General features: G+C 41.9%; 48 protein-coding genes. 18 read left to right on the forward strand and 30 right to left on the reverse strand.

Annotation, left to right across the window (positions count from 1 at the left end):
• Positions 1-506 precede the first annotated feature (506 nt).
• Positions 507-1934 (reverse strand): cytochrome c oxidase accessory protein CcoG, encoded by a 1428-nt coding sequence (gene ccoG / locus AC1EU0_RS13565; protein ID WP_480303002.1) that lies wholly within the window; start codon positions 1932-1934, stop codon positions 507-509.
• A 492-nt stretch (positions 1935-2426) separates the two neighbouring features.
• Here ccoG and AC1EU0_RS13570 point away from each other — a divergent pair, with 492 nt between their 5' ends.
• Positions 2427-3848 carry an aminotransferase-like domain-containing protein gene (locus tag AC1EU0_RS13570; protein WP_480303003.1) on the forward strand — a complete coding sequence of 474 codons (1422 nt, stop codon included), beginning with the start codon at positions 2427-2429 and terminating at the stop codon, positions 3846-3848.
• A gap of 21 nt (positions 3849-3869) precedes the next feature.
• Here AC1EU0_RS13570 and AC1EU0_RS13575 read toward each other — a convergent pair whose 3' ends face one another.
• The 13 genes from AC1EU0_RS13575 to AC1EU0_RS13635 all read right to left on the reverse strand — a co-directional run bounded on the left by AC1EU0_RS13575 (position 3870) and on the right by AC1EU0_RS13635 (position 20017).
• Positions 3870-4805: a secretion protein EspA gene (locus tag AC1EU0_RS13575; RefSeq protein WP_480303004.1), complete on the reverse strand. Its 936-nt coding sequence runs from the start codon at positions 4803-4805 to the stop codon at positions 3870-3872.
• Positions 4806-4825: 20 nt separating this feature from the next.
• A complete protein-coding gene (locus AC1EU0_RS13580) occupies positions 4826-5917 on the reverse strand; it encodes a hypothetical protein (protein WP_480303005.1) in 1092 nt (363 codons plus the stop codon).
• Between the two features lie 21 nt (positions 5918-5938).
• Positions 5939-6658 (reverse strand): type III secretion system translocon protein SseB, encoded by a 720-nt coding sequence (gene sseB, locus AC1EU0_RS13585; RefSeq protein ID WP_480303006.1) that lies wholly within the window; start codon positions 6656-6658, stop codon positions 5939-5941.
• 218 nt (positions 6659-6876) lie between these two features.
• Positions 6877-7362 (reverse strand): DUF6702 family protein, encoded by a 486-nt coding sequence (locus AC1EU0_RS13590; RefSeq protein WP_480303139.1) that lies wholly within the window; start codon positions 7360-7362, stop codon positions 6877-6879.
• An 11-nt stretch (positions 7363-7373) separates the two neighbouring features.
• Positions 7374-9845 carry a M1 family metallopeptidase gene (locus AC1EU0_RS13595; protein ID WP_480303007.1) on the reverse strand — a complete coding sequence of 824 codons (2472 nt, stop codon included), beginning with the start codon at positions 9843-9845 and terminating at the stop codon, positions 7374-7376.
• A 240-nt stretch (positions 9846-10085) separates the two neighbouring features.
• Positions 10086-10820 carry a response regulator transcription factor gene (locus AC1EU0_RS13600; protein ID WP_480303008.1) on the reverse strand — a complete coding sequence of 245 codons (735 nt, stop codon included), beginning with the start codon at positions 10818-10820 and terminating at the stop codon, positions 10086-10088.
• Between the two features lie 159 nt (positions 10821-10979).
• Positions 10980-11705: a spondin domain-containing protein gene (locus tag AC1EU0_RS13605; RefSeq protein ID WP_480303009.1), complete on the reverse strand. Its 726-nt coding sequence runs from the start codon at positions 11703-11705 to the stop codon at positions 10980-10982.
• A 13-nt stretch (positions 11706-11718) separates the two neighbouring features.
• Positions 11719-12423, reverse strand: coding sequence for a spondin domain-containing protein (locus AC1EU0_RS13610; RefSeq protein WP_480303010.1), 705 nt, complete (start codon positions 12421-12423; stop codon positions 11719-11721).
• Positions 12424-12589: 166 nt separating this feature from the next.
• Positions 12590-13843, reverse strand: coding sequence for an aromatic amino acid transport family protein (locus AC1EU0_RS13615; RefSeq protein WP_480303011.1), 1254 nt, complete (start codon positions 13841-13843; stop codon positions 12590-12592).
• A gap of 127 nt (positions 13844-13970) precedes the next feature.
• Positions 13971-14873: a helix-turn-helix transcriptional regulator gene (locus AC1EU0_RS13620; protein ID WP_480303012.1), complete on the reverse strand. Its 903-nt coding sequence runs from the start codon at positions 14871-14873 to the stop codon at positions 13971-13973.
• 62 nt (positions 14874-14935) lie between these two features.
• Positions 14936-18010 carry an efflux RND transporter permease subunit gene (locus AC1EU0_RS13625; RefSeq protein ID WP_480303013.1) on the reverse strand — a complete coding sequence of 1025 codons (3075 nt, stop codon included), beginning with the start codon at positions 18008-18010 and terminating at the stop codon, positions 14936-14938.
• Positions 18007-19140: an efflux RND transporter periplasmic adaptor subunit gene (locus tag AC1EU0_RS13630; RefSeq protein WP_480303014.1), complete on the reverse strand. Its 1134-nt coding sequence runs from the start codon at positions 19138-19140 to the stop codon at positions 18007-18009. Before AC1EU0_RS13630 ends, AC1EU0_RS13625 begins: the two co-directional genes overlap by 4 nt.
• Before the next feature lies 1 nt (position 19141).
• Positions 19142-20017: an ABC transporter six-transmembrane domain-containing protein gene (locus AC1EU0_RS13635; protein WP_480303015.1), complete on the reverse strand. Its 876-nt coding sequence runs from the start codon at positions 20015-20017 to the stop codon at positions 19142-19144.
• Between the two features lie 207 nt (positions 20018-20224).
• Between AC1EU0_RS13635 and AC1EU0_RS13640 the strand changes: the two genes are divergently transcribed.
• Positions 20225-21286 carry a hypothetical protein gene (locus AC1EU0_RS13640; RefSeq protein WP_480303016.1) on the forward strand — a complete coding sequence of 354 codons (1062 nt, stop codon included), beginning with the start codon at positions 20225-20227 and terminating at the stop codon, positions 21284-21286.
• 125 nt (positions 21287-21411) lie between these two features.
• Here the strand turns inward: AC1EU0_RS13640 and acs are convergent, their stop codons facing one another.
• The gene (gene acs, locus AC1EU0_RS13645) at positions 21412-23307 is read right to left on the reverse strand and encodes an acetate--CoA ligase (protein WP_480303017.1); all 1896 of its coding nucleotides are present in this window, start codon (positions 23305-23307) and stop codon (positions 21412-21414) included.
• A gap of 322 nt (positions 23308-23629) precedes the next feature.
• Here acs and AC1EU0_RS13650 point away from each other — a divergent pair, with 322 nt between their 5' ends.
• Both AC1EU0_RS13650 and AC1EU0_RS13655 read left to right on the forward strand, forming a co-directional pair.
• Positions 23630-25108 carry a hypothetical protein gene (locus tag AC1EU0_RS13650; RefSeq protein ID WP_480303018.1) on the forward strand — a complete coding sequence of 493 codons (1479 nt, stop codon included), beginning with the start codon at positions 23630-23632 and terminating at the stop codon, positions 25106-25108.
• Between the two features lie 80 nt (positions 25109-25188).
• Positions 25189-25953 (forward strand): hypothetical protein, encoded by a 765-nt coding sequence (locus AC1EU0_RS13655; RefSeq protein ID WP_480303019.1) that lies wholly within the window; start codon positions 25189-25191, stop codon positions 25951-25953.
• Positions 25954-26022: 69 nt separating this feature from the next.
• Here AC1EU0_RS13655 and AC1EU0_RS13660 read toward each other — a convergent pair whose 3' ends face one another.
• Together AC1EU0_RS13660 and AC1EU0_RS13665 are read right to left on the reverse strand one after the other, a co-directional pair.
• The gene (locus AC1EU0_RS13660; protein WP_480303020.1) at positions 26023-26712 is read right to left on the reverse strand and encodes an exonuclease domain-containing protein; all 690 of its coding nucleotides are present in this window, start codon (positions 26710-26712) and stop codon (positions 26023-26025) included.
• 11 nt (positions 26713-26723) lie between these two features.
• Entirely contained in the window at positions 26724-28571 is a 1848-nt protein-coding gene (locus AC1EU0_RS13665; protein WP_480303021.1) for a DUF294 nucleotidyltransferase-like domain-containing protein, read from the reverse strand.
• A 209-nt stretch (positions 28572-28780) separates the two neighbouring features.
• Between AC1EU0_RS13665 and AC1EU0_RS13670 the strand changes: the two genes are divergently transcribed.
• Together AC1EU0_RS13670 and AC1EU0_RS13675 are read left to right on the forward strand one after the other, a co-directional pair.
• Entirely contained in the window at positions 28781-29032 is a 252-nt protein-coding gene (locus tag AC1EU0_RS13670; RefSeq protein ID WP_480303022.1) for a DUF4212 domain-containing protein, read from the forward strand.
• A 2-nt stretch (positions 29033-29034) separates the two neighbouring features.
• Complete coding sequence (locus AC1EU0_RS13675; RefSeq protein WP_480303023.1) at positions 29035-30771, forward strand: sodium:solute symporter family protein; 1737 nt, start codon at positions 29035-29037, stop codon at positions 30769-30771.
• 60 nt (positions 30772-30831) lie between these two features.
• On the opposite strand, the gene AC1EU0_RS13680 is transcribed toward AC1EU0_RS13675, so the two are convergent.
• The gene (locus tag AC1EU0_RS13680; protein ID WP_480303024.1) at positions 30832-31548 is read right to left on the reverse strand and encodes a hypothetical protein; all 717 of its coding nucleotides are present in this window, start codon (positions 31546-31548) and stop codon (positions 30832-30834) included.
• A 223-nt stretch (positions 31549-31771) separates the two neighbouring features.
• Here AC1EU0_RS13680 and AC1EU0_RS13685 point away from each other — a divergent pair, with 223 nt between their 5' ends.
• Entirely contained in the window at positions 31772-32212 is a 441-nt protein-coding gene (locus tag AC1EU0_RS13685) for a hypothetical protein (RefSeq protein WP_480303025.1), read from the forward strand.
• A gap of 24 nt (positions 32213-32236) precedes the next feature.
• Entirely contained in the window at positions 32237-35653 is a 3417-nt protein-coding gene (locus tag AC1EU0_RS13690; protein WP_480303026.1) for a hybrid sensor histidine kinase/response regulator, read from the forward strand.
• 255 nt (positions 35654-35908) lie between these two features.
• Here AC1EU0_RS13690 and AC1EU0_RS13695 read toward each other — a convergent pair whose 3' ends face one another.
• Positions 35909-36574: a response regulator transcription factor gene (locus AC1EU0_RS13695; RefSeq protein ID WP_480303027.1), complete on the reverse strand. Its 666-nt coding sequence runs from the start codon at positions 36572-36574 to the stop codon at positions 35909-35911.
• Positions 36575-36860: 286 nt separating this feature from the next.
• On the opposite strand from AC1EU0_RS13695, the gene AC1EU0_RS13700 reads away from it, so the two are divergent.
• Positions 36861-38750 (forward strand): ankyrin repeat domain-containing protein, encoded by a 1890-nt coding sequence (locus AC1EU0_RS13700; RefSeq protein ID WP_480303028.1) that lies wholly within the window; start codon positions 36861-36863, stop codon positions 38748-38750.
• A 96-nt stretch (positions 38751-38846) separates the two neighbouring features.
• Complete coding sequence (locus AC1EU0_RS13705; RefSeq protein WP_480303029.1) at positions 38847-39788, forward strand: hypothetical protein; 942 nt, start codon at positions 38847-38849, stop codon at positions 39786-39788.
• Positions 39789-39790: 2 nt separating this feature from the next.
• Here the strand turns inward: AC1EU0_RS13705 and AC1EU0_RS13710 are convergent, their stop codons facing one another.
• Together AC1EU0_RS13710 and AC1EU0_RS13715 are read right to left on the reverse strand one after the other, a co-directional pair.
• Positions 39791-42001: a carotenoid oxygenase family protein gene (locus tag AC1EU0_RS13710; protein WP_480303030.1), complete on the reverse strand. Its 2211-nt coding sequence runs from the start codon at positions 41999-42001 to the stop codon at positions 39791-39793.
• A 15-nt stretch (positions 42002-42016) separates the two neighbouring features.
• Positions 42017-42208 (reverse strand): twin-arginine translocation signal domain-containing protein, encoded by a 192-nt coding sequence (locus tag AC1EU0_RS13715; protein WP_480303031.1) that lies wholly within the window; start codon positions 42206-42208, stop codon positions 42017-42019.
• A gap of 183 nt (positions 42209-42391) precedes the next feature.
• Here AC1EU0_RS13715 and AC1EU0_RS13720 point away from each other — a divergent pair, with 183 nt between their 5' ends.
• The 3 genes from AC1EU0_RS13720 to AC1EU0_RS13730 all read left to right on the forward strand — a co-directional run bounded on the left by AC1EU0_RS13720 (position 42392) and on the right by AC1EU0_RS13730 (position 45035).
• The gene (locus AC1EU0_RS13720) at positions 42392-42940 is read left to right on the forward strand and encodes a TetR/AcrR family transcriptional regulator (RefSeq protein ID WP_480303032.1); all 549 of its coding nucleotides are present in this window, start codon (positions 42392-42394) and stop codon (positions 42938-42940) included.
• 4 nt (positions 42941-42944) lie between these two features.
• Positions 42945-44192: a B12-binding domain-containing radical SAM protein gene (locus AC1EU0_RS13725; RefSeq protein ID WP_480303033.1), complete on the forward strand. Its 1248-nt coding sequence runs from the start codon at positions 42945-42947 to the stop codon at positions 44190-44192.
• 384 nt (positions 44193-44576) lie between these two features.
• Positions 44577-45035 carry a Fur family transcriptional regulator gene (locus AC1EU0_RS13730; RefSeq protein ID WP_480303034.1) on the forward strand — a complete coding sequence of 153 codons (459 nt, stop codon included), beginning with the start codon at positions 44577-44579 and terminating at the stop codon, positions 45033-45035.
• A 68-nt stretch (positions 45036-45103) separates the two neighbouring features.
• On the opposite strand, the gene AC1EU0_RS13735 is transcribed toward AC1EU0_RS13730, so the two are convergent.
• Positions 45104-45991: a LysR family transcriptional regulator gene (locus AC1EU0_RS13735; RefSeq protein WP_480303035.1), complete on the reverse strand. Its 888-nt coding sequence runs from the start codon at positions 45989-45991 to the stop codon at positions 45104-45106.
• A gap of 151 nt (positions 45992-46142) precedes the next feature.
• Between AC1EU0_RS13735 and AC1EU0_RS13740 the strand changes: the two genes are divergently transcribed.
• Together AC1EU0_RS13740 and fghA are read left to right on the forward strand one after the other, a co-directional pair.
• On the forward strand, positions 46143-47294 hold the full coding sequence (locus AC1EU0_RS13740) for an S-(hydroxymethyl)glutathione dehydrogenase/class III alcohol dehydrogenase (RefSeq protein WP_480303036.1): 1152 nt from the start codon (positions 46143-46145) through the stop codon (positions 47292-47294).
• 2 nt (positions 47295-47296) lie between these two features.
• Positions 47297-48136 carry an S-formylglutathione hydrolase gene (gene fghA / locus AC1EU0_RS13745; RefSeq protein WP_480303037.1) on the forward strand — a complete coding sequence of 280 codons (840 nt, stop codon included), beginning with the start codon at positions 47297-47299 and terminating at the stop codon, positions 48134-48136.
• 68 nt (positions 48137-48204) lie between these two features.
• Here fghA and AC1EU0_RS13750 read toward each other — a convergent pair whose 3' ends face one another.
• From AC1EU0_RS13750 to AC1EU0_RS13775, 6 genes are all read right to left on the reverse strand, one after another.
• Entirely contained in the window at positions 48205-48453 is a 249-nt protein-coding gene (locus AC1EU0_RS13750; protein WP_480303038.1) for a superinfection immunity protein, read from the reverse strand.
• A gap of 2 nt (positions 48454-48455) precedes the next feature.
• Entirely contained in the window at positions 48456-49250 is a 795-nt protein-coding gene (locus AC1EU0_RS13755) for a MerR family transcriptional regulator (protein ID WP_480303039.1), read from the reverse strand.
• A gap of 135 nt (positions 49251-49385) precedes the next feature.
• Positions 49386-49652: a hypothetical protein gene (locus AC1EU0_RS13760; RefSeq protein WP_480303040.1), complete on the reverse strand. Its 267-nt coding sequence runs from the start codon at positions 49650-49652 to the stop codon at positions 49386-49388.
• Positions 49653-49781: 129 nt separating this feature from the next.
• Positions 49782-51611 carry a glutamine--fructose-6-phosphate transaminase (isomerizing) gene (gene glmS / locus AC1EU0_RS13765; protein ID WP_480303041.1) on the reverse strand — a complete coding sequence of 610 codons (1830 nt, stop codon included), beginning with the start codon at positions 51609-51611 and terminating at the stop codon, positions 49782-49784.
• A 14-nt stretch (positions 51612-51625) separates the two neighbouring features.
• Positions 51626-52390 carry a DeoR/GlpR family DNA-binding transcription regulator gene (locus tag AC1EU0_RS13770; protein ID WP_480303042.1) on the reverse strand — a complete coding sequence of 255 codons (765 nt, stop codon included), beginning with the start codon at positions 52388-52390 and terminating at the stop codon, positions 51626-51628.
• Positions 52391-52539: 149 nt separating this feature from the next.
• Complete coding sequence (locus tag AC1EU0_RS13775) at positions 52540-53010, reverse strand: cache domain-containing protein (protein ID WP_480303043.1); 471 nt, start codon at positions 53008-53010, stop codon at positions 52540-52542.
• Between the two features lie 159 nt (positions 53011-53169).
• Between AC1EU0_RS13775 and AC1EU0_RS13780 the strand changes: the two genes are divergently transcribed.
• Positions 53170-54396, forward strand: coding sequence for a hypothetical protein (locus tag AC1EU0_RS13780; RefSeq protein ID WP_480303044.1), 1227 nt, complete (start codon positions 53170-53172; stop codon positions 54394-54396).
• A 93-nt stretch (positions 54397-54489) separates the two neighbouring features.
• Here AC1EU0_RS13780 and AC1EU0_RS13785 read toward each other — a convergent pair whose 3' ends face one another.
• Complete coding sequence (locus tag AC1EU0_RS13785; protein ID WP_480303045.1) at positions 54490-54621, reverse strand: hypothetical protein; 132 nt, start codon at positions 54619-54621, stop codon at positions 54490-54492.
• A 79-nt stretch (positions 54622-54700) separates the two neighbouring features.
• On the opposite strand from AC1EU0_RS13785, the gene AC1EU0_RS13790 reads away from it, so the two are divergent.
• Positions 54701-54859 (forward strand): ATP-binding protein, encoded by a 159-nt coding sequence (locus tag AC1EU0_RS13790; protein WP_480303046.1) that lies wholly within the window; start codon positions 54701-54703, stop codon positions 54857-54859.
• Between the two features lie 27 nt (positions 54860-54886).
• Here AC1EU0_RS13790 and AC1EU0_RS13795 read toward each other — a convergent pair whose 3' ends face one another.
• Positions 54887-55108, reverse strand: a complete 222-nt coding sequence (locus AC1EU0_RS13795; RefSeq protein ID WP_480303047.1) for a hypothetical protein — start codon at positions 55106-55108, stop codon at positions 54887-54889.
• A 362-nt stretch (positions 55109-55470) separates the two neighbouring features.
• Here AC1EU0_RS13795 and AC1EU0_RS13800 point away from each other — a divergent pair, with 362 nt between their 5' ends.
• Positions 55471-57642 carry an AMP-binding protein gene (locus tag AC1EU0_RS13800; protein ID WP_480303048.1) on the forward strand — a complete coding sequence of 724 codons (2172 nt, stop codon included), beginning with the start codon at positions 55471-55473 and terminating at the stop codon, positions 57640-57642.
• Positions 57643-57671 lie beyond the last annotated feature (29 nt).

A 57671-nucleotide genomic window follows, 5' to 3' on the forward strand; every position in this document is an offset into this window, starting at 1 on the left:
AATTTGCATGTCTGAAATCGTCTTACCTAAGTAAGTTGATTTCGTTCCGTGCGGACTTCATCATTGATAGAATTTTTGTTAGCATCCGAAGATGTTAACTGGATGTTTCTATCTCTGCGAGTGTCCACACAGATTTGCTTGTTAGATTGTTAAAGAACATTGTGCTTTATTAGCACCCCGTTGAAGCATTCTCTTCAGCGGGTCAGGGCTGCGTATTCTACGCATTTCCCTGTGGCCGTCAACACTTTTTTTAAAGTTTTTTCAGGCCGTTTGAAAAGTGATTAAATCCTCTTCAAACCCTGACCCGTCTTGCTTGCTGCTACATCGCTGTAGTGCCTGCTGTGCCGTGTCAGTGGATGCGCATTATAGGGAGATTTTGAAACCGCGCAAGGGCTTTTTGAAAGAAAAACACGATTTTTTTACTGGATGGCTAGATACCCAGCAATACGTATAAAAAAAGGGCGCTTTTCGTGAAAAAGCCCCCTTTTATGTCGAAGAATTACCGTTTATGGTCCGAAGAATCGAGTTTCTTGTTCGACTTCTACTTCTTTATCCGTGTTTTCTTCTATCACTTTTATGTTGAACTTAGTAATAGGCAGTTTTAAGTCGTATGGATCTACTGCAATACTGATGGGCAAGGTATAAACTTTTCCTGCATCTACCTTAATGGTTTTTGGACCTACCCATTGATAGTCAGTTAATCCTTTGGCACTGAAATGATATTGCTGTGCTTGTTCCGTTTTATTAAGGATCTTTAAGGTATAGGTATTTTCAACCAAGCCCGCATCGGTTTCACGATAAAGTTGATTACGATCTCTGAGAATATCTAAACGAATTGGGTCAACATTAAATAGTGCCAATGTGAACACGCCAACCATGACTGCCATGGTAATTCCATAGCCGACGAGCTTAGGCCGCACTACATGTTCATGCTTACCTTCAAGTTTATTTTCGGTGGTGTAACTTATCAGGCCTTTGTCATAGCCCATTCGAGCCATCGTCTGATCACAGGCATCAATACACGAACCACAGTTAATGCATTCATACTGAAGTCCATTGCGAATGTCGATGCCGGTCGGACACACCTGTACACATAAATCACAGTCGATACAATCACCCAAACCGAGCTCTTTTGGATCTGCTTTACGTGAACGAGGGCCACGTGATTCACCGCGCTTGGTGTCATAACCCACAATAAAAGTGTTTTTATCAAACATCGCCGATTGGAATCGTGCGTATGGACACATATGAATACACATGATTTCACGCATCCAGCCCGCATTACCATAAGTGGCGAACATAAAGAACAACACCCAGAAATAAATCAATCCGGATGCTTGCAGGGTGAAAACCTCAGTATAGATTTCATTAGTTGGCACAAAGTACGACATAAATGTCATAGAAGTTAATAATGAAAAACTGAGCCAAGCGGTGTGTTTTGCGGTTTTTCGCCAGAGTTTATTGAAACTCCATGGCATTTTATCTAGCTTGATACGTTTATTACGTGAACCTTCGAGTTTTTCTTCAAACCAAATAAAGATAAAGGTCCATACGGTTTGCGGACAGGTGTAACCACACCAGACTCGCCCTAAATAGGTAGTGACAAAAAATAGTCCAAACGCGGCTATCATCAATAAAGCGGCGAGCAAGGTTAAGTCTTGTGGCCAGATAGTTAGGCCAAAAATATGAAACTTTTGTTCCGCTAGGTTAAAGTAGACTGCTTGCCTATCACCGTAAGGGATCCAAGGTAACAGCATAAAGCCTAGCATGGCAATCCAGCCCATGCGTCGCCTTAAAGTCGTCCATATTCCTTCTACTGCACGAACATAGATCTGGTTGCTTGGGTTAAATTTATCAACTTTATCTGCATCTGGTTGATGAATTTTGATTTGCTTGTCTTTTCGATAATCCTTTCGGGGGCGCTCTGCACTCATACCTATACCTACATTAATACTTCTGTATTTCTTATGCCCACATAGCATTGAGAATATATTCTCCCTTAATGCTATCGAGCTGGATGCGTTCACACGTTAATCGGTTTAAGGTGATATTGTGACTTATGGAATGTCGCAAATAAAATATTATGAACTTAAATTGTGTTTTATTTGATCTAAGTCAAGTATATTAGTAATTGCTAATATGATGTTTACTGCCTTAACAAATAAATCTAATCAATAAAGATCTAAACGAAGCAGTAACGTATCATTTCATTTTGCAACCACTCTCTGGTTACCTTTTCATGTTTTCTTCAAAATAGAGAGTAACAGTGAGCAGGTAATACATTCACCTTTAGGGCCTTTGATAATCATTTTTATTGAAATTGACTACGCTTGGCTGGCTGATGATTATAGAATCGACGGAATAAATATAATAGATACAGAAACCGATTTTTCACCTATAACAGTTTATCTTTTTTAAGGTTAACAATGTCTAAATATGAACAGTTGATGGCAAGCATCCGCAATCAAATAAATGATGGTGTTTGGGAAGTCGGTGAAAAATTGCCATCGCTACGCAAGCAATCATCGCTTTCAGGTTTGAGCCTAATGACTGTGCTTAGTGCTTATCAGGCATTGGAAAGCCAAGGCTTGATAGTTTCTCATCCTCGTTCTGGTTATACCGTCGCTCCTAAGATAACCACGCCGATATATAAAAAAACAAAGGCAAACTATCACGTTGCTGAAAGCATTAATAATAATGATCTGATCTTTGATGTACTTCAGAAAAGCCGGCAAAAAGATGTCATTAATTTTGGTTCCGCTTATCCAGATGCATCACTCTACCCTAGAGCCCAAATAAATCGCTCATTGGCTACTGCGGCTAAAACTATGCCTGCTTCATCGATGATTGATAATTTTCCTCCTGGAAATGAGGAACTGAGAAACATCATTTCAAAACGTTATGCCACCCAAGGATTGAGTGTTTCTCCAGATGAAATAGTTATCACCTCAGGGGCTTTAGAAGCACTTAACTTAAGTTTACAGTCTGTTACTCAACCTGGCGATTGGGTTATCGTTGAATCTCCAACCTTTTACGGCTCATTACAATCCTTAGAAAAACTAGGATTGAAAGCCTTAGCCATTCGCACTCATCCACAAACAGGGATTGATTTAGAAGCTCTTGAAATAGCGTTAAATACTCATGATGTTAAAGCTTGTTGGTTGATGACGAATCATCAAAACCCGATGGGTTTTACACTGCCACTTGAAAATAAGAAGCAACTTGCACGTTTATTGAGTCACTATAAAGTCTACTTGATCGAAGATGACGTCTATAACGAGTTATATGCCAGTAATCAAAAACCACTTCCCGCTAAAGCCTTTGAACACAGTGCCATGACAATGCACTGCTCATCATTTTCCAAGTCATTAGTTGCTGGTTTTCGAATTGGCTGGGTGGCTGCGGGTTCTCAAGCAACGGCCATTCAAAAATTACAGTTGATGACAACGATGGCAGCCAGTGCTCCAATGCAATTGGCTATGACCCGTTTCTTAACAACAAAAAGCTATGAAACGCATTTGCGCCAATTACGTAGAACACTCGCTCAAAGAAAGTACGCGATTTGGAAAGCAATGCGTGAACACATGCCCAGTGATGTCAATATTACCTTTTCTGAAGGGGGATATTTTATTTGGGTTGAGTTACCAGAAGAACTCAGTGCCTACGATTTATACTTAATAGCATTAGAACATAAAATTCATATCGCACCGGGGGCTATGTTCTCGCTGACAGATGAGTTTAATCATTGCTTTCGTTTAAATGCGTCTTTTGAATACTCTGATAAATGTGAAAACGGAATTAAGATACTTGCAGAATTGATAAAACAGAGCTTGCTCACTCAACATTAGTGGAGAGTGAGCCAAACATAATTATCGGATGTTTTGTGCAATCGACTTGTTCATCTCCTGCAACATGGTTTGCATACTGTTAATTAAACTTACGGTGACGTTATAAGTCTGTAAGATTTTTTGAAGTTGCAATTGTGATTGAGATACGAAATCAGATGCTCGGTTAGAGACGTTTTCCAATGCGTCTTTCACAGCTTCTAATTGACCTTTATTCAGCTTTGGACTGGAAATGGAATGACCATCTGAGTCTTTAAAATCAGTCAGGAAATTACCATGCCAAATATTTCCACCATCATTCCAACTTATTTCAGAACCATTGAGAGAAACATTAGCTGGCGACCCATTGAAGAACCACTTTCCATCTTTTTCAGTCAAGGTCCGGTGTGCAACGCTACCATTACTCCATTTAATATTGACGTTCATAGTGCCATTCGGAAACTTGTCCGTAAAATGACCATAGAGATAGGTATCAATGGATTTACCATCAATTTGTATACCATTTTCTCGCATATAATTGACAACGCTATCAGGCAAAGCATCAGCGCCTTTATCACCTTGCTTCGATACATCGGCAATTTTCTCATTAACCTGATTCGCCATGGTTTGAGCATCACGAGACACTTTGGCTTTTTCTTGCATTTGCAGGTATTTGGTATTGGCCAATTCAGACAGTAGATTCATAAATAAATAAAGCACGGCGATACCACCGGACAATACTTGATCACCCTGTTGAGCCAATTGATCATCCACCGACCATTTATCCATACCATCTACATCTTTGAGTTCCTCGGTATGCTGCGAAATATGATCATTAATAATGCTATTCATCGCCTCAGCTACTTGTTTGCTTTTTCGTTTGTCCACCTGATCCTGAACCCCTTGCAAGGCTCCATAATGCTGCTTAGGGTCCAGTTGGTGATGACTGTGAACAAGTGGTTGCATTGCCTCGATACCCATCAAAAACTCCTTATAAGACTTTATCGAATATTTTGTGCGATAGATTTATTCATTTCTTGCAGCATGGTTTGCATACTATTAATTAGACTGACAGTCACATTGTACGTCTGTAAAATTTTTTGCAGCTGTAGTTGTGATTGCGAAACAAAATCGGAAGCTCGATTGGATACGTTTTCAAGCGCATCTTTTACTGCTTCAAGTCGGCCTTTATCTAGTTTGACGTGAGGGATAGGCCTATCATCAATATGGTCGACTGCATGATAAACATCCGCCGGATTTTCAGAGACTGAAGGAATATCGGCCGTAAAAGTATATGTCTTACCTGTGTGATATTTTCGAGATATAGTTAATTTGTTTCCATCAACGTGAAAACATTGCGGAAAATCATCGGTATTTAAACAGCTAGGCTCATAGATTTCGCGGCCTTTATACATTTCTTTGTATTCAAAGGTTATCTGCCATGATTTATCACTGCCCATTCGCAGCTTTACATTTCTTACATCTGGATATGGGTTATGAACAGGCACAAATTGATAAGAGACGCCTTCAATTTTTTCTCCACCAGTCGCATTCCCGCCTTTATAAATACTTTTCACCGGCTTATCTGGCGTGCCATCTAAGTACTCATCAATGCTTTTACCATCAACCTGAATACCATTGTCTCTCATATAACGGATTACATCATCGGGTAACTCTGCCGACCCTTTATCACCTTGCTTCGAAACATCAGCAATTTTTTCATTAACTTCATTAGCCATAGTTTGAGCATCTCGAGATACTTTGGCTTTTTCTTGCATTTGAAGATATTTGGTATTGGCTAGCTCTGACAATAAATTCATAAATAAATACAATACAGCCACACCACCAGACAATACTGAGTCACCTTGGCCTGCTAACGCTCGATCAACGTCCCATTTATCCATACCATCAACATCTTTAAGCTCTTTTGTTTGTTGTGATATGTGATCTCGTATCATACTGTCTACGGCACTAGAAGCACTCTCATTCCTCTGAGTTTCCACCATATCTTGAACACCTTGCAGCGCTCCATAGTGCTGCTTAGGATCAAATAGGTGACTTTGATGCATTGGTTGCATGACTTCTACGCCCATTTTTTTACTTCCTTTTAAAGGCTATCGAATGTTTTGTGCAATAGATTTATTCATTTCTTGTAGCATGGTTTGAATACTGTTAATCAAACTAACTGTCACATTGTAGGTTTGCAGTATCTTCTGTATCTGTAGTTGCGATTGTGAGACAAAGTCTGAAGCTCGATTCGATACATTCTCAAGGGCATCTTTCACCGCTTCCAACTGACCTTTATCCAGCTTTTTGGAAGGATCATTTCCTAAAAAGTCATCAATCGATTTGCCATCGACTTTAATTTCATTGTTTTTCATATAGCTGATCACATCAGCGGGTAAGGCATCAGCGCCTTTATCACCCTGTTTGGACACATCAGCAATTTTTTCATTCACTTCATTAGCTTTACTTTGGGCATCTCGTGAAAATTTTGCTTTTTCTTGCATCTGCGTATATTTGTTATTTGCTAATTCAGACAACAAGTTCATAAAAGAATAAAGCACAGCAATACCGCCAGATAAAACGGAGTCACCACCTTGTGCAAGCTGGTAATCGGTATCCCACTTGTCCATACCGTCCACGCCTTGCAGCTTGGCCATCTGTTCACTAACGTGCTTATGCGCCTGCTGATCAATCTGCGACATCACTGACTGCTTACCGTTTTGGTTTAGCTTATTTTGCAAAGCATAAACATCTTCGCGATGACTATTCGAGTCCATAATTGCTGGATGACTTGCCCAGCTTGCTGATCCACTTTCTATACCCGGCATGCAGACTATTCCCTTGTCAGCTAATGAAAATCACAACTTAGATTTATATATAAAGGGTAGCTCGTATTTTTAGGGTTACAATTTTAGTCTCTGAAACGCGCTTTAATGAGATATAGAGATGTAAGGAGATGCATTACTTAAGCGAGGAAAATATAGGAGAAGATGCCTTGGAAAATAAAAAATGACCACCTTGAAATTCAACATGGTCACGTGACAAATCAAAAGCGGGCGACCAACCAGTCTTTGTTTTTACTGAAATACAAAGTACGAATTTTGCCTTTACCTTCGATGTTGACCATATTAACTTGAGTTGGCCAGAGATCACGAAGCGCGCCGTTATATAACTTGATGCCTTCTAAATGTGCAGGGAATTTCACTTCCTGATACACCCAAAAAAACTTACCTTCTACTTCATAGCCAACATTACTTAACTTGAGAGGTTTATCTTGCAATGTACGAGCAAAAAACTGCTTGGCAACGTAGGTCGCAAATTGTTGCTGAGTTTTTTTCGCATTTAAGATATCGGCGTTTCTATCAAACAAATCCTGAACGGCATGTTCAGTATCATGTAAATAAAAACGATGCATAACTTCGATTAACTGAGTGCGTTTATTAAACAACACCGTTGTCTCAGCGGCTTTTTGTTGATGGGCAAGCACTGGGCTTGCCATCAACATCAATAACACCGCAAGCAACAATGGCAAATTGCGAGCCATTACTTCTCCTTGCTTTGTTCTGTAGTTTTTGAGTTGTCTTGTTTCAACTCAGTTTTAATGTCTTGCATTATATCGCGGCGAACCTTGTCAGAAGATTTTTTCTTCTTATAGGCTTCAACACGTGATGGAATGATGCGACGAGGATAGTGGTTGTTTTCCATGTCTACATCGGCTGTTTCCCAATGTGGATCGACTGTCACACTGACCAGTTGTTTATTTTTGTCAGTGACAATCAGCTTACGAACCTGCTTAGGGCTACGACGCCAAATTTCCGCAGGCACATATTGCTCTTCGACGCTGCCATCGGCATAAGTCAATTCCAATAAGATAGGCATGACTAAACCACCAAGATTAGAAAACTCCAACACATAGTAGTTTTTATCTTCCTTCACCGCGCGCGCTAAAACTTTACGCTCCCACGGCTCTAACTCTTTTAAGAACTTTTGATATTTATTGCGCTCTTTATTGGTCACAGTAAAGCGGTCATTGTCATCGTAGAAATCGCTAACATCAGGATTTCTATCGATCCACAGCGTTTTACCTTCCGCTTTATTGCGTTCAACAAAGTAAGAGGTCGGTTTATCCTGCTCAATTTGACGCAAACGCCCATAATCAATATCAGGATTGTGCGTATCTAAACGCATCTGGTATACCTTATCGAGCGAGATGTCGACATGATCTGTGCTATAGAACCAGCCACGCCAGAACCAATCTAAATCCACACCAGATGCTTCTTCCATAGTTCGGAAGAAGTCCGAAGGCGTTGGACGCTTAAAGCGCCAGCGTTCTGAGTATTCTTTAAAGGCAAAATCAAACAGCTCACGCCCTAAGATCACTTCACGCAAGATATTCAACGCCGCCGCAGGCTTAGTATAAGCATTAGGACCTAAACGCAATACACTGTCAGACTGAGTCATGATTGGTACTTGGTTTTCGGACTTCATGTAACCGACGATATCACGTGGTTCTACGCCCCAAGGAATATTTGGATCCCACTCACGGCCAGCAACACCGTCAAGGAAGCTGTTAAGACCTTCATCCATCCAAGTCCACTGGCGCTCATCAGAGTTCACAATCATAGGAAAGTAAATGTGACCAACTTCATGGATCACCACGCCAATCAAGTAACGTTTTTCAGCTTGTGAATAAGTACGAGAGCCATCGTCTTGCAGCTCAGTTCGAGGGCCGTTAAAGGTGATCATCGGATATTCCATACCACCAACAGGGCCGTTGACTGACTGTGCGGTTGGATATGGGTAATCAAACGAGAATCGCGAATACACTTCCATGGTATGAACCACCGATTCTGTCGAATACTTCTTCCATAAGTCACCACCTTCTTTAGGGTAGAATGACATGGCCATTACAAACGGCATTTCATCGCCGCCTTGTTGATAGCCTTTGGCATCCCACATAAACTTACGTGATGATCCCCAAGCAAAGTCACGCACGTTTTCCGCTTTAAACTTCCACGTCTTACGTTTATCTGTACCGGCTTTTTCGTTTTCTAACGCTTCTTCTTCGGTAACAACAAATACTGGGCGTTTCGCGGTTTTTGCTTGCTCTAAGCGCTTGCGCTGAGTTTTTGTCAACACAGCTTTAGGATTATCCAGTACCCCTGTAGCACTGACAATGTGATCCGCTGGCACGTCAATTTCGACTTCATAATCACCAAATTCTAGGGTGAATTCACCACGACCTAAGAATTCTTTGTTGGTCCAAGCTTCGTAGTCGGTAAAGGCGTGTAAGCGTGGGAACCACTGAGCCAATAGATAGATATCATTTCCACCTTCGCGCGCATCATCAGGAAAGTGCTCATAGCCTGAACGTCCAGATACAGACGCTACTTCATTAATGTTAAAGGCAAAGTCGATTTGAAACTCAACATTTGAGCCAGACTTTAACGGCTTAGGCAGGTCGATACGCATTTGCGTACCGACAATGGTAAATTTTAAGGCTTTACCGTCATCATCTTTTACTGCTTGGATATCGTAGCCCAGTTTAACGTCGTCCATATATTGCTGACGGCGCAGTTCGCCTAAACTCAGTTTCGCTGGTGTTTGCGCATCACCGGCTTTGGTAAATGGACCACGACGACCGACACCACCAAAGTTGCTCGCAGCATTCGCAATCGAGTCTTCTTTGAAGATATTTTGATCTAACTGCACCCACAAATATTTCAATTTATAAGGAGAGTTATTATGGTAAGTGATCACTTCACTGGCGGTAATACGACGCTTTTTCTCATCAAGTGAGACCTTGATGTCGTAATCGACCTTTTGCTGCCAGTATTGCTCACCCGGCTCGCCTGCGGCACTGCGATACACATTGGGGGTAGGCAGGACTTCGTCTAATTGACGAAACTTATCTTCAAAATCGCCTTTGGTTTGTTTGATGGCAGTGGCATGAGCAGAGCTCACAACCGATAGGGCAAACAAGGCCAGCAGCGGTAACATTCCTTTAATTTTCATGATCGTAGGCGTAGCTCATTAAGGTTATTTTTATGGTATGGGAATCATTAAGGTACAGGCTCATAGAAGTGAGACTCAGGTAAGAGAAATGCTGGATTTACTCAGAACCCCCAATACTGATGACTTGTACATAAAATGATGCAAAGATTTTATTACAGTTATCCATATGTGTAAATTTGGTTTGTAAACTTTATTCTGCACTTACTTTTTATCATACAATACAATCTAACTCACTCGAACTTAGGCAGCTTGAACTTGCGGTGGTGAAAACTTATAACCTACCCCCCAAACCGTTTTGACTATGTCATCATTAAAATAATGGGATAATTTGGCTCTCAGTCTGTTGATATGACTGTTTACCGTATGCTCATAGCCTGAATAACTATACCCCCATACCGCTTCTAATAACTGCATGCGGCTGAAGACCTTTTGAGGGTGCTGAGCTAAGTATGATAATAAATCAAACTCTGTAGCGGTAAGTTCGATGGTTTGATTGTTACTGACCACTTCGCGGGTATCGGTATTAATAAGCATATCCGCAAATTGAAGATACGTATCCTTGGTGGGTTTGCTTTTGGTGAATCTTCTTAGTAAGACTTTCACTCTGGCTCTGAGCTCTAACACGCTAAATGGTTTGACGAGATAATCATCAGCACCAGATTCTAGACCCAACACAATGTCGGCTTCACTGCCCTTATTAGTAAGAAACATGATGGGAATTTCTTTTTGCTGCTCTAAGAGTTGCATACACAACATAAGACCTTCACCATCTGGTAACTGACGTTCCATCAAAACTAAATCAAAGTCTTGGGTATTCACATGGTGTTTAGCTTCAGATAGGTTTGAGCACTGCACCACCTCCAAATTGAGACTTTGTAAATTCAGCTGGATCAGGCTTGATAACTCATGATCTGCTTCCACTAACAAAATGCGTTTAGTGTTAGCCTCGTGAATATGTGCAGATATTGATTTCACATCGAGTTCCTCGGTGGTGTCTTGCCATCAATCCCAAATGAAGCGCTGCCACTTCAAATGAATCATTGTGGTTATAATGACCCGAGTACTCAAAAAAAGATTTCAAAAAGAAATTGCAGCACCAAGCTCAAACTTGTGTGCTGCATGTTTATGCGGGGACTATTTCACTCGCTCGATCAGCACACTCATGCCTGGGTTATCAAAGCGATGCGATGCTGAAAGTGTTGACCCAGTCAATCCATCATCGGCTGAAATTACGCCCGGATGAATATGTACTTTGTTGATGTCATCACGTTCAGGGTTATAGCCTTGACCGCCACCAGCAGGTCCTGGAACTGTGGCTTTAGTTTCAGTGTTCGCTTCAGTGCCAGCATCATAAATGTTGCCTCTAAAACTTACTGTTTGACCTACAGCTAAGCTTGAAAGATTGACACTTGATAAGCCTACAAATGCATCATTGGTGTTCACTGGCATGGTTAATACCGAAATTGGAACTAACTTATCCACATCAAAACTGATAGTGATTTCAGCTTTATTGCCGGGAAACAACTCACCTGAAGCCGACTGTACCTGTTCAACGCCTTTTTCAGCGCTAAAACCGCTGTTATTGCCAACCTCAGCTAAACGCTCTAATGCATTTGACGCTGGTTGTCCCGCCGTAAATTGCGGATAATTAGCCTGATGCGCCACAACCGTTACCGGAGAAAATGGCTGGTTGGCCGTTAAGTTAGTCACCGTAACTTTATATTCCTGTTTTACAACAGGTGTATCTTTTGGTGGCTCAACCTGACTGTTATTGTCATTAGAACTTGGGCAACCTGTGAGAATGAGAGTACTGGCAACAATCGCCATTCCTCCTATGGTTTTAGAAAATTGCACTTTCATGATTAGGCTCCCTTTATTTCACTGTAACAACAACACGTGCGACAGGGTTTAACCAGCGATGAACTCGACTATCGAGATCACTAATACCACCAGATGTATCTGTATCACCTAGAACTCCCGGATGAATGTGCACTTTATCGTTACTTGAACCATCTGTAACGCCTGTGCCACCCGTTCCTGCATCTTTACCTGGAGCAACAGGAATGCCTAATACGCCAGCCATTCCAGAGCCTTCAAGAACTAGCTCATTATTGGCTTCAGTGCCTGCATCATAACCATTAAGATTTAGCGTGTAAGTGCCTTTCTCTGTTGGTATTTTCCAATTGCTTAAACCAATAAAGGCATCGTTGGTTGGTAAGATCATTGCAACAACAGAAAGGTATTTTCTGTCGCCCGTATCAAAAGAGAATTTATCGGTTTTACCCGATGGTGCTAACAACCCGTTTGCTGGGTTTTTTACGGTCACGCCATTTGCACCTTCGACTAAGGTGACTAAATCATCAATAGCACCACCTTCTGCCATTTTTTGTAATTCTGGTGATGCTTTTTCACCCGCTTTAAATAAAGAAGTGTCAGCACCATGCGCCGCCACTAAAATAGGCGTAAAGTGATTACCATGTGTAAGGTTCGTTACCGAAATTTCAAGCTGAGCAGCCGTCGCAGGTAAAGATACCACAGCGGTTAACATCATCGATTTTACTAGGGTTTTAAGGTTCATTTTTTTATCTCCAGATCAAGGTTTGGATGTCTGGAAATAAGTGTGGCGGCTAAACTTCACTTTACCGTGTCTAAAGATTCACAAAATTATCACGATTGTCTCTTTTTTTAGCGATAAAGACAGAAAGCGAGTCAAAATAACTCGCTTTATAAAAAGAATCTGAAGCTCAAAGTGCACTGTATACCACCGAAGTCATCGCGGCTAAACCACATATAACTGTGAATATTTGTGCTGGCAATGATGTTTTATATTTTGCCATTGCAGGGACTGTATTCATGGTAAACACGGGCATTAAAAACAAAATGGCAGCAATCATTGGTGCCCCTATGGTTTCAATCATGCCTAAGATACTCGGATTTATGATTGCCACAATCCAAGTTGCCACAACAATAAAGCCCAAAGAGGCTTTTTCAATCATTGTCACCGGATAATTAGAGCGAGATTTAGCTAAGCCCACTAAACCTTCATGGGCACCGAGGAAATGCCCAAAATAACTGGAAGTGATCGCGGCAAAGGCAACTAAAGGGCCGAGTAAAGAAATCATTGGTGATTGATGCGCATTAGCCAGATACGATAGCACACTGATGTTTTGCGCTTTTGCTTCTGCTAACTGCTGCGGCGATAACGATAACACCACAGAAAATACAAAAAACATCACAAACCCCATTAGCATCACAGCTGCGCCACCTGTGATCTTATCGGTTTTGTATACCGCGCCTTCTCCGTATTGCAAACGTTGCTCTTTAGAAAATTGGCTGATCACTGGACTATGGTTGAAGGAAAACACAATCACAGGAATAGCAAGCCAAATTATCGCTGGCATAGCACTCCAATCAGGGCTTACCGACATCATTGAAGTATTCCAATCAGGGATCAAATACACAGACAATGCCAGCAGAATAAACACCAAAGGATACACTAGAGCTGAAGTTACCTTTAGCATCAGTGCTTTACCAAATACCACTCCAGCTGTCATGCCTAAGACCAAAATACCCGATAACAGCCACCGAGGCATAGACGCCATGCCTAACTGATGCACCATAAATGAATCCACAGTATTGGTAATGCCAACTCCGTAAATCAATACAATCGGAAAGATCGCGAAGAAGTAAGCAAAGGTGATAAGGTTGGCTCCCGTTTTGCCAAAATGCTCTTCAACGGTATCGGTAATATCTGAATCAGCTTTTTTGGCCGACAACACAAACCGAGCAAGCCCTTTATGAGCAAACCAAGTCATCGGTGCTGCAATCAACGCTAAAATTACTAACGGCCAGAATCCACCAGCTCCGGCTTTAATTGGCAGAAATAGAACGCCTGCACCAACAGCGGTACCAAATAAAGATAAAACCCAAGTAACATCTTGATATGTCCACTTGTTCTTATGAGTGGGCGTATTAACTGGATTGGAAGTAAACGGCATAAACCTCGCCTTAAGGATTAAATTTTTCTTTGAAACTTAATCCTTAAAACTTAAAAACACCATGACATCTACTTCAGAGTGCGACTTAGTGCACAACCGATAGCAATAGACAGCTATCAATTTAGACTCAATCAAGCAGGATAGGCAGTTGAAACGAAAACGTCACTCCTCCCATTAGCGAAGTATCTACCTCTCTTATCATTTCCACTAAATACCCTTGTTCATGAATTGCCAGTTGTTGCTGAGCAGCAAGCGTAAAGAGGGAGTCAAGGGCCGCACTGTAGGCCACATCCGAATTTATGCACACTTCAATACAAAGATAGTGCCCTTCTGGGATGCTAAAATCGTGTTTTGATTCATCAACCATCCAATCTCCAAGGACATACTCTATGTGTTCCCAAGAGTTATTTAGTTGACTGATTGGCGTCACTCCGAATAGATGAGTCGCTTTTTCCCCAAGTAATTCAATCAAAGTATCCCAGTTAGGATCTGCATCAGTTTGTTTTTTCATCCCTCGCTTAGGATACCAAATCAACTCAGCCGATATTGATTGAGCCAATTTCGTTTCAATTGATTGGTGTTGTCCCGGGTGCGCCAGCTTAGCTATAAATTCAGCACTTTGAGTCGGCGTACATTCAAGTGCCATTTTTCGAATGGTTTTGGCAGTAACTCCTAATCCACGTTTCAACGCTTTACCTAAGGCTTGTGATGAAGAAAAACCGCATTGTTGAGCGATATTGGTAATAGAATCACCCTGCTCTCGAAACAATAAATTCACAGCCATTTGCAACCGTAATCGACTGAGGTATTGCCCCGGCGTTTCATTAAATAACGCCGAGAACTGACGATGAAAATGATAAGGCGAAATCGCACTTTCTATGGCAATTTGCTCCCATGAGCCCAGTTTATTCTGCTGGTCGTGCATCAAGGTTAACGCATGGGTAAAACGCTTTTGCATATGCTCAGGCAAAGATTCCAGCAATGCTAACTCTGGAACCAAGGTAAACACGGGACTTTCTTGTTCAGACATAATGCAATAGTTAGTGAAACAACGGCATTACTATTGCCCGATAACAAAATAATTTCAACTCTCTACAATACATCTGCTTGTTGTTGTGGCCGTTTTCGAGACGTTACCCCAAGTAAAATAGGGATCAGTAACAGCGTTACTGTTGTCGCAAATAGCTCACCAAAAACTAAGGATACTACCGCAGGCTTTAGATATTGAGCTTGTTCAGCCGTTTCCAGCAGCAGTGGCAGTAATCCACAAACGGTAGTTACTGTAGTGAGAAAAATGGCTCTTAGCCTCCCCGTACCTGTATTCACAATCGCCGTTTTTAGTGGCACGCCACTTCGATATTCAGCATTAAAGCGAGTGATCAATACCAAAGAGTCATTAATAACAATCCCTGTCATCGCCATCATCCCGAAAAGAGATAAAATACTGATAGGCAGATCCATAAAATAATGACCAAAAATTGCCCCTGCAAAACCGAACGGGATGACAGCCATGATGATCATAGGCTGCCAGTACGATTTGAGCGGGACCGCCAGCAAAATGTATACTAACAACAAGGTCAAAATCATCGCCGAGCGGAATCCACTTGATACCTCACCAATTTCTTCAAATTCGCCTCCCGCTTTAATTTTTGCAGCAGGAAATTGCAGCTCTAGAGTTTGTATAGTGCCTTTCAATTGTGCCAATGTTTGCTCTGGAGATTGAATATCGCGATTTTGCTTCCAATACAGATTAATCACTTGCTCACGATTACGGCGATGCAATACCTGAGGCTCAAGCTCATGATGAAACTCAGCAATATCCCCCAATAAAACGCTCTTCCCCTTAGAAACTTGTATTAAAGTCTGCTTTAACTGTGCCAATGTACGTCGCTCTGAGCGCGGATATCGCAATAGCACTTTGGTTTCTTGTCCTTGATCCAATAAACGATGGATTTCTCGTTCACCAAACGCCATTCCAGCCAAATGTGCCAATCTCTCTTGAGTCAGTCCGAGCTGTTTACCATATTGATTTAACACCAGACGCACCTGTGGCTGCCCGCCTTGAGCATCATCGTACACATCGGCCACTCCGGGTAAGCTCGCCAATTTGTCGGCTAATTGGCGACTGACTTGTTTAGCTAACTCCCTATCACGAGCAGAGATAGAAATTAGTGTCCCACCCGCTGGCGACTCTGCGGCGGCAAATTGAGTAGAATAGGCACCTTCAATTTCTCCGGTCTTTTTTCGCCAAAGCCCTATCAATAAATTACTGGGCAATACACTTAATGCTTCACTAGTGAGCTCTGCCGTTACTTCTATCGTGCCGTAACCATCAGAAGACGCTAATAAATTGACCACTGGAGACTGCTTCAGCTTATGTTGTTGCATTAAGGTCTGCTTAACGGTATCCATTGCCCTTTCAAGTTGCACCATAGCCTTACGCTGCAAAGGAAGTGGGGCACCATCTTCAAGCTCGACTTTAGCGGTAATATATCGGCCAGGAATTTCAGGAAAAAGGGATGAACGAATCGCTCCAGTACTCCACATACCATAGGCCAGTACAATAAACGCAATAAATCCGAGCAAGGAAGCAAATTTATAATTAAGAACAGCTTCTAATGTCGGCTTATAGACGTTGAAGTTAAACCAATTCAACCCGTTTTGCGCCACAGATTGAATTCTACTGATAAAGCCTACAGACTTTGGTTGCATAGACAATTGCGCCAAATGTGAAGGCAGAATAAATTTACTTTCAACCAAGGAAAATGAGAGTGCAAAAATCACGACGGCCGAAAATCCCGCAAGCACTTTGGCAAAATCATTGTTAATCCACAGCATGGGCGAGAACGCCGCTATGGTCGTCAAGACACCAAAGACAGTGGCCACTGAAACTGAATGCACTCCGTGCCAAGCGGCTTGACGACCGTCAGAGTACTCACTGCGTTTATCATGGATGGCTTCACCGACCACCACGGCATCATCGACTAAAATGCCCAGCACCAAAATAAAACCAAACAAGGTAATATCATTGATACTGTAGTCCGTTAAATACATACCAGCGATGGTTCCTGCAATGGCAACCGGGATCCCTACAGCCACCCAAAATGCCAATCGCACTTCCAAAAAAATACCCAATAACACGATGACAATAAGCAACCCTTGCCATGCGTTATCACCTAAACGAAACAGCTGGTCTTGAATGTATGGCGCCATATCAGCCATAGTGTCGAGTTTAATATCAGCAGGAAGTGTTTGCCGTTGTTGAGCCAATGTTTGCTCAATAGCTTTACTGATATTAAGTAAGTTGTCTCGTTGGCTGGTACTGATCAACAATGCAATAGCATTAATGCCATTATTCCTAACGATGGCACCACTACGCTCGTACCCTCGACTCACTTTTGCAATATCACCAAGAACAACTGTCCCACTTGGTTGGGACAAAACCGCTAGTTCCTTTAACTTTTGAACATCATCTGCATAGCCGTCTCCACGAATGAGCATTCGGCCGCTACTACTGATCAACTCACCCGTTCGAGATATCAACGACATTTTTTCAATAGCGAAAGCCAAATCCTCAAAACTCAGCCCAAGGCGCTTAAGTTGCACAGGATCAGGTTCAATCAGTAATTGTGGCTGCCGACTTCCCCAGTTAGACACTTTGGAGATCATCGGATTAGCTTTTAATGCTTGTTCCACCTGCCTAGCTATCGGTTGTAACTCTTTATCACTGCGTTTGCCCGAAATCACCACGAACGCCGCAAGATTCGTAAATTCATTACGAACAACCTGTGGCTTTTCTGCTTGAGTGGGAAAACCAGAGATGGCATTAACTCGGTTTCTCACATCATCCAGCAGCTTGTTCAAATCTACATTACTGTTTTTTTGCACTACAACACTTGAGCTGCCTTCGCTGGACTGACTGGTAACTTGTTTGATGCCTGCAATATCACTGATGGATTCTTCAATCCGCTGGGTTACACTCTCATCAATTTGCTTGGCACTGCCACCAGGATAAGCGGTATTGATGACAATCGATGAAGGAGCAATTTGCGGAAACGATTCGACTCGCATTTGCCCAAAGGTCAAACCACCACCGATAATGATGGCGGCCATAAGTAGATTCGCGCCAACAGGATTATTAATAAACCACTTTGTTAGCCAACTCATTGTTTTGCCTCCGCCTTAACGGTCAAAGGCTGCGGAGAAACTCGCTGACCACTGAGCAACGACTGCACAGGATAAACGACAACCTGCCGCGCTTTTGCACTATGGTCGTTAAAGCGTGCATAGACTTGTTCACCCGTTTGCCCCAATTGCTCAACCCATTCTTTTTGCAGACGGTTCTTCGCATCTAAAGTCCAAACATAACCATCCCGAGTAATAGCACTCAATGGCAAAATCACAATATTAGGCTGAGGTTTAAGGCTGAGTTTCACTTTCACCTGTTGATTGGACAATAACGGTGTATCTCCTTGATAAGGCTGATTCACCGACAAAACCATTTGCCTTTGGCGAGTCGTACTGTCCATTTTAGGCGCAACATATCGAAGTTGAGCAGGCCAATCATTACCACTTCGGCTATGAACGTCAAAACGAAGGTTTTTTAATTGAGGTTGAATGAGTTGCCAATGAAGCTCAGAGATCGGTAGGTCAACATCTAACGCATCGCTTGAAGCTAGCTCAAATAGCACTTGGCCCGCCGTTAGCCATTCATCAGGGCTAACAATACGCTCAAGTACAATCGCATTATAAGGCGCACGAATTTCGGCTTCAGAAAGTAATTTTTGTGCGCTAGCATAAGCTTGCTTTGCCTGTTTAAGCTCTGCCGTTGCAACAGCAACTTGCGGCTCTTTTCGTGCAAAAGATGATGTATTACTTGAGGGCAATACAGATAGCGCCACAGTTTGTTCGTGTTTCACTTGCTTTAAATTCAAACCAGCCTGCTCAAGATTACTGAACGCTTGCGCCAAATTACTTTTCAATTCATTAGTATCTAGCTTGGCTAACAATGTGCCTTTGTTAACAATCACTCCTGGCTCAATATCAGGATTTAACCATGCCAGTTGCGCATTGCTTGATGCCTTAAGTTGGATTGGCCACCGAGTAGCTGTAATGGCAAGTAAAGTTAAATTGGGACTGTGCTCTTTAGGAAATACTTTTTGTACTGTTACTGGTGTATAAGTTTTCGTTTTTTTTGCAATTGAAGTTGGTTCAGGGCTTAACAACGTCACCACAGCCAATGCCAAAATGATAGCTCCGCTTCCAATAAGTACAGCAAACTTATTATTAAAAGACATTCTAGATCTCCTCACTGTTTTTTTCAGAAGTAGGCAGGTTAAGGCGTTGACTGATTTCCATTAAACGAGATAAGACTTGAAGCGTGACGGGTAGCATAACGGCTACTTGTACAAACTCAAGGGAGTAAGTCACAATAGAAAATACTTGGCCTACGCTCGGTTCTATCAAGCCGCTGACCATCCATAAGTTCGCTAGTACTGCAGAAAATAACACAATAAAAATCAGCCCATACACCAAAGCTTCTGTATCAGACAGTTTGATTTCACAGCGTTTAAGCGCCACAAAATGCGCTCGAATCGCTGCAAATGATAAGCCACTCAAAACATGCACTTGCTGCTCAACTTGATCATTCAACGCCCCATTTAACCGCGTAAATTGTTTATGGAATGCCGCATAAATCAACAGAATACCGAGCCCAGCACCCAGCACACACAGTGCTAGATTGAGATGGAATGTCGCCAAAATGATAACGGTCGCGACCAACTGTACAACGGCCGAAATCAACGAGGGTAAGTCCTCTTCTAAGAAGTCTACCAACTCTCTGGACATGGTTAAACGCGCACCTTTTACCGAGACTGAAGAGCTTCGTAAATTACGCTCCACCAGTGTAGAGAGCCGAACTCTGATCTCTCCATACACTCGGGTATCATAAATACGCCGAAGTACACTCACTACAACTAACCCCAGTAATATCAAGGCAAATATCACCAATGGCTGCATGTTTTGCTTCAGCACACCGTCAATAGCAAAGCCAATAAAGAGCGGCAATAAGATCATAAACACATTTTCAATCAGCACCATTAACCATGTAAACATGACCTTTAGAGGATTGAAATGCATGAGAGAACGGAGGGTAATGGGTTGTTTATACAGCACGGCTAACTCCAATAATCGCTATGGCATTAGTATCGTATAAAGATGCGCGTAAAACGTGTCCCAGATTGCTGTTTTCATCGAACACCACCACAAAAGATGAACGGAAAATGAAATTTGGTCCAGCTTTATTTTCAATAGAATTCTGTTTGGTATATTACGCAGCACTAATATCTGATAATCCCCCTAACAAAACAAATTAGGTTAGCTATGGCCTCGAATACCATATCATCACAAATAAAAAGGGGAGCATGTACATGGGATGGCTCTTTAAGTGATATAGCACTGAGTTTACGTCCCGAAAATAAACGACAACAAGCTACATTAGACGTCCTCTTTCTAGATTCAATACACACTAGTGCTGATCTGGTGTACAGCATTCACTTTCAGGGACATCGCTGGAGAGCAGATACACAATACTGTCGTTCTATGTTTGATTTTTGTACAAGCCGCAGAATAAAAAAAGAACTAGAAGCAACCTTATTTCAGAAGTGGAAACCCATTCGTCATATGGAAGCTAAAGGAGGCTTCGCCTATTGCCATTTCTTTAAAGGTGAAACGAGCGGCTCAGAACGAAGGAGGCCACCACAAGCTTGTGCTATTGGCAACTCGCAAAATGTCGATGATGATGTAGATGATTTCGTTGTCGTTTCCACCCCGCTACTCTCGCAAGAAAGCACGACAGATCCTCAAACCACCCGTGAAGCTATTGTTAACGCCTCAAATCTCGTGCCATTCAGTGATTATTATCCTGCAATAGAAAAATGGGTAGCTGAGGAGAACTTGCAGCATTGTAAAATTAGCCATCGGGTTGAAGTTGAAGAACAGTACTTACTGAACGCAATGCAACAAATTCGCAAACACGATCTACCCGATGCGAATGCGAAAGTAGTGTTAGTTCCTGTCACGCTGACAAATAGAGGGCTTTTCAAAGGCCTTCATGCCGTTCTCGCCGTGATAACAAAAGAGAGGATATTTATTGTGGATCCCAAGCCGAATATATACCCATTTCCTTTACACTCCCTAAGTACCAGTTTCCAACCTCGTTATAACAGTAGCGATTGTGCTCGCTATACCTTATACACTCTAAAATCTTTACTCCCGAAACTGGAACAACACTGCATTAATCAAACGCAAGCTTCTAAGGAGGGACTGCTTCTTACTGAGCAACAACTTCACAATTACTTAATCACTATTCCACCAAAAAACCGGAGACAAATTAATCAGTTGTTAGCAGAAGATGGCAGTGTAATAAAAAGCGAACGTTGTTAATAAAAAACCGCCAATGATCATTGGCGGAAAAATAAGCTTAAACGGAGATTAGGGAGGTTCCCCTATAAAAGCAACAGCATAAAAAAATAAGGCCAGCAAGGAAACCTTGCTGACCTATGGTGGAACTATTCTTCTAGGGTACTTAAATCCCCTTCATCTTGCCCTAATGCACGCGCTTTTAAGACGCGGCGCATGATTTTTCCAGAGCGCGTTTTAGGTAGGGCATTCACAAATTGAACATCTTCTGGGGTGGCAATTTTGCCCATTTCATGGCCAACATGCTCTTTAAGCTCATTAATGAGATCTTGGTTGCCAACAACCCCTTCTTTCAGAGTCACATAAACGTGAATCGCATTACCTTTTAACTCATGTGGTAGGCCAATGGCTGCGGCTTCAGTGACCATTGGATGACAAACTAAGGCACTTTCAATCTCAGCCGTACCTAGTCGATAGCCACTCACTTTAAGCACTTCATCAATACGGCCTATCACCCATATATAGCCATCTTCATCTTTTTTAGCACTGTCACCAGCAAGGTATCGCCACTGACCATCAACTTGTGTCCAATACAAATCTTTATAGCGTTGTTCGTCTTTAAATACCGTACGTGCCATACCCGGCCAAGGGTTTTTAATGATCAGCTTACCTTCTTCATTAGGCGCAGCCGGAACACCGTCATCATTAACAATTTCGACTTCATTACCAAAGAATGGCTTGGTCGCTGAACCTGGTTTTAATGGAGTGATAGGCAATGGACAAATCATGAAGCCACCAGTTTCAGTTTGCCACCAAGTATCGATAATCGGGCACTTTCCATCACCAATCACTTCATGATACCAACGCCATGCTTCAGGGTTGATAGGTTCACCCACGCTTCCGAGTAATCGCAAGCTCGATAAGTCGTGTTTTTTCGGCCAGCGTTCACCGAAGCGCATTAGACCACGAATCGCGGTAGGTGAAGTATACAGAATATTGATGCCATAATTTTCAATGATCTGCCACCAACGATTTGGGTAAGGATAGTTGGGTGCGCCATCGTAAAGCATAATCGTGGCACCATTGATCAATGGCCCATAAACAATGTAGCTATGGCCAGTGATCCAACCCGGATCCGCAGCACACCACCAACGATCTTGTGGCTTGATATCAAACGCCATTCGATGCGTCGTCGAGGTATAGACAGCATAACCACCATGAGTATGTAACATGCCTTTGGGTTTACCAGTCGTGCCCGAGGTGTACAAAATAAACAGCGGATCTTCAGCATTGGTTTGTTCAGTTTCACACTTAGAGCCCGCAATCGGCAGTGCTAATAAGTCATGTAGCCAAAAATCACGTGTCGGCTCCATCTCCACATCCAGCTGATTGTTTTTGACACAAATACAGACTTCGATGCTTGGCGTACGCTTCATCGCATCATCAGCAATGGCTTTTAAATTAATTTTCTTACCGCGACGACTGCCACCATCGGCGGTGATCAATACTCTTGAGTGAGCGTCATCAATACGCTGCGCTAAGGCTTCAGTGCTGAACCCACCATAAACAACAGAGTGAACCGCACCAATTTTGGCACACGCCAACATGGCAAAGACTAACTCAGGAATTTGTGGCATATAGATAGTAACAATATCGCCTTTTTCAACACCCATGCTTTTGAGCACGTTAGCAAATTGGCAGACTTCACGATTTAAGCCATTGTAGGAAAAGTTACGCTTCTCGCCGTTTTCACCTTCCCAAATAATCGCCATTTTGTTGCGATTGGCATTGTCTAAATGGCGATCAACGGCATTATGAACAATGTTGATTTCACCACCATCAAACCACTTATACATAGGCGCATTCGACTCATCCAATACGCTATCCCATTTTTTATACCAGCTTAAGGTTTCCGCCTGTTCAGCCCAAAACGCTTCTCTGTTTTCGACGGAATATTGATACAATTTGTCGTATTCACTGACATTGGCCTGCTCAATAACGTCCTGACTTGGATAAAACATTTCGCGTTTATCAGAATTGGTCATGTTACTTCTCCATAAAGATTGTATTTAGCATCCGTTTGTACCTGTCTGTAGGCATTGTTGTTTGTTGTAGGACACCAATTTGTGAGCCTGAATTATCACTAATCAACAACATGTAACGGCTCGAATATTTGAGTGATGACCAAGTTAGGGAATTTTTTTTGAAATGACTATTAGACCTAAGTCTATATAAGACGATTTAACGCTAAACACAGGCTCAGGGAAACAAATGTTATTCGTGGCATTAAGCTTTATTCATAAAAGTAGCTTGCTTTCAATGTGTTATTTACCATTAAGCTACACTTTATTTCATTAAATAAATGCCATGAGTACTTCTTTGGTTAGTGCAAATTCAATTGGGGAGAGCCCTCAAACACCATCAAATCTCATAAATGGTTTACCGCCATCAAAAGACAACGTTGATGTTGTAACCAATGGTGAGATAGAGCGTAGTACACAATCGGAGTTTTGCGCCCGTTATCAAGTAGCCAGTTTAACCCGAATTCCCGTAGCCGAATTTCAGGGTGCGCGGCATGTCCACGCCGTTCAATCTGGGATAGTAAATGAGCTTGGTTGTAACCAACGTCAATTTGTTCATTTTAATTTGCAGAGTACCACTGTCGAAGTCGATAAAGAATATATCGCACTGCCTATCATTCAAAGTGGCCAAGGAAGTAAAGTTGGTACCCTTGAGTCTGACAATGGTTATATTCCTCCCAAGCTCAGTACTCATAACGCCCTCATCTACAAAGCGGTAAGAGTGAAGCAAGAAGCTCCTATTAAAGAAATAGAAACCATGGCGCAAGACAATGAGGTTAACTTCAGTCATGGCCTTACGTCTGTACATGATATAGAAAGCCTTAAAGAAACCATGCTAGCCCGATATCAAACGTCTCGAAAGGATTTGGGGTTAACCGAAGATAATATCTCACAGCAAACCTTCGCCATTACTTGGTTTGAATTGGTGGGTTATGTTGATGAACAAGGTAAGCGCGTCGATTTACCTAATGTCGATTATATTCAAGTGGGCGAAAGCCGTATTCAACTGGACGACATTTATGAGCTGATGACCTTACTAGAGGTCGCTCCCGAAGAACGCGATTATTACACTATCCGTGATACCATAAAGACACTTTGGCGTAGAAAGACCGCTCAAACAAGAAACGAGCAAGAAGACATTAACGTTAACGAAGAAATCAAAACAAAGTGCTTTGAGGTATTCAAAAAAATGGGATTGATTGATCCCGTTTCTCCTAAATTAAACCACTACGAACATACTTTAATTATGGGGGCTGCAGTGCCAACCATGCAAGCTAGGGTAGATCATCTGCAACAAATGCAAAACCAAGAAGTAACCAGCGATACTCTGTTCTCTTTAACCAGTGATCGTAAGTTAAAAGAGCAGTTGGATCAGTTGCCACAATATAATCAAGCTCATTCTGATCAGCCTCCATTAACGACTGAAGACAATGAAACTTGTGCCATGGCGCAGATTGTGAACGATTCAAATTTGCCGACAGTGATGCCTGTTTGCTATAGCGGTTTCATCGAAGAAAAAGGCAAAACTCGCAAAGCTAATACACTTGATACCCTTAGGCGTTACCAACAACTGCACCAAAGTTCAAACACATCCACTTTGATCGTGAGCAGTCAGCCAAATGCCATTTACCAACTTGCTTGTGCACAAAACGCGTTTTTTCCTGAAGCCATTCCTCTTGATGTAACCGCAGTTGCGGCACCTAAAGACATTCGTTTAATAACCATGTGTAATTCACTGGACTCTCTTTTAAGAGTGTCCTGCTAAACAGCACTCTTATTTGCCTAGAACCAAAGTAGTGAAATATAAAGTGAGCGGTTTAAATTTCTAAATTATTGAGGCTATAGATGGCGATCGGACCAACCACTCAGTTCGATGCAGATTGCCCCTACTCTATTGAAGTAGGTGATGGCGCCTATTATGCCAACATCAAGATGCTTGATGTAAAGCACTTTTTAGAATCCACAAATCCATCTTCCACCACTCACAAACCGCAAAGAATGGAAATGGTATTTGCTTCTAGAATTGATCTCAGTTCAGGCCTCACTCAAAAGTGTAGGCTTGCAACTAAAAACAATACCTATGATGCTGAGATAACTATTTTTGCAGTAATGAGAGCGAAAGCTAAGCGAAAAGTGTCTAGTTCTCAGCCCATATCGAATCCCCCTAGGTCTTCTATCCCTCGAAATCCCAGAAGAACACCTATGACTCAGAGCGCATCGACAGATCCAAGCCAAGCAGTAAAGAAATTTTTAGCTCAAGCGCCACAAGTATCGAGCTCCACTGCTTATGATATTTTTAATCGATATTGGCAGAAAATTATGCAAGAAGTTATGCAGCAACCCAACGCTCAGTGTGTAAGCTTTAAGAAACAATGTTTTGCCCGTTTTAAGTATACTGAAATGCAAAAAATCCATCTGGATGAATTGTTATCTGAAAACAATAAATCTGAATTTTCATGCTTTCTTTTAAAGGCCATAAAAGCGAAAATCAAAACAGAACATAACGCGTTTAATAAGATGTTAATGACGTTGAACAGCTGTAAGATTCCAGCCCTCATTGATTTAGCAGAAAAAATGGTGACGGACGCATATAGGCCAAGTTTAAGTTGAGCATGACGTCACGAACTGGATTCAAATGTGTTGAAAATTACCAGTATTGTTGTCGTGCTCTGTGGTTTTTTATAACAGTAGCTTCTTCAATGACACCTCCATACCTTGATCGAATTGAGATAACTGAGCCAACAATAATTCCCCTGTAGCAATCGCATCATTTAGGGCATTGTGTTCATAATGGGCTGGTAAGCCATGCTCTTGCCGTAAGTTGTTGAGTCTCAACCGAGATGGATCATAAGGAGTATCACTTAAATCGAAACGACGTTTGGCGATTTGCAAGGTATCAATAATCGGAAAAACAGGCGCAACACCGTATAACTGCAAACAGGCTTGCTGTAAAAAATTTCGTTCGATATGAGCAAAATGCACCAGCATCACCCGCCCCGTTAATTGAGCTAATAACCGTTCAACCACCTGAGCTAACAGCTGGCCAGCGGCTTGCTCAGTATCAGTAATTTGATGGATTTGAACGTTTTCTCGCTCAAGCACGATTTGATGGTTAACAATGGTATGTAAACTATCTGCCAGCCGAATCACTCCCTGCTTCATGGGCGCACAGCCCACTGACAAAATATGATCTTTTTTAGGGTTAAGCCCTGTGGTTTCAAAGTCTAACGCTAACAATTCTACGTCTTTTATCGGCGTATTAGGCTTAGGAAACGGCACCGATAAAAAGGATTTAAGCGGTCCCTCTGGCACTTTTTTAAACTGCCGTTGACGCACAGAATTAAGACCAAACCAACGCTGAAAAAGCATAATAGCTCCCCTTATCCATAAGTCGTTTGCCGCACGCTTTGCATTTCTTTGATGACTTTAAAGGCATCTTTTAAATGCTCTCTGTCGAGCTTAGAGAGTGCATTGGGTGAGATGAAACAATCGGTTTCTTCTCCCTCTAACAACTGCTTGGCTTGATGTTTGACTTTCGACATGGTCAAAAACTCAAAGGCTGAAAATAAGCTTTTACCTGAACCTTGAGTTAATGATGACGTCCCCATGGCATGAGTTAATCGCTTAAGGGTGTTCACTTCTTCAATACCTTCCGATAGCGCATATATCCGCGCGAGATCTACCACAGGCGCGATACCATTATGTTTTAAATCCAGCGTATTTTTATGCTTGCCGTTATCGGTTAACACGAAGTCTCGAAAAAAGCCTAATGGCGGTCTGAGCTTGATGGCATTTGCAGATAAATGAGCCAAGAATAGGGTGTTGCCTTGAGTCTTTTTCAGCATTTTTTGACGAACCTCTTCGAGCAGAGATTCTTTGCCATATACGCTGCGCATATCAAAAAAGATACTGCAATGCATCAAGGCATTCGGATCAGGTTTGTCTATCCATTGATTAAAATAGTTGTGCCATACCGATTGGGTTTGACGCCATTTATCATTACTGGCCATCACATCACCGGGACAATAGGGATAACCACATTGAGCTAGCCCATCACACACAAACTGCGCCAGCTGAGTAAACCAAGGACGATGCTGCTCTTGCAGGCTGTCATCAATGATCAAAGCGTTATCTTGATCGGAGCTGATGGTTTGCTCTTGTCTGGCCTGTGAGCCAGCACTCACCCACACAAAGGGGATAGGCTCATCGCCTAAATGTGCTTTGGCTAACTCAATCAGCTTGCAGGTAAAGGCATCAGCAATCGCGCTCATGGTCTTACCGACACTGCTTGCTGATGTACCGAGCTTGGCCATGCTCACTTGTAACTTTGGTAATAAATCAGAAATATGCGACAACTCGGTCACATCTTTTGCCTTAGCAATCATGGACGACACATTGACAGAACTTAGGCTTTCTTGCCTCATTAAATCGGTAATGGTCACCATCCCTGCCAGTTGCCCTTTGCGGCTCACAGGTAAATGATGAATGCCGCGACTGTTCATTTTAATCAAGGCTTCATAAGCGCTCGCGTTCACATCAATCATCTGCACATCAGTCGTCATGATGTCTGACACAGGGGCACTAAGGGTTAAACCTTTTGCTAATCCGCGACATCGAAAGTCTTTATCCGTCACAATTCCAACCAGCTCTTTATCTCTAATGATCAAGAGAGATGAAAAATTACGTTCAGTCATTATCATTGCTGCTGATTGCAGGCTTGTTGTTTCCTCAATCGTCACCGCTGGGCTACTGAAAAAATCACCAATAGAGCGGTTCATCAAGGTTGAAGATACAACTTCCTGTTCATTGATTTTAGTGACTTGATCTGACAATCGTTCTGCCGCAGGTTTGGTAAAAAAAGCTCCCACGTGTGGATGCTCGACACAGATTTCTAACAAACTGGAAAAATTAATGGCATAAAGCAGGGTGTCTTCATCAACTTTAACCAAGGTATTACTCACGGCATTTTGCGAACAAAACACACTGCAAATATCTCCTTCCGCTAACTTCTCAATCAACTCTTGATTATTTTTGATGACCGATAGCGTGCCTTTGCGGATCACATACAAACTCGGATCCGTTATACCTTGTGGGGGCAGAGTTTCGTCACAGCGAACATAACAAATCTGAACCTGCTTAATGAGTTTTTCCAATATAGGTTCAGGGAGTAAATCCAGCGGGTTAGCCGCTTGAATAAAGGTTTTGATTTCCGTTAGCTCACTACTCATGGCGCGTCCTTGTGTCTTCTTATGTTGTTGTTTTTACCATTGAAAACGTTAAGGGTCGAGCATTGAAACGCCTCCTTAGACTAAAGTTGAATATGTTTGTTTTCCATTGGTTGTTAGGGTCTTAACTGAAAAATTGAGTATCTGAGCATAAAACCTTAAGCAATTTATGCTCAGTTACTTATAACAATAAAAAGCAATAGGAGATCAATGTGGAAACACAAAATAGTTACTGGGCGGAAAATTTACGCCTGATCCTGATCTGCCTCGTCATTTGGTTTGTTTCCTCATTTGGCTTTGGCTTGCTACTGGTTGAACCTTTAAACGAGATCCGACTGGGTGGTTATAAGCTGGGCTTCTGGTTCGCACAACAGGGATCAATTTATGTCTTTGTGGCACTCGTTTTTTGGTATTCATCACAAATGAATAAGCTCGACAAAAAATATAATGTAGAGGAAAGCTGATCATGGATGAGTTAAAACTGTATACCTACATCGCTGTATTTGGCTCATTTGCGATGTATTTTGCCATTGCATGGTGGGCCAGAGCTGGCTCAACCAGTGACTTCTATGTCGCTGGTGGCGGTGTTACTCCGCTTCAAAACGGAATGGCGATTGGTGCTGACTGGATGAGTGCGGCATCATTTATTTCAATGGCGGGTTTGATTGCCTTTTTAGGTTATGGCGGCTCGGTATTCTTAATGGGCTGGACTGGCGGTTATGTTCTGCTGGCAACCTTACTTGCCCCTTATATGCGTAAGCACGGTAAGTTCACTGTACCTGAGTTCATCAGCGACCGTTATTACTCAAAAACCGCGCGTATTGTGGCGGTTATCTGCTTAATCATTGCATCACTCACTTACATCATCGGTCAGATGAAAGGTGTAGGCGTAGCCTTCTCTCGCTTCCTTGAAGTGGATTATGGTCTAGGTTTAGGCATTGGCATGATGGTGGTTTGGGTTTATGCGGTATTAGGTGGCATGAAAGGCATCACCTACACCCAAATCGCGCAATATTGTGTGCTGATTTTTGCTTACACCATCCCAGCTGTGTTTATTTCATTGCAGCTTACTGGCAACCCTATTCCTCAACTTGGTTTAGGCAGTACTTTAGCCGATGGCAGTGGCGTGTACTTGTTAGACAAGCTTGATATGGTCGTCACCGATTTAGGCTTTAAGGAATACACTACCGATAACCTTGGTGGCACCTTAAACATGTTTGCTTACACCATGTCTTTGATGATTGGTACAGCAGGTCTGCCACACGTTATTATGCGTTTCTTTACTGTTCCTTCAGTAAAAGCGGCACGCTCGTCTGCGGGTTATGCGTTAGTGTTTATTGCGTTGCTTTACACTGTCGCGCCAGCGGTAGGGGCAATGGCACGTTATAACTTAATGAATACCATTGAGCCAACAGCCGGCCAGCACATGGATTATTCAGAACGTCCACAGTGGTTTAAAGATTGGGAAAAAACGGGACTGCTTCAGTTTGAAGATAAAAACAATGACGGTAAAGTCCAATACACGGCTGATCCTAAAACCAATGAAATGGTGAAAGTAGACCGTGACATCATGGTACTGGCGAACCCTGCGATTGCGAATCTACCTAACTGGGTTATTGCATTGGTTGCAGCCGGTGGTCTAGCGGCCGCACTGTCGACAGCAGCAGGTTTGTTATTAGCGATATCCTCATCGGTCTCCCACGATCTGATGAAGGGGGTCTTAACCCCCGACATGTCTGAGAAAAACGAACTGCTTGCAGGACGAGTAGTGATGACACTCTCTATCCTAGTCGCAGGCTATTTGGGACTGCATCCACCCGGATTTGCAGCCGGAACGGTGGCGCTCGCCTTTGGCCTTGCCGCGTCCAGTATCTTCCCGGCCTTAATGATGGGGATCTTCTCTAAGAAGATGAGTGGTAAAGCAGCGGTTGCGGGTATGTGTAGTGGTATTGGTATCACCATGCTGTATGTATTCCAGCACAAAGGGATCATGTTTATTCCTGGCACCTCGTTCTTAGGTGACATGGGTGAAAACTGGTTCTTTGGTATCTCACCGAACGCCTTTGGTGCGGTGGGTGCGTTAGTTAACTTCGCGGTAGCCTTTATCGTATGTAAACTAACAGGCGATGCACCTAAAGAGATCCAACAGTTGGTTGAAAACTTCCGTATCCCAAAAGGTTCCGGAGCGGCTCATAACCATTAATCGTTAATATTTATTCAAAAGTAAAAGGCTCTAGTTTTTGACTAGAGCCTTTTTTAATTTTTACTGTTTACTTTCAATAATCTGTTTAAGCTTGTCGTGATTAATTGATTCTAAAATTTCTAAGTGTGTTTCAAAGCCAACACCCAATTGTTTCTGTTCAAGTATTTGGCCTTTTTTGCGCTCTACTGCTAACCTCATTTGGCCTTGACGGATAAAAAAGCTCATGTGAGCTGACAGATCCGGACTAACACGCTGAACCGATTGAGGAACAGTGATATCCACAAAGTCAACGCCATGTCTTTGTGTGCGGCTCCACGAACCAGTACCCAAATACTGAGTATTTCCCCCAGAACGAATTCCATTTTTCACATCATAGGAAGTATTTAGATTATTTTTATTCACCCTAAAGTATCGAACTCTCTGACTATGAAAGAAAAAATTCTTACTAAACAACCAAGCTATCAGATAATGATTATCATCAGCTGTTATGATTGGGGCAACGGGGATACTAAATAAATAACGCCCTATCATCTCATTTAGGTTTTCTGTTTCAGGAATGAGCGAATAGTTAATCCGAGATGTTCCTGCACTTGCCGTTGAAATGTTGGGTGCCAGCACGGATACCCCATCACACACGTCACCTTCAGCTTCATTTGGGTTACTACGCGCTTCCATGAAGTCATTTGGGTATGTTTTTGTCAACTCCAAGGCGTAAATAGAGTCACTATCGGGAAAAGTATCTAAACCAGACGCATTGGTAATCAATGGATGCTTCATTCGGGACTCCTTCACCACACATCCATATACAGCCTTAAAAAAATAAGTGCTTGAGAGTAATAGTGCAAATAGCAGTCAAAAAATGGAATTTCGACTGCCATTTTAAGTGCTTTTACACTGGACATTTGAGCTAAAACCGAATTAACTAGAACAATCATAAGTTGCACGACTTAATTATCGATTAAGTTCAAGGCATTAAAAGAAAAAAGAAAAAGGAAGTCACTTGAACAAGCACACGAAACTTGCCATTGCTATCGCCCCATTACTCGCCATTGGTGGATACATATTGTCGGATATGTACATCGAAGACCAAGCGCAACAAGACCGTATTTTCACCTTAACCCCTGAGTCAAAGTGCGATGTCTTAGCCAAAGACTGTGTGTTGGTGTCTGGGGATTTTAAAGTCAATGTTTATGACGAAAATGGCGTCACCTTTATTAACTCTACTTACCCGCTAGATCACAGCACCTTGTTTTTGGTGGACGAAAACAACAAGGCCAGCAGCTATCCACTTTACATGAAAGACTCGCCCTATTATTGGAGCAGCAATACCCCTCTTAGAACACAAATGGATAAGGTTGGCTCTCGCCAAAAGCTGCGTTTGATTGCACAAATTAAAGGCGGCAAATACATCAGTGAGTTCTATACACAAACCAAAAACTAATCACTTTTATAAGTTCGTAATATTATGTTTCATTCATGGCAACTGCTTAGCTTAAGCATTATCTATATTGCATTACTGTTTTGGGTTGCCTATTTGGGTGACAAGTTTCGTCACAAACTTTATGGTGACAGAAAAGCCATTATTTATGCGCTAACCCTTGGGGTGTATTGCACCTCTTGGAGTTTTCTTGGTACTACGGCGCAAAGTGCCACCAATATTTTTTCTCATATTCCTATTTACCTTGGACCCGTCTTATTATTTGTCTTTGCATGGCCATTCTTATTACGCATTATTAGGGTCAGTCTCCAACTCAACTTAACCTCTATTGCTGACTTATTAGCAGTACGGTTTGGTAAATCTCACAGCCTAGCAAAGTTAGTGACTCTAGTGGCGGTGATAGGCACCTTGCCCTATTTGGTATTACAAATAAAATCCATCGTTTACTCTTTTGAGTTATTGCAGATCGAGCCCATGATGCCCCAGTGGCAACTCGGGTTGATTGTGTCCTTGATCATAGTGGCTTTTACGGTTCTATTCGGCATTCGTCATATTCATGTGACCGAAACTCATCCTCAGATGATGTTAGCCATTGCCTTTGAATCAGTGATCAAGCTGACGGCTTTTGTGGTTCTCGCTGTTTTTGTATGCTTTTTTGTGTTTGATTCCCCAATACAGATCTGGCAACAAGCTAATATTGATGTCAGCGAGCAATTAAGCTTTCCAAATCTCACCAGTTTATTTGGTATGTTAGTGGTGGTAATGGCGGCCTTTTTAGCCCTACCACGCCAATTTCAAGTGATGGTGGTGGAAGCCAGTCATGTGAAAGATACCAAATACAGCAGACCGATTTTTATTGTTTATTTAACCCTATTTGCGATTATGGCGATTCCACTTGGGTTAGCGGGATTATTGTTATTTGGCGATCAAGTGCCGGCAGATTCTTATGTACTTCGCTTGTCTATCATGGAGCGACCTAGCTGGATAAGCCTATTGGTGTTTCTTGGTGCCATATCCGCCGCCAGTTCAATGATGATCATTTCCTCAATGGCTCTGAGCACCATGCTCAGTAATGAGATTGTGTTCCCTATTTTATTTCAATCACAACGCCAACAAAGTAACTATCAATCGTTTCAAGCGCGACTTTTAAACATTCGTAAGTTATTAGTACTAGTAATTATTTTAATGGGGTATGGCGCATTTTTAGTGATTGATCCCGACAGGCTCGCCTCACTCGGTGAAATCGCTTTTGGCGCATTAGCTCAACTCACACCAGCCTTAATTGCCGCTTTTTATTGGCGAAATGCCAGTTTAACCGGTGTATTTACTGGGATTTCTGTCGGTTTTAGTTTATGGCTATTTTTGAACTTTTTACCAAACCTCGGCATCTATGATCTCAACCTTGCCAATGAGTATTTATCCAGTAATACCGGCTTTACCTTATTCTCGCTAGCAGCCAACACACTGGTCATGATCATCATATCCTTATTCAGCCGTAAGAGTGTCCATGAGCGAGTTCAAGCCACATTTTTTTACAACAAAACCAGCGAACTATCAGAACTCACGCCAAAGCGATTAGCCATCGATAGCTCTGAGCTGCAATTATTACTGGTTAAGTTTTTAGGAAATGATACCGCAGAAGAATGCATGGCGAACTTTAATCGCCAAGTGGAAAACAAACAGCTAGCCACTGAACAATATAATCAAATTCTCATTCAACACGCCGAAACGGCACTGGCCACTATAATGGGAGCATCATCGGCGCGTATGTTAATCCATTCAGTATTACAAGGGCGGAATATCAATTTAACCGAGCTTGCAGCATTAATTGAAGAAGCGTCAAATCAACAACAGTTAAAGAATCTGAGCATCCTTCATAGTGCGATTGAACACGCCAGTGAAGGGATCTCAATTGTCGATAAAGAATTAAATTTGGTGGCATGGAATCGTAAATACTTAGACATCTTTAACTACCCTAAAGGCGTGGTGACCATTGGCGCACCGATTGAAGATCTTATCCGTTTTAATCTGTCACAAATATACGACCACAACATTAACCTTGAGCAAGCCGTTCAAAAGCGCCTCGCCTATTTGAAGCAAGGCACACCTCACACCTCTGAACGAACCATGAACTCAGGGCAGGTGATCACCATTGAGGGGAATCCATTACCAAATGGTGGCTTTGTGATGATGTTTAGGGACATCACCACGTTCAGACAAGCAGAAAAAGTACTCAAAGAGCAAAATCTCGATTTGGAAGCTGTGGTACAAGCGCGCACCAAAGAATTAAAACTGGCAAATGAACAATTAGCGACCTCGCATCGAAAAGCGCGTTTGGCAAACCAAAAGAAAAGCTTGTATTTAAAAGCCTGCAGCCACGATCTGCTGCAACCGTTGGAAGCCGCTCGATTATTTACTTCAGCCTTAGCCGTTCAAGATAAACTGTCAGACCGCCAACGCCAACAGGTAGGCAATATTGAACAGTCACTGAAAGTAGCCAATGACATGTTGTCCAGCCTAGGTGATATGGCTCGCATCGAAAGTGGGGATATTAAGGTAAACACCGAAATTTTCTCTCTGTTTGAGTTTTTAACTCAGCTTGAGGATGAATTCAGCCCCGTGGCCAATGAACAACAATTGGATTTTCATGTCGATAAAGCTGAAGGCTGGCTGAATACTGACCGCCACTTGTTACGCCGCATTCTACAAAACCTGATAACCAATGCGTTTCGCTATGCAAAACAAGGCCAAATTTGTGTCAGTGCAACACTAGGAAATGAGACGGTTGAAATGGCCGTTACCGATAATGGCCCTGGGATAGCGAAAGCCGATCAAGCCGTTATTTTTGAGCCATTCACGCAGCTGGAAAACAGCAGCAGCAAAGGATTAGGCTTAGGGTTGAACATCACTCGAGTGTTTGCGGAAAAACTGAATACCCCTATTACTCTGACATCAGAAGAAGGTCAAGGTTGCCGCTTCAGTTTAACCTTACCTTTGGTTTCTACCCCTAATTTGATGAAGCCACAGCAAAAACCATTATCCAATCTGCACGGCGTGTCGGTGTTATGTATTGATAACGATCCTGAAGTGTTAGCTGGAATGATACAATTGCTTACAGCATGGAAGTGTAATGTAGTGGGCGTAGCCAGTCGCAACGAAGCCCTCGACGCCTGCAGTCGTCATGGTAATCGTTTTGAGATCATACTGGCGGATTATCAACTTGATGATAACGACGATGGCTTAGAGGTCATTGCTTTACTTCGAGAACATTGCCAAAGGGTGATCCCTGCCATTTTGATCACCGCCACCACAGAGGCTGGTATTGAGCAAAAAGCTCAACAAGCCAAAGCAGGTTACATGCGAAAAATGGTGAAACCAGCGGCACTTAGAGCCATGATGAGTGCCATGCTAGCTCAAACCATGCAAGATAAGTATGGCCAGTAAAAGGAAAACTAACTAACCTCAATCATGGCACTTTGATGCCGAATTTGGGAGGAGACCATCACATCAGCTCTGCATAAGCCAACCTCTACAGCACAGCTACTTATGCGTATTTCTGTGTTAGAACAGCTCGAAATAGACCCGCTATTACGAACTGTTCTGCCTTGAACTACACACCATTAGCAGTACTGTAGATAACAATTTTAAAGCTTGTATCGTAAATAATAGTGTTACGGATTTCGTTATACAGAGCTGAGGTTAACCATTTAATTGATGGCTGAAATCTTCGCTGATCTCCAGTTGGTTAAGTACCAACACTGCTTGGGTGCGGTTTTGCACATGCAGTTTACGAAAAATCGCGGTGGCATGTGCTTTGACTGTGGCTTCTGACACATTGAGCTGATAGGCAATTTGTTTATTCAACAAACCCTCAGCAAACATGGTTAAAATTTTATATTGTTGTTGGGTCAGGCTGGCGATTTGCTCAGCCACTTGTGATTTACTCGATGCGCCCGTGCCATCATCAAAACCAGAAGGTAACCAGATCTCACCGCTAAGCACTTGGCTGATGCCATGAAAAATACTATCAATATCCGTCGACTTAGGAATAAAGCCCGACGCTCCATACTCTATGGCTTGGCTTATGGTGTCTCGATCTTCATAGGCAGAGACAACGATAACCGGAATTTGTGGGTAATGCTGACGAACATGGATCAAGGTATTAAACCCATGGGCACCAGGAATATTCAGATCCAACAAGAGTAAATCGGCTTGATCATAGTTATCTAGTACTGCTTCCAACTGCTTAACCGTTTCCGCTTCAATAAAACGGGTTTGTGGCATCCTACTTTTAAGCGTTTCTAGCAAAGCCTGTCGGAACAATGGATGATCATCGGCAATGATCACGTTCTCTGGCAAAAACATTATTGTTATTCTCTTTTGTTTATTTGCTTTAAGTACCTTGAGTCATCCGTAACAAAGAGATATTGGCAAGGTACTAACCAATTCATTTTATAGTATTTTATTTATACTACACCCGTGATGCTTCATGGCGCAACATTTCATATGATTGTTCTAGATAAGTTATGCTTTTTATCTCCTAAACCATATCATTCAAATAAGTACAATACCTCTATCTCTAAGTAACAACTTATAAATCATCATCTCTTTTAAAGGCCATAAATAACAATTCTAAGTTTGAGGTACAAATATGGCATACGCCGCAGGCGCTCATAACACTATCGATGTTCCTTTCTATGATCGAACTATTCAAACACGCTCCTTTTCAACTTTAGGGCAACTTCGTGTAGGTCATAAATTCACTGTTGTTTTAAACCATCCGACTGGTTCAAAGTCATTCGAGGGGCAATTATCCATAGAAAATAACAAGCTAGAGTTAACAATCATCAAATTTTTAACTCAGAAAAACAAAAAAAATAAACAGCAACGTAACCAATTAGCCGTTGACTACTCAGCAACTCCACCATTAACCCAACAAGATATAAACGTTTTTTCTGTCAAATTTTGCACTGAAATCAACAAACGTACCCCAGAACTATTTTTATGCTGTAGAGATGGCAAAAAAGAGCGTCTAACCGAGCTAATAACAGCAGGAATAAATCTAAACCAAAAAGATGAACATGGTGTCACTCCGCTTTATTATGCCTACCAGAATAATCACCTAACGGTTATCGAATTACTTTTTCAACATGGAGCTAACCCTAATATAGTCGACCTTAAAGGCATTCCGGTTGTGTTTGATATGGCAGAAAACAAAAGTGCAGAACTCATGCGTTTATTTATCAGTCACCCCGTTACTTTAAAGCTCAACATCAAACACAATGCAGGCGATTGGACTCCTTTGCATTTTGCCGCCATGAATAACTCTCTAGAAATGTTCACGCTATTACTTGATACTAATAGAGTAGATAAGCGCGCCGTCACCAAAAGCCAACGCAACATTTGGCATATTGTGGCCGAACATAGAGACTGTTCGTTTTTGCAGGCACTCATTAACAGAAAGGTCGTTGGTGCCAACTCAATTACGACGGAAGGCTACACTCCGCTACACTTTGCTGCAGAAAACGGCGAATATAACGTATTTAAAAAGCTATTAACTATCCCTGGGGCCGCATTATTTCGTGTCACCAGTCAACTTCGTAGCCTCTGGCATTTCGTAGCCACAAGAGATCAGCATTGCTTTATACAATTACTAAACAACAATAAAACTCCCGGTTATGATTGGCGAGATATCAACGGATTCACGCCACTGTTATTGGCAGCAGCAAAAGGACACATAGACAATTTAAAGCTATTACAACAGATATCACCTACGTCGATAAGCCAGCAAACTCATGATAAACAAAACATTTGGCATCAAGTTGCTTGTCACCATGCTTGTGAGCATTTTGATGTTGTAAAATCAACGTATGACATTACTAGTGCCACCAGTAGAGATAAAAAAGGGTGGTTACCACTGCATTATGCTGCTCGATATGGTAGTCCTGAAATGTTTACTAAAATCCAGTCAATATCAGGGGACAACTGCCATGTATTAACAGAAGATCAAGAGGCCTTAATTCATCTTGCTGCTTGCCGCTCCCAAGTTTTTTTTGTAAAGCATTTACTTTCAAATGGAGTGGTGACTGAAATTAACGCTTTAACTAAAAAGGGATTTTCGCCCCTTCAACTTGCCGTTTTATACGGCTCTGTTGCAACCATCAATCACCTGCTACAACAAAAATCATTGAAAAAAGACATAAAAACCACCTCTACCGAGTTTACCGTGATTCACCTTGCTCAAAAAAGAGGACAATTGGAGATAATGGAATGCCTTTTGAGCGATCCAGAAATTAAATCCCTCATTGATGTTAGATGCGACGAACACGCCACAGCGCTTCATTGCTCTATTGCTTATAACCAAGTTGATATAGTGAAAACCTTAGTGGCCCACGGAGCAGACTTATTCTTAACGTTCAGCGGTGAGGACTCAGCTTTAACACTGGCGCGTGACTACCAAGCAACGGATTGCGAAACTTACCTAAAAACACTTGAAGCGTTAAAACCACCAAGACCGACATCAGGTCTGATTTATATCTAAACTTATTCTTCAAGTTAATGACATTTAACTGTTAGAAGTGAGCAATATGTGAAACCCTAACCCTACCCATGATTGACATTAGGTAGTGGCTTCTAGATGTCTATATTAAGAGCGAATCCTCTTCGAGGTATTTTTAAACCTGGCGGCTATGAGCAAAGAGATCCACCTTCTCGGATTCAAGAATTGTGTGAATGGTACGACACACAGCACCCAGCTATCGTCAAAAGTTTACTGGCACAGCTATTAAATCAAAAGCTCCCGATCATGAAACTCAAAGCTTGGAGAGAATTATTAGACTACGCCTTAAACCCTATGGATCTAAATTTAGTCATTACTCAACAATCTCATTTAGTCGCCGTATTCAGAGGAGATAAGAACATTGAAATCACCCTCTGTGATGGTTTGATTGAAGAATATAAAAGTTGCCAAGAGAAGGTTGAGATTGATATAGCAAAGTCGACCGAAGAAGATACACTCAGACAGTTTTCTCAAGATGTCGTTAGAAGCGACCTCAAATTCATCGATAGAAAAGAGCATCAGGAATTTACCAGTTCTGATGGCATTGCAGCAGAAAGAAAATGCGACTATGGAGTAACATTTTTTTCCTCAGCCTCTGATAAACCGTTACTTTACCGTTTTAGCTATCAGTTTTTTTCAGCATCTCTAGTGAAGCAATTTATAAAACGCTGCCCACAATGTATGAACTACAACTATAAGGCTAGCTTTGTTTTTGAACGTATAAATACCAATCAATTTTTGATGACTTGTATTGTAAAAGGAAGCTTTGACAAAAAAAAATCGGATAATTGCATCGCATCACTTACTGATTCAAAGTACGTAAAGTCAATACAGATCACGGCATCAGTTATGGTCATTGGAAGCCAATTTACTTGTGTATTATTCGACAGAGATCTCAGTTACTTTAATCAAACGGAGTTGCAAGAATTAGAAGGTAGTGGAATGTCACTTGAGAAGGTGAATAATACAAACTCAGCTTTGACTACAACACGCTCCCGTTTTGACTGCCTTATTAGTTAACTCTATCGCTCGTTAAAGGCTCTATAGGTTTGTCGAAGTAATTCACTCACTTGTGATTTCAGTTCTTCTGACGGTAAGGCTTTTAATAAGGCCTCTACTTTATCCTTATGATCAGACTCCACATCATAATCACTTTGTTTCGCCTCCAGCTGCTTTAACCAAGTGGTATGCAAAGGGAATCCCATATTCAATTGTGGATGACTCAGTTTGTATTGCGGCCCCACACTTAAATTATCGGCATCAAACACCCAGAATTCGGTATTGGCTGACCACAACTCACTCTCTCCCGTTGAGCAATAATTGTCGGAAAAAATAGCGCAACACACTAAATAACCACCCTTAATTTCATTCTTATTGGCATCAACTTTGGGCACGTAAGTCGGTGAAGTTACTAAAAACCCATCAGGGCATGCATAATGATCGGTCACCGTTAATAATGAGGTTGGTTTTACTCCCGTGTCTAACCACTGGCTTAACGCTTTTGTATCAACACTAATTTTATTGACCATGGCAGGCACCTCATTGGCAATCATCTCCAACATTGCTTCTTTAGATTGACGGCGATAAGGATAACTGCCATACAGATCATCCATGATACTGGGTAACGTGTTATTCCATAATGGAGCACCAAGCCAATAGATATGCTCGAATTGTTTTACGGGATAGCTATCACGGTAAGCGTATAAGCCAAGTACTGGTGTGTATTGTTTAGAGGCATCCAGTGATAAATCAACTTTTTCCGCGGTTTGAGCATCAGTATCGACCACAATCACCGCAGGACTATTAATATCCATGCCAGCAATCAGCATCCCAGATTCTGCTTTCATAGGCTCATTAGAATACATAGAACGGTCAACTGAATGGATAAACTCTGCGGGATCTGAGGCATAAGCCATTCCAGCATGAATAACCAGATTGCAAACACTAGACTGTTGATAATCCACCATAAAGTGAACCATTTCGCCTTCAACCGTGATTTTTTTAGCCACAACTGATGAGCTATTTATCTTTTGAAACTGATCACGGCTAATCACATACAAGTGAGTGTCAGGTGACTGCGGGTAGGTAAAAACCACTCTCACTGCTTGTTTAAATTTAGCGATGCATTCTGCGACAAATCTAGGTTCATGCTGAGCCTTAAAATCGTCTGAAAACGGTGAATAATCCTCAGTAAAAAATTGACTGGGCAAGGCATCAAGTAAGGATATTTTAAATGCGGTGTCGGCAAATAATACATGATGTTCAGTTATGCCCATCATATGAGTGCTTTGCTGGATCACAATTGGTCGACCATTTTCATCCATCACATCAAAGCTATCAACACCAAGACTGTTTCCATTCCAACGGTGCAGCTTAACCCGGTTATATCCATCCAAATGAAACGCATCTAAAAGCCCCAATAATTTCTCAAATGCCGTCATAAACAACTCCATCACCGGATAATGCTTATGATCAATAACCTCTGAAGCCCTTTCCTTAAAATTGTTTTTAACTTTATCTTTCATAAAGTTATCGAAAGACACTTGGGTATTAGTGACAAACAACTCACCCGTTATCGGATCAAATGCAGGGTGAGCTGTCGACATCAACATGCTAAAAGGCATTAAGTTCAGTGGATATTTATCTAACAGTGGCGTCCAATCACTATTTTTCCCCACAGGGGAAATCAGCTTGAGCGATACAGGGTCAACCTCAAACGGACGCATAACATCGTTGGTGATCAAGAGTCTTTCCGTGTCAGAGTCAGGAAACCTAAGAGGAACAAACGCCGTTGATGCTTGCTTTAACATACCCAAAATAGGTGAAACACGACCCAACCCTAGATTTGCCCATGGGAGTAGTTTTGAATAACAGGCTTTATCTTCAAAACTGATTTTATCCGCAAGATAGCTTGGTGTGGCGGCCAAACGAGTCGTTAAACTTACATTGCTCAAGCCAAAATCCACACGATAAATCATGCCGTCGCCATTAAATAACGCAGTGCCACCATCTTCACAAGGTAACACCACCTTATCATCTTCTTCGGTAGTGGCTGATGAAACCGCTCCCACCGCAGAAACAATAAATACCGAACCGATTAAATCATCGGGGAGTGACGCTGGCGCACCTGCAGCATCAACAATCGATAACTCTAATGCTTGGTGAGCATCATTTTGACCGTAAAATTCTCGGCGACTACAAGACATAATCGCTTTAGGGAAACTGGATTCCATAGTTGAACCTGCAAGTTAATGAGTCGTTAGAGGAACAAGCTCAAGCAAGGTAAATTGGGGAAACAATCGCAACGGTTTGGCAATAAAAGAGGGGGGTTGGCTAATGTTTTCTTTAAGTAGATTTTTGGCGACTACAGGCTTTATCACCACTCCAGCACTCAGTAATACTCCGCTGGTTGTTAAGAACTGTCTTCGAGTCCACCCCATAATACGACCTATTTTTCTTAAATGACGTTGGCAGCATATACCGACACTGAAAGAAATGAAGAAGCAAATTGAAATATCTTATGCTCGTTTTTTACGCTTTTTTACCAAAATACGATCCACATCAAACACTGAGACATTTTTGTCTCATACAATACAACCATGAATCATCAATAGGACTGGTAAGTGAATCCTAAGCAATCTGTCAGAGCCAAGCTGATTGAAACAGGCACTTCGTTGTTAGCCGTTAATCCTGGCGCTAGCCTTAGCGAAATTGCCAAACAGGCCGGAGTAGGGCGAGCATCATTACATCGCCACTTTTCCAGTAAAGAAGCACTGGTCTCGGAATTAAGTATTGAAGCCATTCGTCAGTTTAAAACAGCGCTTAATGCCGCGGTAAGCAGCTCAGAGATCTGCATTGAACAATTATCTAAGCTGATTGAGCTGCTGGTACCTCACGGTGATTGTGTTCATTTCATTCTGTATGAATGGAAGAGCTTTGAACACCAAGACACCATGACGGAATACTTATCATTGGAACGCGAGATTTTAGAACTGATTGAATCTTGCAAACAACAAGGCTCTATCGATATCACAATGAGCAGCCGCTGGATTTACTATTTGATTGATTCAACCGTTTATACCGCTTGGTATGCGATACAAGATGGAACACTCGCCGCCAGAGAAGCTCCGACAGTGGCTTCAAACAATGTACTTAATGGGCTAAAGAGGTAGCATTATGAATATCCTGATCATCAAAGCATCAGCCGAATCTGATTTTAAAGACTACAAAAAGTATATGTCTTCACCACCACAAGGCATTTTCTCTTTAGCGGCGGCGACACCCAATGCACATTCATTTGAAATCATTGATGAAACCAATGGCGATAAGCTCACCTCAAAGCTGATTAAGAATGCCGATTTGGCGGTGATCACCGCTTCAACGCCCGACATTACTCACGCTTATCAATTAGCTCAAAAATTAAAAGATAACGGCTTGATGGTGGTATTGTCAGGGCTTCATGTCACCTTTTTACCCAGCGAAGCGGCCTATTATGCGGATTCAGTGATCATTGGTGAGGCCGAGTTGGTGTGGAAAACCTTACTTAACGATGCCGCTAACGGTCAGTTACAGCCATCGTATAAAAGCAATGATCAAGTAGATATTAGCCAGCTAAATCCATGGCCTAATAATGCTGAGCTTAAAAAACGTTATGGCACATGGGGCGTATTAGTAGGTCGTGGCTGCAAAAACAGTTGCAGCTATTGTACGGTAAGACCGTTTTTCAAACGTGAAGTGTTTCGCCCTGTGGCTGATGTAATTGATGAAATCCGTGCTTCAGGTAAACAGTACCTTGAACTACACGCTGATAACTTGTGCTCCGATCCTGATTATGCACTTGAACTGTTCACCGAGCTTAAAAAGCTGAACGTTCAATGGGCAGGAGAAGCCACCTTAGACTTTGCTGAAAATGAAGCGTTAGTGGAAGCCGCAGCACAATCAGGGCTAACTTACCTACTTGTTGGGCTAGAAACGTGCTCACAACCTGCATTAAAAATGGCAGGCAAAGGCTTCATCAAACCAAGTCGAGCTAAAGAGCTTATTGCACGACTCCACCAGCACAATATCGTGGTAGACAGTTGCATGTTGTTTGGCTTTGACGAGCATGAAAAAGATATCTTTGATGAAACTATCGCCTTTGTGGATGATGTAAAATTGGATGTGATCCATCCGAACTTTATCACGCCATTTCCGGGCACCAAATTTTACAATCAACTATTAAGAGAAGAACGTTTACTCAGTAACGATTGGGCGGATTATGATTGCTCACATGTGGTGTTTGAACCTAAACACATGACCCCACAAGAGCTTGAAGATGGTGTGATAAAAGTAAGAGACACTCTTTACAGTGCAGGACGCAGAATAAAACGCTTTGCCCGAGTGACCTCGATGCAAGGCTTGTATATGTCTTCAATGACCACTTAACCCTATCGCACTCTAATGAGCCAAAGGACACCTCTTTTGGCTCATTAACTACAAACACTTTCAATGAAATCGCATCCAAATGAAATGAAGAAAGTGTAATTTTCAATCAAACCTCATCAGTGATAACTCAAAATTATGTTGTAATATCTACAATCAACTATCACACCTACAACTTAATCCAATTTACCCAAATTCGGTTTTACAAAGGCATTAAAATACGCCCACTTCGCTGAGTTATATTGTAAATTCTGCCCATACAAGGTTAATGAGTTAAATTCAAAGCTATCAGCCCCAGAGGCGAATAGTTGTTTTTTCCGTACACTATTACGCTAATTAATATTAAACTAAGGCTTATAAGAGTGACCTAGCAAGGAACCCTGCTTTATGGCAACTGTGAATGAGATGATCAAACATGCTGAGCTTAAGTGTAAAAAAAGCAATGCAAAACTTACCACCAAAAGAAAGCAGGTACTCACTGGTATTATTTCGTCAAACAAAGCCATATCAGCATACGAATTAGCGGATTTTTGTAATCAAACTTTTGATGACAAATTCCCGATAATGACCATTTATCGGATCTTAGAGTTTTTAGAAAACGAATCATTGGTGCATAAGATGCAAACCAGCAATAAATTTGTTGCCTGCGCCCATATTTCCTGTGATCACGAGCATTTAGTACCACAATTCTTAATTTGCCATGAGTGCCAGAAAGTACAGGAAATTCATATTAATAAAGACATTGTTTCTGAATTGAATAAGAATGTAGAAGAAACTGGGTTTAGCATGGTCAGCCCACAGCTTGAAATTAACTGCTTATGCAGTGATTGTAAGGCACGGCATTAAACCTAAAAACATCCGTTAGACGCATATAAAATTAATATCTATTTGAGTTAGCCATAATTTTAATTGCTTTATTCCATCATTGAAAGCTTAGATAACCCCTGCTGCAAAAACTCAATCAGCAGTTTGATCTTGTAAGACAACTGCCTATTATGAGGATAGAGTGCCCAAATCCCTTCTTTTTCATCTCGATAACGCGGTAAAACTTCCACCAGCTGTCCACGCTCTAACGCCGATTGCACATAGTAATCAGGCAACTGCACTAAACCTAATCCTTTTAAGGCACTGTCATACAAAACTTGACCAGAATTACAACTCATTCGCCCCTTAATTTGAATGGTTCTTGGTTTTTTCGCCTCTATAAAACGCCAGTAGGGTAAAGTGCCCACTAAACATTGGTGCTGACTCAGCTCCGATAAGGTATGTGGCTCACCATGTTTTTCAATATAATTTGGGCTGGCGCACACATATAACTGACGATGACTGAGCTTTCTCGCCATCATGCTCGAGTCGTCCAGTTGACCTAAACGAATTGCCACATCAATATGTTGCTCGATCAAATCTAATTGCCGGTTGGATAGAATAAGCTCAACGTCTAGTTGAGGATGCAGTAATAAAAAATCATTAATTAACGGGCCAATAAAGCGTTCACCATAAGTAGTGGGCGCGGTGATTCGGATCAGCCCCTTGGCTTGTTGCTGCATTTGCGTAACCGCTAATTCAGCTTGTTCAAGCCCTTCTAACAGCGGTTTACAGCTTTGATAGTAAAGCTTGCCAGCATCAGTTAATGCCACTTTTCTAGTGGTGCGATGCAATAGTTTTACGCCTATTGCCGTTTCCAGTGCTGCAACATTACGGCTAACTTTCACTACCGACATTCCTAGTCTTGCTGCGGCCGCAGTAAAGCTTTGAGTATCGGCAACACAAACGAATTCATTCACCCCTTGCCACTGTGCCATCTCTATTTCCTCTATCCAATACAGTTCAGCGATTATTACATAGGTGAAATAATCATTTTCAAAAATGAGGGATTATTTTAAAGATTGATAGCTGTACACTTTTTGCCAATTAATCCCGCTTTGGCAACCAAGGCAAATGTAGGAGTCCATCATGGCGTTGAACCTAGAACCAAATCAAACTTCAATAAAATCAAAAGCTGCTGTAGCTTGGGCGGCTGGCGAACCACTGAAAATGGAAGAAATTGACGTTGAGCTTCCAAAAGCAGGAGAAGTGTTAGTGCGTATCGTAGCCACTGGCGTGTGTCACACGGATGCGTTTACGCTATCGGGAGAAGATCCTGAAGGCATTTTTCCAGCAGTACTTGGCCATGAAGGTGGCGGTATTGTGGAAATGGTGGGAGAAGGCGTCACCTCGGTTGAAGTGGGCGATCATGTCATTCCGCTATACACAGCAGAGTGTGGAGAATGTAAATTTTGCACCTCAGGCAAGACCAACCTATGCCAAGCGGTACGTGAAACCCAAGGTAAAGGCCTAATGCCAGATGGTACCAGTCGTTTCTCAAAAGATGGCCAACCTATCTATCACTATATGGGTTGTTCAACCTTCTCTGAATATACGGTTCTGCCTGAAATTTCGTTAGCTAAAGTGAATAAAGCCGCACCATTAGAAGAAGTGTGTCTTTTAGGTTGCGGCGTTACCACGGGTATGGGAGCAGTACTCAACACAGCAAAAGTAGAGCAGGGTGATACCGTTGCCATTTTCGGCTTAGGTGGCATTGGGTTATCCGCCATCATAGGGGCAAAAATGGCAGGAGCCAGCCGCATTATTGGTATCGACATTAACGACAGCAAATTCGAGCTGGCTAAACAACTTGGAGCAACCGACACCATCAACCCAACTGAATACGACAAACCGATTCAGGACGTTATCGTTGAAATGACCGATGGCGGTGTGGATTACTCGTTTGAATGTATTGGTAATGTCAATGTGATGCGTCAAGCGTTAGAGTGTTGCCACAAAGGTTGGGGGGAGTCGGTGATCATTGGTGTGGCTGGCGCAGGGCAAGAGATCTCAACCCGTCCATTCCAGCTCGTCACAGGTCGTGTTTGGAAAGGCTCAGCCTTTGGCGGCGTAAAAGGTCGCTCACAGCTGCCACAAATTGTCGAACAATACTTAGCAGGTGAATTTGGTCTGCAAGAGTTTATCACCCACACCATGGGACTGAGTGACGTAAACCACGCCTTTGATTTGATGCACGAAGGGAAAAGTATTCGCACTGTGATCCACATGGACAAGGCATAATCATGACGATAGAACTGATCAGCCAAACTAAAGTTGCTGGAGGTTGGCATAAACAATACCACCATGCTTCCAAAGCAGTAAATTGTAATATGCGATTTGCAATTTTTTTACCGCCAAATGCTAATCACGAGTCTCCTGTTCCTGTGTTGTATTGGTTATCAGGCCTTACCTGCACTGATGAAAACTTTATGCAAAAAGCGGGAGCCTTTCGAGCGGCAGCGGAACTAGGTATTGCTATTGTCGCCCCAGACACCAGCCCTCGTGGTGAAGATGTCGCCAATGATGATGGTTATGATCTTGGTCAAGGCGCAGGGTTCTATCTTAATGCTACTCAAGCACCATGGTCTAAGCACTATCAGATGTACGGTTATATTGTGAGTGAACTGCCACAATTAATTGAAGCCAATTTTCCGGTCACCAAAATTAAATCCGTCAGTGGCCACAGCATGGGCGGACATGGAGCCTTAACCATTGGGCTTAAAAACCCTAATCACTATCGTTCGATTTCAGCGTTCAGTCCTATCAGTAATCCAACGCGGTGTCCTTGGGGGCATAAAGCCTTTAGTGCGTATTTGGGTGAGGATAAACAAACATGGCAGGACTATGATGCGTGTGAATTGTTAAAACAACGTCGTTCAACATTACCTATATTGGTGGATCAAGGTGATGCCGATGATTTTTTAATCGAGCAGCTAAAGCCTGAACATCTAGTTGCAGCGGCCAAAGTTCACGATTCAAAATTAGAGCTAAGAATGCAGCAAGGATACGACCATAGCTATTTCTTTATCTCTAGTTTTATTGACGATCATTTGAAGTTTCATGCTGCGCATTTGTTAGCATAAAAAGTAAAAGGCTTTCTTACTCAAGAAAGCCTTTTTTATTGAATCGAAACACGAAAGATCAACATACCCTAAGCAGGCTCACCACCGTTTTTGTTCTTGTTTATCATTTTGCCTGTTATCGCCCAGATAAGTACTGCACTCCACGCAATCACTGAAAAACCAGCGGGAACACAAGCCAACAAAATTAATTTAAAGTGCTTACGATTAAATACTAACGCTAACATAGCAGGTAAAAACCAAAGCACGATTACTGACACTATAACCACTGCAATCAAAGCATGGTTGTCGCTATTAAATATTTCATTGATAAATTCCATTTTTAATCCTTATTGGAAAAGTGTTGCTGTTTGTAATAACACATGGCTTGGTGAAGGTGCTCAGTGATCCCTGATTGATAATGTTCGTAGACTTCAATCGTCACCTTATCGTTTTTCAACAAATCAATGACATGTTGATACAACTTAGAATCAAGCCCCTTAAAGGCATCACCCATTGTTTTTTTAAACATGCGCTCACTACTATGAAAGTGCTGTTTCACAAGGTGCTGCACCTCAGCAGAGTCAACTGGCTTATCCATCACCAAACGATAATCTTTAATCCATTGTTCGACTTCTTGATATAAATCCAGATTTTCTGCTTTAGACAGCTTGCTCAGCTTTTGATACATGAGTGACATTTTTTCCTCACCCACGGTCTCATGCATCATTTCCTTCCAACGTTCTGTTTTCTCTTTGGGTAGTCCTGAAAAATAAATATCGAAGTTTTCTCGCCCTTCTAATACAGCAAGGGTATCGTTTAAGCTGCTGAGCATAGATTGGCTCTCTAAGATCCGTTTTTGAAGCAGGTCTTGCTGCTGTTTTAATACCGAGATCAGTTGATAATTTTCAGCCGAAAGAACATTAGTAATATCAACTAGGCTAAAGCCCAGCTCACGATAAATGAGAATTTGTTGAAGTTTGGCAAGGTCGTGTTGTGTATATTCACGGTAGCCATTAATGCTGTTGCGCTTGGCTTGTAACAAACCTATCTCATCATAATGATGCAAGGTTCTGACACTCACTCCCGCCAGCTTACTCAATTGGCTGACACTATAAACCGATCCCTTATTCAACACATTTAACTCATTTTGTTCCTTAATGAGCTATATCATCGGCTATCACGTAGGGGGAGAGTCAAGGGAAAAATAGAAAAAAGCAGTCAGCTCGTTTTGAATTATTTATTTTTAGATATGAACAACAAACGTTCAAGACTAGCAATCGCTGTAACAGTCATCGCAGCCATCACATAAATTAAAACAAAATAAACAACGAATGATTTCTTTCAAGCTACAGCCTGTTGAGGCTTTTTTATCATCACTACTTGTTAGAGAATATGATTTATAATTGTTTCGAAATAATGCTGTAGTACTTGTATCGTGTCCTTCTTCGGATTTCAATGCAGAGTACGCTCCACCTCCGACAGCACTCGCCATTCCCATCGCCATAAACATTCCTATAGGATTGATATCGTTATCCAATATATACCTATTTATCCTGTAAAAAGCATTAACTCGTCATTAATGTTTTTCCACGCTTACGCAGAGGTTCATGATCAAAAAAGGAAGCCATGAAGCTTCCTTTTTCATCATTTGACCCAATATTGAGTGTTATTCCACCGTAACTGACTTTGCCAAATTACGTGGCTGATCCACATCGGTACCTTTAATAAGAGCGACATGGTAAGACAGTAACTGCAATGGAATGGTATAAATCAGTGGCGCCATAAATTCATCACAATGAGGCACAGGGATCACTTTCATTGTGTCATCTGATTCAAACTTAGCGTCTTTATCGGCAAACACATACATCAAGCCACCACGAGCACGCACTTCTTCAACGTTTGAGTGCAACTTCTCAAGCAGTTCGTTGTTCGGTGCCACCACAATCACTGGCATATCCGCATCAATCAGTGCCAGTGGACCGTGTTTTAGCTCACCGGAAGCATAGGCTTCGGCGTGAATATACGAGATCTCTTTAAGCTTCAGCGCGCCTTCCATCGCAATTGGGTATTGGTCGCCACGCCCAAGGAACAATGAGTGATGCTTATCAGCAAAGTCTTCAGCAAGTTGTGCAATGCTGCCATCTAAACTTAAGGCTTGCTCAACTTTAGCTGGCAGAGACAATAAGCTTTGGCTGATAGCCGCTTGCATACTGTCACTCATGCCATTATGGCGACCAATGGCTGCGGTTAGCATCATCAATCCCGCTAACTGAACCGTAAAGGCTTTGGTTGAAGCAACGCCAATCTCTGCGCCGGCTTTCATCATGTAAGCCATATCCGATTCACGCACGAGTGATGAGCCCGGAGCATTACAAATGGTTAACGTTGAGGTGTAACCCATTTCTTTCGCTAAACGGAGTGCAGCAAGCGTATCGGCGGTTTCACCTGATTGAGAAATAGTGACCAGCAAGCTATTTGGGAATAGATGCGATTTACGGTAACGGAACTCAGACGCAATCTCGACATTACAAGATACACCAGCCCAGTCTTCTAACCAGTAACGTGCCGCCATTCCTGCATGATAACTGGTACCACACGCGATGATTTGTACATGTTTCACGTCTTTTAGAAGCTCAGCGGCATTGTCACCAAAAGCGCTATCTAACACTTTCTGGTTAGCAATACGACCTTCAATGGTACGCGCTAAGGCTTGTGGCTGCTCATAAATCTCTTTAAGCATATAGTGACGGTATTCACCTTTATCACCGGCATCATGGGTCACTTCAGATTCTTTAGCTTCACGCTCAACCGCGTTACCGTCAACATCAAAAATACGGACTTCTTGGCGGGTGATTTCAGCTACGTCACCTTCTTCTAAAAAGGCAAAGGTACGAGTAACAGGAAGAAGTGCTAATTGATCAGAAGCAACAAAGTGCTCACCTAAACCATAACCAATCACCAACGGGCTACCACTGCGCGCTACCACCATACGATTGGCATCACGACGGTCAATCACAACCGTACCATAAGCGCCTTCGAGTTGTTTTACGCTGGATTGCACAGCAGCCAGCAAGCTGTCATGGCTTTTCAATTCGTGATGAACAAGGTGACAAATCACTTCAGTATCGGTATCCGATAAAAACTCATAGCCAAGGCTTCTGAGCTTTTCACGTAATTCATTGTGATTTTCGATAATGCCGTTATGCACAACCGCAATATCATCATTAGAAATATGAGGATGAGCGTTACGTTCACTCGGCTCCCCATGCGTCGCCCAACGAGTATGAGCAATACCAGTGCCACCCGTTACTGGAGCTTCATTAAGCGCATCAGCCAATTCTTGCACTTTCCCTAAGCGACGAGTGCGTGACAAAGAGTCGCCGTCAATAACCGCAACGCCGGCTGAGTCATAGCCACGGTATTCTAAGCGGCGAAGTCCTTCCACCAAAATGTCTGCGACATCACGTTGTGCAACAGCACCTACGATTCCACACATATGTTTTACCTTTATTATTTCTGAGCAGATGCAACCAAAACTTGCACCCCTTGAGATTGAATTTGTTCGATTGTTTCTTGAGTTATGCCATCATCTGTCACCAAAATATCAATGATGCTCCATGACAGCTCAACGTTAGGTATACGGCGACCTAATTTGTTTGATTCCATCACCACCACCACTTGACGAGCCATTTCTGCCATCACATTACTGAGGCCTGTCAGTTCATTAAAAGTGGTAGTGCCTCGTGCTAAATCTACGCCATCAGCCCCAATAAAAAGCTGATCAAAGTCGTAAGAACGCAATACTTGCTCGGCGATTTGCCCTTGGAATGAACCAGAATGAGGGTCCCAAGTTCCACCGGTCATCAATAATGTCGGCTCGTTTTCTAACTCATGGATAGCATTGGCCAGCTTGAGTGAATTGGTCATCACCACCAGCCCAGTTTTATCATTTAGGTTAGGGATCATGCCAATAGTGGTGCTGCCACTATCAATAATGATGCGTTGATGATCGCGAATAAGCTCAGCTGCTTTAGTGGCAATGGCTTGCTTGGTTTCAGAAGTCATTTGAGTACTGACCAGCTCAGAGGGTAGGGCAATCGCACCGCCATAACGGCGCAGCAATAAACCGTTTTTTTCTAATTCAGCGAGATCTTTACGAATGGTAACTTCTGATGTCGAAAATTGTTTAGCTAAGGTTTCAACTTGAACTTCACCTTGTTCATTGATCAGGCTAACAATGGTATGGCGACGTTGTTGAGTGTTGCGTCTATTCACAGATGAAACCAATAACTTACGAAACGAAAGATAATTATACTATCAAAGACCAAAAAAGCGACTTTTTTTAATAAAACAGCAATAAAGTTTCGTTTCAAAAGTTAAGGGGGTAGGAAGAAACACACGTTATCGAGGAGGGGAGCGATGCATCAGTGCATCGCTATTCCAATAAAGAAGCGGTTATCGACCCGCTCTATGTATACCAATTGAGGAGCTTCTTGACCTGAAGTAGGGTTTACTGATTCATACTCTAGCCAGCCTCTGCCGTTGTTTCTGGCTATTTTTACCATTTCCCGCACCATGTATATCCTATTAGGATCTCGAAGCTTCCAGCCATTAACCCCATTAAGTTGAGCTATCGGATGAGCAAGAAAATTTCCTCGGTAATCAATGGCAAACATATGATAGTGAGGATCTGAGAATTTTTTGGCTTTTAACGCTTGAAAATACGCTTCTTTACCATTGTTTTTTATAAAGGCCTTAGCTCGCTTTATCTTTTGTTTCGCAAAGTGCCAAGAGTGAACAAAGCCCTGTGGATTGTCTGTTTCTATTGATAGTACTGGAGCACTTAATATTAAGGTTAGCGTAACCGCCATCAACATCGTTGACCATTTTTTCATCTAACATCCTTATACGACTTAATCTATAGATGTTCAGAAAGTATAGTTAACTCTAGATATTGTGCTATGGGATTCAGAGTTAGAGATATAGATAAATTATCACTTATTTCTATACTACATTTAGTAGTGAATTCGACTAACTGGAACTCAATTTAACCTATGGAAGGCAAAGTTAACGCTTCTTCTCCACCAAGTTCAACGCTATCTGAATGGAAAGTCTTATCAACTGATAGTTCTAATAAAAACATCTCAGTCGAAATAGGTCTCAAAAGTGGTGAAACAAGAACCTACCAGTTGAAAGCAACTGATATTTCTGCTTTTTTTAGTGATTATATAGATCAAATTGAAGAACAAGCATTTAAGGGTTTCTGTAGCAGCGTAAAAAGTACTCCAGCATTGTATTCTTTAAAGCCTAATGAGAACTCAAATCCTTACCTAAATGGCTTGGTATTTCATGAACAAAAGTTGTATCAATCAATTTTAAAAGCACAGCAACAAAAACTTCCCACAGACAGTAACATTGACACAGAGCAAATAAAACAAACCGCTCAAAAGTTAGCATTAATTACTTTATTAGCTGAGTACATAGGTTTGCAACACCCTAACCAAAAACAACAAATTCAAGCTCTGGCTAATGGACTAAACACATTAGCTCACTTAGACATTCCCAGTAATCTTCCCGGACTTTATCAACTTAGTAATAAACTCGATTTGGTATTAATGGTTGCTGAGTATGGAGAAACCCAGGTTTATAAGGTGCTGGGCGATAGCGCTGAGTGCAAATTTTTCAATATTGCTCGCCTGTTTATGAAAGAGCATTTGAATTTGTTCCATCCATACGGAGAAGATCATGCCTATGAATTATACGATTGCTTTGCAGGTACGTTTGTATGTGCAACAGATGTGGGGGCAGGTAGGGGGTTACAACAAGTATCTCTGCAAAAAGTAGGAATGGATAACGTTCTCGCCTGTGATATAGCCCCGTGTCATCTGCCATGGCCAGATGCTCACGTTGAGCAAGCTACGGTAGCAGCACAATTAGAGCAGCATGATACTACTGATCGTCTCTACCTTTGCAGTCAACCTGAACCCGATATGCTTCAAGAGTTCATAGAGTCCAAAAAATCTTTCTTTGTTTATTTTTCAGGAAATTGCCAAATTTATGCTAAACGTGATGGTCAAAACATTCATGCTAGGTTGCTGAAATTTAGGCATTATCCGATTCATCACCCTTTTTCAGCGCCCTGCTTAGTAGGGTTCAACATGACTGAGGGTGATTTTGCTTTAAAATTAAGCGAACTACCACCTAAATATGTACTGCCCGCCGATGCAGAAATGCCGTCAACAAAACTTATTGGGGAGTGGTATAAAACTCCACAAAACTAGTTAACAACCTGTTTTATGTAAACCATTTCATTGTCGATTTATTCATAACGTAATATTATTGAAGGGCGCGTGCTGGCGACTTTATAAGCAATACTAGCAACGGTTATCCAAGTGACCGACGTCACCAACAGCACCGCAAATCCATAAGCTAAGATAGATTGCGTTACGCTCATTAAAGTTACTCAGCCAATCGTCCACCAGTAAGTCAGTCAGTGGGAAACGCATTAGTATTAAGCTTAAGCAAAACTGGCAATATCAGGTCATCGTTGATATCACCGACTCAGTACAAGGCGTTTAACCAGAAGTGGTAGATATGATGTTTGTGCCCTTTTTTACCACCAAACCACAAGGCTCTGGGATAGGGCTGAGCTTATCGCGCCACATTATGATCCAACATGGCGGCGATTTAGGTTATATCAACAATACCGATAAAGACGCATGTTTTAGATTGACCTTTGGTTAACGCCCAAGCATTTAATAAAGAGGTTAGTTACTTTTCTTCGATGTGTTTCGTTAATTCAGCTTGCACACTGTCTTTATCGTGGTTTTTATCTTTATCTAAGGGGGTAACGGCTTTATGACCGGTAATGTCTTCGGCAATATGCAGCCAATCAGGGTGCCAATAATAATGGCTTCCTCCGATGCTTTGCCAATTATGTACACCACTTTCAATTTCACCGTTATACACAATATTAAATTTAGACTTGGTCATATTCGATTCGATCTCCAGAGTTAACGTTCTCACAAAGTAAATAAACACTGGAAGATAAAATGTGAACGCGCTCAAAATTCAATCAAAAAAGGTTTGTTCCAACGTATTTATTTTAAATTAATTTTTGTTCATATAGTGCTGTCTCAAAATTGATATCTTGTTCGTATTCCACTCAACAACATTAACCTGTAACCATCTGTTTTAATTAAGCTACTATTTTTACCTACCTGATAATTTCAAGCGGTTTCAATCCATTAGGGATATAACTTATTGTCAATTGTCATTAAGTATTTCTTATCCCTCAAATTAATCTTCCAAACATAGGCTTCAACGATATTCATTACTCTAAGCTAGGAGGTATCATGGCTGCACTAGACCCCGCAGGAACAACAACGCCCACAAGAACATCTCCCCAATTCCCGTTAGCTACGGAACCAACCATAGAAGAAACACGCGCGACACCAGCAACAGATGAATTTGCTGCCCAGAGAGCGGATTCTCCACAGAATTTAGAAGACTTTCACCGTGAACCGTATAATGCTAACGGTACGATTGATTGGACCCAAGCGCCGAACTTCTCAGCGTACCCTCCTGAAGTGCAAAATTTTATAAGGGCACACCCTTGTACTAAAACCTATATCGAAGAGGATCTAAAGCTGTATTCATCTGTAGAAATTTGGGATCGAGCCTTTGCCAAAGCCCCTGATAATATAGCCATTCGCACCGAGAATAGGTCTGCAACCTATAAACAGCTTGAGCAGCAAACCTCAGCTTTCGGTGGTAAGTTACAAGAACTAGAAGACGGCCATTTTAAACAGGGAGATAGAGTACTTTTAGCGCTTCCCTCTAGTATCGAGTCTTTAGTGTGTAAAGTCGGAGCCCAACGAGCAGGCTTCGTCCCCGCACTTCCTGTAATGTCCATGACTCCGCAAGCCTATAAAGAACAACTCAAAGGGTTTATGCGAAGCACGTTTCCCAAAGTGATTATGGTGCCTGACACCCCAGAGTTGAAAAAAGCCGCAGAGGAGGCACTAAGAGATATTCAACAAGAATATAAAAATCATACACTTGATATGACTGAAACTCGCAAGCTAAATTTCAATCCTTTTGATGTACAATTTATTTTTGTTGAAATGGGCGATAAAGAACCTGCACACTATGGTTTAACTCAAACATTATTGAATACAGTCAATACGACTAAGTGCCACTCTTATAAAAAATTCCTAGCCTCAAACGTCAAAGTCAAACCAGTTCAAACGACTGTAGCCACCTTAGATACACCGTCAGAAATTCTATATACCAGTGGTACAACGGGCCCTTCAGGAAAACCCGTTGTTTACACTCACAGAAATTGTGTGACTAATGCTCACCAGTTTAATGTTCACATGACAAGAACTTATGGCTCAATCTTCAATCACACCACGCCACCTACGATATTTTTTGGCTTACCAACGGCACATGCATATGGGAATTTGATCGTAACCCTAGCCGGTCCTTTATTTCATGCCGATACAACCATTCTTAGTGACCCAACCTCTGCTAAGGAATTAAAAGCGACTATTGGCTCTCATCGCTACGACGTCTGTTTCAGTACCGATAAACAATTAGAAGGAATAGGCCAAGGCTTTAGGAGTTTTATTGTCCCTACGTATCAAGGAAAAGAGTCTCTTGTTATCGCCGGCGGTTCGTCAACCAAAGACAGTACAATTGCATTAATTAAAGAAATATTTGGTGATCAGTGTACCTTTTTTACCGGATATGGAATGACGGAGCATACCGTACTTTCTGCAGTGCAAGACCCTATCACTGGAAGGTACTATATGGTTTATGGCGATCATCAAGGTGTTGCTTTGATTGGTGAAACATTAGAGGACGGTTTTGATCCTCGTACCGCTTTTGTTTCTAAGATTCCTCAAAATGAAACTGCCGAGGGTATTATGTATGTTACCGGTAACACGGCCACAGAATACCTCAATAACCGAGAAGAAACCGCTAAAACATTTATTAAAGATATTGATGGGCGAATTTGGGTAAATACCGGCGATATTATAGAAGTGCATCCCGATCATACCTTTAAAATTACAGCACGCCATAAAGAAATCATGATTAAAGGAGGAAAAAATTATAACCCAATTACACTTGCATCTAATGCGATGGGCTGTGATTTTGTACAAAGTGCGGTATTTTTCCCAATCCCTAAAGATTTTGAACATCAAGGGGGAGATGATCATTTTGTTATGATGCTCGTTACCAAACCTAACACAACCTACAACTTTGAGCAGTTGATTGACCATATGACACAAAAAGGCTCTACAGGCCCTGAATTACCTAAAGAAGCACTGGTTTTTCATACTGGTGATCCTAAATGTATTCCGCTAACGAATACCATGAAGCCGAAAATTCTCCAGCTTAAAACACAGGTGATGGCGCTAATCAAATTGGCGGATTCAGAATGTACCACTCCAACAGAGCAACAAATTATCGAAGCAACACAAAAGGTTGCTATAAATAATATCAAACACCAACAGAAATAGGCTTTAGCTGAAGTTGGTCGGTATAGTGT

The sequence above is a fragment of the Parashewanella sp. 2210YD4-3 genome (assembly GCF_056591735.1).

What these genes read in the sequence shown, in the direction of transcription:
- ccoG (WP_480303002.1), bottom strand. Translation starts at nt 1,934, where the DNA reads ATGAGTGCAGAGCGCCCCCGAAAGGATTATCGAAAAGACAAGCAAATC.
- AC1EU0_RS13570 (WP_480303003.1), top strand. Translation starts at nt 2,427, where the DNA reads ATGTCTAAATATGAACAGTTGATGGCAAGCATCCGCAATCAAATAAAT.
- AC1EU0_RS13575 (WP_480303004.1), bottom strand. Translation starts at nt 4,805, where the DNA reads ATGGGTATCGAGGCAATGCAACCACTTGTTCACAGTCATCACCAACTG.
- AC1EU0_RS13580 (WP_480303005.1), bottom strand. Translation starts at nt 5,917, where the DNA reads ATGGGCGTAGAAGTCATGCAACCAATGCATCAAAGTCACCTATTTGAT.
- sseB (WP_480303006.1), bottom strand. Translation starts at nt 6,658, where the DNA reads ATGCCGGGTATAGAAAGTGGATCAGCAAGCTGGGCAAGTCATCCAGCA.
- AC1EU0_RS13595 (WP_480303007.1), bottom strand. Translation starts at nt 9,845, where the DNA reads ATGAAAATTAAAGGAATGTTACCGCTGCTGGCCTTGTTTGCCCTATCG.
- AC1EU0_RS13605 (WP_480303009.1), bottom strand. Translation starts at nt 11,705, where the DNA reads ATGAAAGTGCAATTTTCTAAAACCATAGGAGGAATGGCGATTGTTGCC.
- AC1EU0_RS13610 (WP_480303010.1), bottom strand. Translation starts at nt 12,423, where the DNA reads ATGAACCTTAAAACCCTAGTAAAATCGATGATGTTAACCGCTGTGGTA.
- AC1EU0_RS13615 (WP_480303011.1), bottom strand. Translation starts at nt 13,843, where the DNA reads ATGCCGTTTACTTCCAATCCAGTTAATACGCCCACTCATAAGAACAAG.
- AC1EU0_RS13620 (WP_480303012.1), bottom strand. Translation starts at nt 14,873, where the DNA reads ATGTCTGAACAAGAAAGTCCCGTGTTTACCTTGGTTCCAGAGTTAGCA.
- AC1EU0_RS13625 (WP_480303013.1), bottom strand. Translation starts at nt 18,010, where the DNA reads ATGAGTTGGCTAACAAAGTGGTTTATTAATAATCCTGTTGGCGCGAAT.
- AC1EU0_RS13630 (WP_480303014.1), bottom strand. Translation starts at nt 19,140, where the DNA reads ATGTCTTTTAATAATAAGTTTGCTGTACTTATTGGAAGCGGAGCTATC.
- AC1EU0_RS13640 (WP_480303016.1), top strand. Translation starts at nt 20,225, where the DNA reads ATGGCCTCGAATACCATATCATCACAAATAAAAAGGGGAGCATGTACA.
- acs (WP_480303017.1), bottom strand. Translation starts at nt 23,307, where the DNA reads ATGACCAATTCTGATAAACGCGAAATGTTTTATCCAAGTCAGGACGTT.
- AC1EU0_RS13650 (WP_480303018.1), top strand. Translation starts at nt 23,630, where the DNA reads ATGAGTACTTCTTTGGTTAGTGCAAATTCAATTGGGGAGAGCCCTCAA.
- AC1EU0_RS13655 (WP_480303019.1), top strand. Translation starts at nt 25,189, where the DNA reads ATGGCGATCGGACCAACCACTCAGTTCGATGCAGATTGCCCCTACTCT.
- AC1EU0_RS13660 (WP_480303020.1), bottom strand. Translation starts at nt 26,712, where the DNA reads ATGCTTTTTCAGCGTTGGTTTGGTCTTAATTCTGTGCGTCAACGGCAG.
- AC1EU0_RS13665 (WP_480303021.1), bottom strand. Translation starts at nt 28,571, where the DNA reads ATGAGTAGTGAGCTAACGGAAATCAAAACCTTTATTCAAGCGGCTAAC.
- AC1EU0_RS13675 (WP_480303023.1), top strand. Translation starts at nt 29,035, where the DNA reads ATGGATGAGTTAAAACTGTATACCTACATCGCTGTATTTGGCTCATTT.
- AC1EU0_RS13680 (WP_480303024.1), bottom strand. Translation starts at nt 31,548, where the DNA reads ATGAAGCATCCATTGATTACCAATGCGTCTGGTTTAGATACTTTTCCC.
- AC1EU0_RS13690 (WP_480303026.1), top strand. Translation starts at nt 32,237, where the DNA reads ATGTTTCATTCATGGCAACTGCTTAGCTTAAGCATTATCTATATTGCA.
- AC1EU0_RS13695 (WP_480303027.1), bottom strand. Translation starts at nt 36,574, where the DNA reads ATGTTTTTGCCAGAGAACGTGATCATTGCCGATGATCATCCATTGTTC.
- AC1EU0_RS13700 (WP_480303028.1), top strand. Translation starts at nt 36,861, where the DNA reads ATGGCATACGCCGCAGGCGCTCATAACACTATCGATGTTCCTTTCTAT.
- AC1EU0_RS13705 (WP_480303029.1), top strand. Translation starts at nt 38,847, where the DNA reads ATGTCTATATTAAGAGCGAATCCTCTTCGAGGTATTTTTAAACCTGGC.
- AC1EU0_RS13710 (WP_480303030.1), bottom strand. Translation starts at nt 42,001, where the DNA reads ATGGAATCCAGTTTCCCTAAAGCGATTATGTCTTGTAGTCGCCGAGAA.
- AC1EU0_RS13715 (WP_480303031.1), bottom strand. Translation starts at nt 42,208, where the DNA reads ATGGGGTGGACTCGAAGACAGTTCTTAACAACCAGCGGAGTATTACTG.
- AC1EU0_RS13725 (WP_480303033.1), top strand. Translation starts at nt 42,945, where the DNA reads ATGAATATCCTGATCATCAAAGCATCAGCCGAATCTGATTTTAAAGAC.
- AC1EU0_RS13730 (WP_480303034.1), top strand. Translation starts at nt 44,577, where the DNA reads ATGGCAACTGTGAATGAGATGATCAAACATGCTGAGCTTAAGTGTAAA.
- AC1EU0_RS13735 (WP_480303035.1), bottom strand. Translation starts at nt 45,991, where the DNA reads ATGGCACAGTGGCAAGGGGTGAATGAATTCGTTTGTGTTGCCGATACT.
- AC1EU0_RS13740 (WP_480303036.1), top strand. Translation starts at nt 46,143, where the DNA reads ATGGCGTTGAACCTAGAACCAAATCAAACTTCAATAAAATCAAAAGCT.
- fghA (WP_480303037.1), top strand. Translation starts at nt 47,297, where the DNA reads ATGACGATAGAACTGATCAGCCAAACTAAAGTTGCTGGAGGTTGGCAT.
- AC1EU0_RS13750 (WP_480303038.1), bottom strand. Translation starts at nt 48,453, where the DNA reads ATGGAATTTATCAATGAAATATTTAATAGCGACAACCATGCTTTGATT.
- glmS (WP_480303041.1), bottom strand. Translation starts at nt 51,611, where the DNA reads ATGTGTGGAATCGTAGGTGCTGTTGCACAACGTGATGTCGCAGACATT.
- AC1EU0_RS13775 (WP_480303043.1), bottom strand. Translation starts at nt 53,010, where the DNA reads ATGAAAAAATGGTCAACGATGTTGATGGCGGTTACGCTAACCTTAATA.
- AC1EU0_RS13780 (WP_480303044.1), top strand. Translation starts at nt 53,170, where the DNA reads ATGGAAGGCAAAGTTAACGCTTCTTCTCCACCAAGTTCAACGCTATCT.
- AC1EU0_RS13785 (WP_480303045.1), bottom strand. Translation starts at nt 54,621, where the DNA reads ATGCGTTTCCCACTGACTGACTTACTGGTGGACGATTGGCTGAGTAAC.
- AC1EU0_RS13795 (WP_480303047.1), bottom strand. Translation starts at nt 55,108, where the DNA reads ATGACCAAGTCTAAATTTAATATTGTGTATAACGGTGAAATTGAAAGT.
- AC1EU0_RS13800 (WP_480303048.1), top strand. Translation starts at nt 55,471, where the DNA reads ATGGCTGCACTAGACCCCGCAGGAACAACAACGCCCACAAGAACATCT.